Source organism: Vreelandella olivaria, assembly GCF_023507745.1.
Classification (GTDB): domain Bacteria; phylum Pseudomonadota; class Gammaproteobacteria; order Pseudomonadales; family Halomonadaceae; genus Vreelandella; species Vreelandella olivaria_A.
Genome location: NZ_JALPZO010000155.1, coordinates 1 through 57,671 on the forward strand (window position 1 = coordinate 1; position 57,671 = coordinate 57,671).

Genomic DNA, 57,671 nt, shown 5'->3' on the forward strand with positions numbered 1-57,671 from the left:
TGGCTTGCTTGCCAAGCAACACGAGGCCGGGCTGCTCTTCGCCAACCACCTTGGCCAGCAGTTTGGCGACCGCCAGGGATTCGGCGCGCTCGTCGGTTTCAATATGGAGGGCGCGGTCCGCGCCCAGGGCCAGGGCGGTGCGCAGTTGTTCCTGGGCAGCCTTGGGGCCTACCGTGACGGCGACCACTTCCGTGGCTACGCCCTGCTCTTTCAGGCGTACCGCTTCTTCCACGGCAATTTCGCAGAAAGGGTTCATGGCCATTTTGACGTTGGTAAGGTCAACGTCGGAGTGGTCCGCCTTGACGCGGATTTTGACGTTGTAGTCGATGACGCGTTTCACCGCGACGAGTACTTTCATAGGTTCCTCGCTTGGCTTGTGATTGAAGCCGTTAATCTAACCCAGCACCGTCTAAACAAATGCCGTTGAAGAGAGTAGCGGTGCTGGCTGAAGAAGAAATAGCACCGCTTAAAATTCAGTCAAGCGTTTGATAGGCCAGTAAATGAAAAACCCTATCAATTTGCCACAGCCTACCTGCATGCGACAACACTCATTCACTACGGCCTTGGTCGAAGCATTCACCGCAAAATGCGAAAATAGTGCCCCTGCACCACGCTCAGTCATTAAATACTGCTTTTGCCATCGTAGGGGTGACCTGACACAGGTATTATGCCTATCATGAGACATAACCAGAAGCAAACGACCGTTTTAAATTAAGGCCATATTTTTATAAGCTAGTTCTGATTGAATATGGCACTTATGAAAATAAGGAGAAACCGGGTGGAAAACGTTGAACGCGATGTCATGGACTTCGATGTAGTGATTGTTGGGGCTGGCCCCTCCGGTCTGGCAGCTGCTTGCCGCTTAATGCAGCAGGCTAACGAGTCAGCGCAGGAACTCACTGTCTGCGTCGTTGAAAAAGGCTCAGAGGTTGGCGCACATATTCTCTCTGGGGCTGTTTTTGAGCCCCGTGCGTTAGCGGAACTCTTTCCTGACTGGAAAGAGCGTGGCGCCCCTCTCAACACACCCGCTCTTCGTGATGATGTCTACTTATTAAAAGACGCTGAAAAAGCGCAAAAACTGCCTAATGCCCTGGTACCGAAAAGCATGCACAACACTGAAGGGGAGTCCACCTGCTACGTGATCAGCGCCGGCAATTTATGCCGCTGGCTGGCGGAACAGGCAGAGGAGTTAGGCGTTGAGATTTTCCCTGGCTTCGCGGCCCAGGAAGTCATTGTCGAAGACGGCGCAGTGCGTGGGATCTTAATTGGAGATATGGGGATTGGCGCTGACGGCACCCCAAAAGATGGCCATATGCCCGGTATGGAGCTGCGCGCCAAGTACACTCTGTTTGCTGAAGGCGCACGTGGGCATCTGGGTAAGCGCTTAATTAAAGAGTTTTCACTGGATGCAGGGCGTGATCCCCAGCACTACGGAATTGGTCTGAAAGAGCTGTGGGATGTGCCTGCCGACAAGCATGAACCGGGGCTTGTACTACATGGCTCTGGCTGGCCACTGGGCAAAAACGTCCACGGCGGCTGGTTCCTTTACCATGCAGAAAACCAGCAGGTTGTGGTCGGGCTGATCATGGATCTTAGCTATCAGAATCCCTGGCTCTCCCCTTTTGATGAGTTCCAACGGATGAAACACCACCCGACCCTTAGCCAATACCTTGAGGGTGGCAAACGCGTGGCGTACGGAGCGAGGGCCATCACCAAAGGCGGTTTCAACAGCCTGCCTAAAATGACATTCCCAGGTGGTTTACTGATTGGCTGCGATGCGGGCACACTCAACTTTGCCAAGATCAAAGGCTTGCATACGGCGATGAAGTCTGGACTCGTCGCGGCAGAAAGCGTATTTGCGGCCATCAAGGGCGGCGATGAAGGCGCTCAGGAATTGAGCAGTTTTACCACACAATGGGAAGCCAGCTGGGCCTACCAGGAACTCAAAGAGAGTGCGAGTTTCGGCCCCGCCATGCATAAATATGGCACAGTAGGCGGAGGAGCCTACAACTTTATTAACCAGTTGCTGGGCAGTAAATTACCCAATGTCCACGATACCGTCACGGACCATGGTGCATTAAAGCCGGCGACGGAATTCGAGAAGATCAACTACCCAAAACCCGATGGCAAGCTCTCCTTCGACAAACTCTCGTCGGTGTTCCTGTCCAACACCAACCATGAAGAAGATCAGCCCTGCCACCTCCGCCTGGCTGACCCAGAGCTGCCGATCCGGGAAAACCTGCCTAAATACGCCGAACCCGCTCAGCGCTACTGCCCTGCGGGGGTTTACGAAGTGGTGGAAGATGCGCAGGGTAACCCGTGCTTTCAGATCAACTTCCAGAACTGTGTTCACTGTAAAACCTGCGATATCAAGGACCCTGCCCAGAACATAACCTGGGTGGCACCAGAGGGCGGCGGCGGCCCTAACTACCCGAATATGTAAGGTAGCACTCACCCATACCGGCATGACACTGACAGGTTATGCCGGTTGGGCGGGAGGCTCCAGGCACTCGATGGGAGCACGCTTTGCTATCAAGCGCCTGCGGCCCGCTTGTGCGAAACGTACATCGATGACAGGGTCCAGCGGATTGCCCTCCACTGCGGCCACCTCGCCTTCGCCAAATACCGCGTGCAGCAGGCGCTGACCAGGGTAGAAGTGGCTAAGTCCCTGGTATCCAGCGGCAGTTTCCTGTACCTGAGACACCGCCAGCTCTATATCATCCCTGCCCAAACGGTTGAGATACCGCTTTACCAGCGTGGGTGAACTAACCTGCAACGCAGTTTCAGGAGGACAGGAACTGGCGAGGCAGTTGGCGATCCGCATACTATCCTGCCAGGCACTCTCTGCTATAAACCGGCTGGGGCGGTGAACACCACCATCATGGAGCACCAGCAACTGCTCCTGAGCACGGGTAATCGCCACGTAAAAGAGCCGCCGCTCCTCTTCAAGGCGCTCATCACTTAGTGGATTGTCACGGCTGTAATGGGGAAAATCCTCCTCATTCACAGCAGCTACCGCCACCAGCGGCCACTCGAGCCCCTTGGCCCCATGCACTGTCGTAATCAGCACACCACCCGCCTGATTCTCAACAGGACGCTCTAGCAGCTCAATAAAGGCATCAGGGTCTTGCACGCTTTCTGCCTGTTCAATCAGCACATCAAGCAGGCGGACATCTTCTTCCCCCTTATCGCGACGTGCCGCGGCACGCTTTAAGGTTTTTTCCGCATCAATGGTTTCCACAACGTAACTAAGCAGCTTGGCAGGAGGCCAGGAGCTTAGCTTGGGCAACTCGCACAGTAATGCCCAGCGTTTTTTCAGCGTCCGCCGTTGCAAAGGCTTTAAGGCAGTCAGTACCGGTTCGTGGCGCTCAGGCCAGCACTGGGTACTGGCCAGCTGATACGCCAAATGCTGCAGTCGCTCATGAGCTACAAACGGCGTGGGTTGCGACAGCAGCAGCAGCAATTGCTCAGGATCATGAAGCAGCTCAGGCCGGCGGGACAATTTCAAATAGCCGGCCAGCGCCTGTACCAGAGGTAATCTGAAAACAAAACGGTCTTCCCGCAGCAGACGAAAAGGAATACCGGCCTGTAATAATGCCAGTTGAAAAGGCACTGACAACGCCCAGCTGCGTACCAACAGGCAGGCATCGCTTAAAGGGCGCCCTTGTGCCTGCCAATCCATTAGCGCATCCAACAACAGCCGGCTGCCCTGCCCAACCGATATGTGCGTTTCGGGATTGTTGGCATCCGCGAGACAGAGCTGATCAGGGCGACGTTGATTTGCCATGACGGCATGATTGGCCGTTAGCGCCAGTGCATGACCGTGCCGAAAGGTGGTAGAAAGCGGGTAATCGGTTGCCTTGCCGAACGTACGGGTGAAATTTTCAAGCATGGTATCGGGGCGAGCGCCCCGCCACTCATAAATGCACTGGTTAGCATCACCCACCGCCATAACATCGGCACTTTGACCCGCCAGTACCGCTAACAGCCGCTGCTGGGCGGTATTAATGTCTTGATACTCATCAATGATGACATGATCAAGAAAGCCCTCCACCCGCTGCCGCAGGGCGCTCTCAGCCTCAAGCACCTGAAGTGGTCGATAGAGCAGATCGGCGTAGGTCATTAGCCCCTCCGATGCCAATATGCGCTCAGCCTCTTCAAATACAGCGGGAAAATAGTCAGTATCAGGCTCGTAACCAAGGCGCTCATAGAGCTCTTTTGCAGGCAACATTTCCGCTTTGACTAACCCGCAAAAGTGCGCCAGCGCCTCCAGGCGGTCTCCCTCTAATGCAGCATCACGGCGCTCTACCGCATCACCCAGCACGTTGAGGCTTGCCTGACGAAGCAGGCGCTCCAACTGCCATTCAGCTGAGAGCAGGCGCCTGGGGGGCAGGACTCCCCAGCGACAGAGACTTTGGGTAAGCCGATGGCCCAGCGAGTGAAATGTTCTCACGTCGGGTAGCGGCTGCCCGACAGGCGCCATACTCACCAGACGGCGCTGAAAGTCATCTCGCGCGGCACGGTTGAACATTAATACCAGAATACGCTTTGCGGGCACATCATTGGCCAGCAGATGCAGCACTCGTGCCGCCATGGTAGTGGTTTTGCCAGCTCCGGCAACAGCGGCCACCCTGGCATGCCCCGCATGGTGATGGACCACCGCTTGCTGTTCAGCCGTTAACTTCACAGCGCCTCACTGGGCATATCATCAGCATATAACTCTCCCAACGGATACCAGTTACCAGCACTGAAAATCCGCAGTTGATATCCGCCATCCTCTGTGTGGCGAGGTGTCGCCTGATCAACCAAACGATAAAAAACATTACGGTGCAAACGGGCACCCAGCCCAAAGCGAACCGCAATTTCAGGTACCCTCTCCCCTTCAGGAGTCCTACTTAGCGATAAAGGGTGCTGAGCATCTAAACGCACAACATCATCAAACTGCGTGGTAAACCACCAGGCATCATCGTGAAAATCCGCCTCTACTGCCATCAACGGCCGATCCTCTACCTGTAACCGCCACTTCTCCACAGGGGTGACCAGGCAATAACCGTCATCGTCATGGCGTAGCAGACTTGCCAATACACGTAAAATGGCGGGCCGGGCAAACGGCTGCCCCTCATGCAGCCAGCTACCATCCGCCTGAATGATAATATCGATATCGCCAGAGAGGGCCGGTTGCCATTCGTTAACGGGTGGAATGGCTGCTGAGCCTTGCTGGTGCTGCAGCAGGCGATCAATATTCATTGTCCGCACCTCCACGTGAACGTTAAGTGCTATACCAGCAGCCCGGACTGCACCAATGCCTGTTTGACATGCTCGGGCGCATCAGGCGCTGCATTGCGGAACAAGTGATAAAAATTAGCCGTTGTCTGCATTGCCACTTCATCAACGCTGATATTACGTGCTTTCGCAATGCACTCTGCGACTTCAACAACCCAAGCCGGCTCATTGGGTTTGCCACGATAGGGAACCGGTGCCAAATAGGGGCTGTCAGTCTCAATCAGCAGGCGATCCAATGGGAGCTGGCACGCCAGCTCCCGAAGTGATGCCGCATTACGAAAAGTGATAATTCCCGATAGCGAGATATAAAAGCCTAAGCGTACGGCTTCCCGCGCCATATCCAGATCTTCAGTGAAACAGTGTAATACACCTCCCACCTGGGGGTTACTGTACTCACGAAGCAGAGACAGGGTTTCCTGCTTTGCTTCGCGTGTGTGCACGATAACCGGCAGTTCAAGCTCACTGGCAGCCATTAAGTGGCGCTTGAAACGCTTATGCTGCACCTCAACCGATACACTGTCCCGGTAATGATAATCCAGCCCTGTTTCACCAATCGCGACTGCACCGTACTGCTCAGCAACCTCTACGATATCCTCAACACTCGGCTCTTTAGACGCCGTATGCAGGGGATGCAGGCCTGCTGAGATAGCCACATCATGATGCTCCCGGGCAATCGCTGCCAATTTGGGCATATCATCCAGGGTGACCGCAATGGCAAGAAACTGGCTAACATTGGCCGCACGGGCTGCCGCAAGCGTTGCCGCAATATCGCCACCATGGGTATGCTCAGACAGGCGGTCCAGATGGCAGTGTGAGTCAACAAACATGCAGATCTCGTTTATCAGTAAAATAAGTAGTGCTTTGGTAACACTTAAAGCGTAAATGAAGGAGGGGCTTTATCCAGCTGGCCCGCCAGAAGCGTTTCAATTCGGTCACGTACAGGGTAATCCTGCTGGCTGAAGTGAACACCGATACCAGGCATCCTACGCCCGCTAACCCCCTCAGGAGAAACCCAGATAACACTTCCCGTTACAGATAAACGTTCACTCTCCCCCGGCAACGTAAGCAATAAAAACACCTGCTGACCAAGGGTATAGGGCGTTGTGGTCGGCACAAAAATGCCACCTCTATCGAGAAAAGGCATATAGGCCGACAGCAGCGTCGGCACATCCGGTATTGTTAATGAGAGCGCTTTTTGGGCAGCCATCACCACCTCGCTAGAGGGCTAATTGATTATGAGCGCAACAGCGTGGACCAGCGTACCAGCCAGGCTTCAAGCACCAACTGAGGATTGGGATTAGCCCCCATTGCCAACAGGCGACGCTGTTCGCGGGCGTAATCCAGTAATCGGAACCAGTCCTGCACGCGGGCATTTTTAACGGCCTGTCGATACAGCGGCTCCAGGTCGGGATTATGTAGCGCGATAGTTTCCCCGGAAAGCCCCAGGCGAATCAGGTCTTCGAGCCACGCAATACCGTACCACAAGATGGCGTCTATCGCTTGACGATCAAGCCTTGCCGCCTCAGACACAGGCTCCGCGCCTCGTACAAGTTGCTCAAAGCAATCATGAATCTGATGGCGCAGTGCCCGCTCATCGGGTGCTGCCAGCTCTACAGCCAATAATGGTAAGCCTCCCGACACACGCCACCAGAAATACGCCTCGTCACTTCCGAGCTTTTCTGTCAGCCAGCCGCGGCAAGCCTCAAAGGGAATACTGGCCAGCGGCCATTGCTGGCACCGGGAACGAATCGTCGGCAGCGTGCGTGACGGTATGTCTGACAGCAGGATAAAGAGCGTTTTTTCACCCGGCTCTTCCAGGCTTTTCAACAGCGCATTCGCTGCGGCGATATTCATCGCTTCAGCAGGCGAGATCACAATGACCCGATACCCGCCCTGCTGAGCCGTCTGGGAAACAAAGCGGTTAACGTCGCGTATCGGGTCAATACGGATCTGGCGCTTCCCCTCTTCAGGAGAAATACGCAGTAGATCCGGATGATAGCCAGAAGCCAGCATGGCACAACTATGGCAATGGCCGCAGGCCTGGTCTGTCGGCTGAGCACACAGCGTCCTGGCAATAAGCGCCTCCGCGAGCTGCTGTTTACCTACCCCATGGGCACCACTGATAAGTAACGCATGGGGCATACGTCCCTCATTGGCAAGGTGCACCAACTGCTGCCATGTATGCTGGTGCCAAGGCAACACAGCGGTCAGCGCCATAACGCCATCCGCTCAGCCAGTACATCTGCCAACGCTGCCTGCACACTCTCAAGCGGCTGCTCAGCATCTATTAGTGCAAAACGCTTTGTGTCTGACGCCGCGCGCGCCAGATAGGCTTGGCGCACCGCCTGGAAAAAAGTGGCTTGCTCCTGCTCAAAGCGGTCGCGCTCGGTTTGCTGATCGCGTAACCGCCCTTCCAGGCGTACCTTTGCAGCCGCTGGCGACATATCCAACAACAGGGTGAGATCTGGAGAGAGGCCTTGCTGGACAAAGTGTTCAAGCGTCGCAATACGCGTACTGTCAATCCCTCGCCCCCCCCCCTGATAGGCGAAGGTGGCATCCGTAAAGCGATCACACACCACCCAGGCACCTCGCTCCAGCGCGGGCACTATTTTTTGCGCCAGATGTTGGGCACGGGCTGCAAACATCAGCAACAGCTCGGCGTCACTATTTAGCGGCTCTTCAAAAGAGGGATCCAGCAGCAGTGCACGAATAGCCTCAGCACGTGGCGTCCCCCCCGGCTCCCGGGTGCGCACCACTTCCAGCCCTTGCTCTTTTAGCCACGCCTCTACAAACGCTACGTTGGTAGATTTACCTACCCCCTCACTGCCCTCAAGCGTAATGAAGCGTCCGCGCTGAATCATTGAAGCCCCTTACTGAATAGATACACCATAAAATTGCCCAACCTGCATACAACACTATCGATTACGGATATAGCGGTTGACGGCATTGTTATGTTCCCGCAGCGTGCGTGAAAAATGGTGCGTACCATCACCACGGGAGACAAAATAAAGTGTTTCCCCAGGCAATGGATTAACTGCGGCTTCCAAAGAAGCACGCCCAGGCATCGCAATCGGAGTGGGAGGCATGCCATCAATAACATAGGTGTTATAGGGTGTTGCCTCCCGTAAATCCGCCCGGGTTATGCGCCCCTCATAACGCTCTCCCATGCCGTAAATCACGGTTGGATCCGTCTGCAATCGCATCCCCTGCTCCATGCGGCGTTTGAAGACACCGGCAATCTCACGACGCTCTTCGGGAGCACCTGTTTCACGTTCAATCAGCGATGCCATAATCAGCGCTTCATAAGGAGTACTTATGGTGAGATCGTCGTCGCGCTCCTGCCAGACCTCCTCCAGGATACGCTCCATACGATTTAGTGCCTGGCGTAATATGTCAACATCGCTCATACCCAAGTGGTAGCGGTAGGTGTCGGGGAAAAACCATCCTTCAGGAAACGTCTCCTCACGTTCCAGAAGTGCCATTATTTCGCCATCACTCATATCCGCCGTACGATTCTCAAGCTTGGGCGCCACATTCAGCAACTGACGGATCTGGCGAAACGTCCAGCCCTCGGGTATCGTCAGCGGGTACGTGACAACGTTATTGCTGCCTAATAACGCGATCATTTCCAACCCGCTCATACCTGGGGTCAACTGGTACTCCCCTACACGCAAACGCGGCACACGCTCAGGATAGACTCTCGCCATTAATTGAAAGGCCCAGGCATCTGCGATGATGCCTTGATCTTCCAACTGACTAACCACCTGGTTAAAACCAGCCCCTGCCGGCACTTGATAAAGTGTGGGCTCATTAAGCGTTAATGACGCCTCTAAGCGGCTTTGCCAATAGTAGTAACCACCTGCTGCGACAGCAGCGCCAAGCACCACCAAAATCCCTATTACGGCCAATAACCGTTTCAGCATAACTACAATCACTCTCTTCAGACCCTGACTAACAGGGAGATGGCGAATAGCCAAGTATGCGATGCCCACAGGTTTGTAATCTATCCCGCCCCTCCTGGGGCCAGGATCGCAGCACATCGCCCGTGTCACTTAGCAGTTCGTTCACTGGCCAAACACCTTGTACGGAATTAGCCACCCACAAGCGTTCAACATCTGGCAACGCCTTTAACGCGATGGCCGCCTCCCGCACCATTCCCAGGTCTAACAGGGCAGCTCGCAAAGTCCCAGCGACACCACAACGCTCCAGGGGGGGAGTAAAAATCTGTCCCGCCTGCTGCCAAAAAACATTCATACTGGTAGCTTCAATCAGGTTGCCGTCCACATCTCCCAGCAAACCTTCTGCAATTGTATGATCCTGCCACTCCTGGCGTGCCAGTACGTTTTCTAAACGGTTCAGGTGCTTTATACCGGCTAACAAAGGCTGGTGGCTAAGGCGCAACTTACAGATACGTACGCTAACCCCCTGCCATCGTTCGGTATTTGACATAAACGGCATCCGGTGGCTTACCAGCCTCGGCACCATAGTGCCAGGTGGTTGATAGCCGCGACCACCGCTCCCGCGTGTGAGAATCAGCTTTAGCACTTCAAGGCCGGTTTCAGGCTTATGTGACCAGGTCGCCTGCAGTCGCTCAGGTGATGGCAACGGAATATTCAAGCGCTGGCAGCCCAGGACCAAACGCGCATGGTGGTAGCGCCAAAGTACCGGCTGACCTGCACGCAACAGTACTGTTTCAAATATCCCGTCGCCATATGCCAGCCCGCGGTCATCGAATGGCACCAGGGGCATAGACATTGTGTGTTACACCTTTGTGAACAGCAGCGAACCGTTAGTACCGCCAAAACCAAAGGAATTGGACAGTGCTACATCAATACGCATTTCACGGGCAGTGTGGGGCACGTAATCAAGGTTGCACCCTTCCTGAGGATTATCCAGATTGATGGTGGGCGGGGCGATCTGGTCCCGAATGGCCAGAATACTAAACACCGCTTCAACCGCCCCGGCAGCCCCCAGCAAGTGCCCAATCATGGACTTGGTAGAACTCACTGCCACTTGTTGAGCAGCACTGCCCAATATGCGCTCAATGGCGCGGCTTTCTGCTAAATCGCCTGCTGCCGTTGAAGTGCCATGCGCATTAATATAGTGCACCTTTTCAGGGTCCAATCTGGCATCTTTGATGGCGTTGCTCATTGATAAGGCTGCGCCACGGCCATCCTCGGGTGGAGCGGTCATGTGGTAGGCGTCATCACTCATGCCGAAACCAGACAGCTCGGCATAAATATTGGCACCACGAGCCTTGGCGTGCTCGTACTCTTCAAGTACAAGCACGCCCGCACCGTCTGACAGCACAAACCCATCACGATCGGCATCCCATGGGCGACTGGCAGCTTCCGGGTTATCGTTGCGCGTTGACAATGCCCGTGCCGCTGAAAACCCACCCAGACCCAAAGGAGTCGTGGCCATTTCCGCACCACCACAAATCATTACGTCGGCATCACCATAGGCAATCGTGCGTGCGCTATAGCCGATGTTATGGGTACCCGTGGTACATGCAGTGGTAATGGCAATATTAGGCCCTTTAAAACCATGCTGAATCGCCATGTTGCCCGAAATCATATTAATGATGGAGCCAGGCACAAAAAAAGGTGAAACGCGGCGTGCCCCCCCCTTGTTAAGCGCATTGTGGTTATGCTCAATCATCGGCAGCCCGCCGATTCCTGAGCCAATAGCCACCCCAATGCGTTCAGCATTCTCCTCACTGCACTCAATACCTGAATCCCGAACCGCCTGAGCGCCAGCAGCCATGCCGTACTGAATAAACAGATCCATCTTGCGGGCATCTTTGGGGTTTAGGTAGGGGCTAATATCAAAATTTTTAACCGAACCGCCAAACCGTGTATTGAAACCACTGGTATCAAAATGCTCAATAGGTGCTATGCCGCTTTTGCCCGCGACAATATTTGCCCATGACTCATTCACGCTATTACCCACTGGGGTCACCAGGCCTAACCCAGTTACCACTACCCTTCTACGCGCCATCAGCTTTCCTCCAGGCATCCATGGTGACACGACCCATCCGGGTCATTCGCTGCAGAAATTTGGTGACTAGTATAACGGAGATTGAACGTTATAATCATTGTGACCGCAAAGCAAAAAAGCCGCCCCTTGTTCAGGACGGCTTTTTTTAATCCGGGTGGTAGCACCCCACCCTGGTTCGCTGCATCAACTCAGCCCTTACTGGTGGGCGTTAACGTAGTCGATAGCCTCTTGAACCGTGGTAATTTTTTCAGCTTCTTCATCAGGAATTTCAGTATCAAACTCCTCTTCCAAAGCCATTACCAGCTCAACGGTATCAAGTGAGTCAGCACCTAAGTCTTCAGTAAAAGAAGAGCTATTCTGGATATCTTCTTCTTTTACGTTCAGGCGCTCTGCCACAACTTTCTTCACGCGCTCTTCAATAGTACTCATCAACGTACTCCAGTCGTTCACATTAGCCGTTATTGATAACCAGCTATTTGGAAACCGCAAGCCAAAAGCTGCGGGGTAGTTTATAGACGCCCTTGGGTCGACGCAACCGCCAAACCCAAGGCCATCAACGCATATTCATGCCACCGTTCACGTGCAGCGTTTCGCCGGTAATATAACCTGCCGCATCGCTTGTCAAAAAACCAACAGCAGCGGCAATCTCTTCAGGCCCGCCCAGGCGAGCAAGGGGAATTTGCTTTAACAACATCTCATGCTGGGCCTCTGGCAGCGCCTCAGTCATGTCGGTAGCGATAAAACCAGGAGCAACAGCGTTAACCGTAATCGCCCGTGAAGCCACTTCTCTGGCCAGCGCCCGGCTAAAACCTTCCATCCCGGCTTTGGCCGCAGCATAGTTAGCCTGGCCCAGGTTGCCCATGGTTGCCACTACAGAGCTAATCGACACGATACGCCCAAAACGTGCTTTTGTCATACCACGCAGACAGGCTTTACTCACTCGATAAACAGATTTGAGGTTGGTATCAATCACGCAGTCCCACTCCTCCTCTTTCATTCTCATGAGCAGGTTATCGCGAGTGATGCCAGCATTGTTAACCAGAATCGTGGGGGCACCAAAACGCTCAGTAATCGCTTTTAGCACTAGGTCAATGCTTGCCTGATCAGTGACATTAAGGCACATACCCGCACCTTCAATGCCGTTCTCCTTCAGATCCACATCGATTTTTTCAGCACCCGATTCACTGGTAGCGGTGCCTACCACAATGCGCCCCTGGCGCCCAAGCTCATGGGCAATAGCACGCCCAATGCCTCGGCTAGCGCCAGTCACCAGCGCCACTCTACGTTCTTGCGTCATAACGTTCTGCCTTTAACCATATAAGTAAGCAAGGGTAGCGGAAAATGGTGACTTATCACGCACCATCTGCCAACGCTTCACGGGCCAAATCCAGAGCAGCATCCAAACTATCAGGATCGTTGACTGCCAAGCCTTTGGCACTACGCACAATGCGCTTATTTAGCCCGGTCAGCACCTTGCCTGGACCACATTCAATAAATACATTAGCACCCTGCTCTACCATTGCTTCAACGCAAGATGACCAGCGCACAGGTTGGTAAAGCTGCTCAATCAACCGGGTACGTAATGTATTGATGTCAGCGTGAGGCTGTGCATCCACATTCTGAATGACAGTATAGCGAGGTGCACGCAATTCAATTTCCTGCATAGCCTGAGCCAGGCGCTCAGCAGCAGGCCGCATCAACGCACAATGAGAAGGAACCGAGACTGGAAGCACCATCGCACGCTTGGCGCCCGCTTCCTGGCACGCCAGAATGGCGCGTTCAACGGCACCTTTATCACCCGCAATCACCACTTGCCCCGGCGAGTTGTAGTTGACCGCCGAGACCACCTCACCTTGTGCAGCCTTCGAACAGGCGGCCTCTACAGCGCTATCATCAAGACCGAGAATAGCCGCCATGCCTCCCTTACCGACAGGCACGGCCTCCTGCATGGCCTCACCACGCAGGCGCACCAGCTGTACACCTTCAGCAAAGCCCATAACGCCCGCGCACACCATAGCGCTATATTCACCCAGGCTATGGCCTGCCATCACCCCAGGGCGGGGACCTTCAAGCTCTTGCCAAACACGCCAAATGGCAACGCTTGACGCAAGCAGGGCAGGCTGAGTGCACGCCGTGGCATTTAACGCTTCCTCTGGGCCTTCCTGGACGATTTTCCACAAATCGTAGCCCAGAGCATCTGACGCTTCCTCAAATGTCGTTCCCACCACACTGTAGCGCTCGGCCAGCTCCCGCAGCATTCCAAGCTGCTGAGAGCCTTGCCCGGGGAAAATGAGGGCAAGGGGTTGAGACATGTCGTTCACCTTTGCTCTTGTAGGCATTTGCTCATCTGAGCGATAGACGCAGTTATTGGTCCCGTTGCCAGAACGGTTGTTGGCATATTCTGCTGCCACCGATAACCCGCAAAAAAATAGTTATCTAACGTTTTATTCTCATACCTGCGTTAGTGACTAAGAACGCAGCCAGCGCCCTGCAATTCGGGCAGGCAAATTATGCTCAACTTCCTGCAACGCTCGCTGAATAGCATAGTAGAAACCATCTGCACGGGTGCTGCCGTGACTCTTGACCACAATACCCTGCAACCCTAACAAGCTGGCCCCATTATAACGCACAGGATCCAGCTCCTGTTTTAGGCGCTTCAGTACAGGTTTGGCCAGTAGGCTTGCCAAACGCCCGCTTAGACGTGCTTCGAACGCCATCTGCACACGTTCTACCAACATACGGGTCAAACCTTCACTTGCTTTCAATGTGACATTACCCACAAAACCGTCACACACCACCACATCAAGCTTGCCCTGAAAAATATCGCCGCCTTCAGCATATCCCTGATAGATAAACCCCAGGTCGCTTACGCACTCTCTCAGCAATCGATCCGCCTCACGTACATTAACATTGCCTTTCGTTGCCTCCGCCCCAACATTAAGCAGTGCCACTCTTGGTCGCTCAATACCATCAATGCACTGCGCCATGGCAGCTCCCATGATGGCAAAATCAAACAACCGGTGTGCCGGGGAATCCACATTCGCCCCCAAATCAAGCAAATAGCAGCGACGCCCTCCCCGGGCAGGGATTGCGGTACTAATCGCAGGACGCGAAATCCCCTCCAGCATACCCAGTTCCCGCCTGGCCAGCGCAACCAATGCTCCCGTATTACCAGCACTCACACCAGCTGCCGCCTCGCCTAATGAAAGGCAATGGAGCATGCAGGCCATGCTGGTCGCCCCCCCTCGGCGTAGTGCCCAGGCAGCGGTTGCCTCCTGCGAGACAGTTTCCGGCGCATCGCCAACCATTAAACGTGACGTTGCCGCAGCCAGAGGCTGCGGCAAGCGCGAAAGCTCAGCATCAATCTGCTGACGCGGGCCGAACAGGGTAAGCTCTAGATCAGGACGCTCAACGACCGCCCTTGCGGAGCCTTCGATAATGGCACGGGGGCCTTGGTCACCCCCCATCACATCAATCGCCAGGCGCACGTGGCACCCACCCTGTTTCGCCGCTCATAAAAGCGTTAAGGCTTAAACCTCAACAACCTTACGACCACGATAGAAGCCGTCAGGTGAAACATGGTGGCGCAGGTGAGTGGTACCCGTTTCTTTGTCCTGGGACAGAGTAGGTGCGCTCAGCGCATCGTGGCTACGACGCATGCCGCGCTTGGAACGAGTTTTACGGTTCTGTTGAACTGCCATGGGTGTTTACTCCAAGGTATGTAGGGTAAGTGGTGCTTATTTCTTGCCTTTCAAAGCGCCTTTGCCTTTTAAGGCATTAAGCACCGCGAAAGGGTTCGTTGCTGGTGCGGACTCTTCAGCCGCGCCTTCGCTCTTGCTGACCAGCTGCTTCGCCGAGACATGGCATTCGGTCTCATCGTGATAGACCACCTGCGGTAAGCTGAGGATAAGCTCATCCTCTACCACCGTCAGCAAGTCCAGCTGTTCATGTTCCACCAGCACCGGCTCATGACTGGCAGGCAGCTCGGCAGCCAGGGCTTCGTCAGTGATCATTCCAAGCAGGAATTCACTCGACACGCTCTGGCTTAGCGGCACCAGGCAACGACGACAAGGCAGTGCCAGGGTCGCTTGCAAATGGCCACGAATTTCACGACGACCTTGGGCATCAACACCAAACTCAAGCACGACATGGCAGTCGCCGGTTTGATCACCTGCTTCTTCAGCAAGACGTGGCAGCTTATCAAGCGCCACTATGCCTTCGAGTCGTTCGCGGCGGGCTGCAAGCTTATAAGGCTCAACCCGGCTGGGGAGTTGTGAGGTCAACATAGGCGCGCAATGATAGGCACTCACCTCCCTGGTGTCAAAGCTGTCGGTGCAATTCTTGACAGATTATCACTTAAAAAGGCCTAAATAGGCATGTCCATTCGGTTTCGTTACACTCACGTTGACTGTAACACTGCGACCAATCGCCCCGAGGAGAGTGTAGTGCCTGAAACAAACACCGCCCCGCTGGTCCTGGCATCCAGCTCACGTTTCCGCAAAACCCTGCTGGATCGACTACAGCTACCTTACCAATGTTACTCACCGGACATTGATGAAACCCCACTACCAGGGGAGTCGCCCAACGCGCTGGTACACCGCCTTGCCCTTAGCAAAGCCAATGCAGTGGCAACACGCTTCCCTAATCACTGCATTATTGGCTCAGATCAAATCGCCCTGTTTGAAGGTGACATTCTGGGTAAGCCCCATACCGTCGAGCGCGCCCGCGCCAATCTGGCCCGCTTCTCCGGCCGCCAGGTTACTTTCCTCACCGGTCTGGCACTGGTCGACACCCGCCACCAGCGCCATCAGGTACATATCGAGACCTTTGATGTGCTTTTTCGCACGCTGACTGAACGAGAAATTGAGCGCTATGTCGCCCTGGAACAACCATTAGATAGCGCGGGCAGTTTTCGCATGGAGGGGCTGGGTATCGCACTATTTGAAAAACTGGAAGGACGCGACCCCAACGCTCTGATCGGCCTGCCGCTAATCGCCCTTTGCGATATGCTTCGCCAAGTGGGCATGAACCCACTTGGCGAAGGGTAATGGCAATCCTGGCTAAGGGACCCTAAAGCGCAGCGGTGAGCTGGAAGACTGAATACCCAACACCTCGGCTGCTGTCTGCGTAAAACGTCGTGTCAAACGCTCAAAAGGATCAAGACGCGGCGTGTAGTCCTCCCAATTAGCTTCCCCCACTTGCGCGCGTGCCACCTGCTCAAGGCTTGCCAGCTCATCGATTAACCCAAGCCCAAGCGCCTGCTCACCACTCCAGACAAGCCCGGAAAAAATCTCTGGATTTTCACTTAACCGATCGCCTCGACCGGCGCGAACGTCACTCATAAACTGCTCATGGGTGCGCGTCAACACGGTCTGCCAAAACTGTTCAACGTCCTCATCCAGCGGCTGAAAAGGGTCAAGAAACGCTTTATTTTCTCCTGCGGTCATTACCCGACGCTCAACCCCCAGTTGATTAATCGCCTCCTGAAAACCAAATCCCGCGTAAATAACTCCAATCGAACCCACCAAACTTGCCGGAGACGCCATAATCGTATCGGCAGCTGACGCAATATAGTAAGCACCGCTGGCACCCACATCTTCAATAACCGCAAAGATGGGCTTATCCCCCTGCTCCCGCAACCGCATAATTTCCGCGTAGATGCGCTGAGACTGGACAGGACTACCTCCTGGGCTATCAATATGCAGCACCACCGCCACCGCACTATCGGATGACCATGCACGGTTTAAGCCCTGAATAATCCGCTCAGCATTGGCAGGGGCATCACTGGCAATCACTCCATTAACCTCTACCAGCCCCAAATGACGTTGCGTCGGCGCCGAAACAGAAGGCTCATCCCAAAAAACCCGATATGCCGTCGTGGTGATTGATACCAATACAATAGTAAGCAGCATCAAACGAAAGAACAGTTTCCAGCGGCGTGTTCGCCGCTGCTCGGTGAGAACACCGCCAATCCACCGATCCATCATTTCCATCTGTGCCAGACGCTGGCGTTCGCGCAGTGTCTCCGCATCATCGCCAGCATCCCCCACTACTCCAGCATCCTGCTTAGCCCTTTGTGAGACGTCAGGCCCCTGGGTCCAGAGGTCGCTCTTCGCCTCGCCAGACGATTCGCCCACCTTGCCTGGCACCTGCTCACTATCGCTATTACGCCGTTGATCATCACTCATAACTGTCCCTAACTGTGGCGGTGTAGCCTGTCTTCGTAACCTATGCCAGCAATCTGCCTCATCATACTGGTTTTAGCTCTGAATGGTCAGTTACTACGGACTAGCCGTACAACCAATCGAAGAGATCATTAACATTGTGGGCCACCCAACTGGGCTGGCTGGCTGCCAGTCGGGCGGGGGTATGAACACCGTAAGTTACCCCTACCCGGTCCATACCAATCGCTTTGGCCATTTCCAGATCATACTCGGTATCCCCCACCATGACGGCCCGATCAACCGGCACAGCCAACTCTTCGAGGAGTTCGTTGAGCATTTGAGGGTGAGGCTTGGAGCGGGTCTCATCGGCTGTTCGACTCGAGTGAAACCACCCACCACTGCCGGTTTCTGCAAATATACGGTCAAGTCCACGCCTGCTTTTTCCCGTGGCGACTGCTAATCGCTGCTGATCACGCTCACGCAAACGTGCCACTTGAGCCTCAACGCCCGCAAAAAACCTCATCGGCGTAGTGTTTTCATGTACAAAGTGATGGGAGTAGCGCTGACGCAGCCGCTCGGCTTGAGCAGGTCCGATTCCTGGACACAGCCTGGCGATTGCCTCGGGCAGCCCCAAACCGATGATATCTTCGATAGCGCCAACTTCAAGCTCCCCCCATTCCGCTTCTCTGGCAGCCGCCTGCATACAGGCAACAATTTTTGGTACCGAGTCCATTAAGGTGCCATCCCAATCGAAAATAATTAATTCATAGCGCATTGAGGTTCCTTATTTCCGGGCACGCTGTAGTGCATCTTCCAACCCTTGCGGCAGCGGGGCTTTCACTGTTACCGGACGCCCATTACCGGGCTCAGGAAACGTTAATGAGCGGGCATGTAAAAAGAGCCGATCCACTTTCAACTGCTGGGTCATATGGGCACTTTCGCGAGTGGAGTATTTATCATCCCCGAGTAGCGCATGGCCCGCATGGGCAGCATGCACGCGAATCTGGTGGGTACGCCCCGTCACAGGCTCCGCTTCGACAAGTGTGGCTTTTTCAAATGTCTCCACGACGGCAAAGTGAGTGCGGGATACCTTACCATTCGGGTCCACACGCACCCGTCGCTCACCGTTACCTGCATCAAAACGATCCAGTCGTGCACTGACATACGTTTTACGTGCAGGCCAGCGCCCACTGACCAATGCCAGATAACGCTTATCCATCGCATGCTTTTTAAGCGCTTCATTGAGGGTAACCAATGCATCGCGGGACTTGGCCAATAACAGACACCCTGATGTGTCACGATCCAACCGGTGTACCAGCTCTAAAAACGTAAGGTCATCCCGAACCTGACGCAGCGCTTCAATCAAGCCGATTTTAACGCCACTACCACCATGCACTGCCAGACCGGAAGGCTTATTGATCACCATCCAGTCAGGACCTTCCATGATCACACTACCCACCAGCAGGTCGCGTAAATTATCACTCACCTCTTTCACTGCCTCCCTTGGAGCCAGACGCAGGGGCGGTACACGAACCAGATCACCTGCCTGCAGGCGATAGTCCACTTTGACCCGCTTCTTATTAACCCTCACCTCTCCCTTTCTGACGATACGATAGATCAACGCACGAGGAGCCCCTTTTAATCGCGTCATCAAAAAATTATCAATTCGCTGACCCGCCTGTTCCGGGGCGATATCCACCCACTGCACTTCGCGCCCTTCGGCCATTGCCGCGTACTCCTGGTATGATCTCGTAACATCAGGCTAGAGCCTGCTGGCGTTTCAGAGTGACCTTGAATGAAACGTCAACAAGCCTTAAAACCGCATTCTAACGTAGACCCATGGGCATTGCGTCAATTGCTGGTAGTTGTCTTTACTGTTATATTCCAAAGCGCTCACTGGCCTGGCATGGTCAACTTGTAGTTAACCGTATTATTGCAAGCGGATTGCCATGTTTTGCCCAAGCACCTGCCCGACAAACACGCAGGTCAGAGCATAGGTTGAATGGATTAGTGTACGCATGGTCCACCTCCTGAACGTATTGAAATGCAGTTACTCTGCCGCATGTAACTTTGGCGGCAGATACACTTAAACCTCGCCCGCAATGGCAGGTAATTGCTTAAACAAACGTAACGCTCCAAGCAGTTGCTCCTTTTCGTCACAAGGTGCCACCTGACTTGGTGCGCAAAGATCAACGCTGTGCTGATGGCCGGCGTTGACGAATCGATGAATGCCAGGTGTTGGCGGTGTCAGCAGGGCCGGATGGACGTGACAGCCACCGAAACATGTTCTGCCTCCGCCACGTACTCAACGCCCTTTCGGCCGGGTCGGCAACGATGCCTTCCCGGTTTAATGCGTCAGCATAGCTATGCGCCGAGCACAAGCACGCAGCACCCAGCGATTCGTCTACGCCACGCCTAGACGGTTCGTCGGCACGCAACGCTATGCGAGACAATATGAAACGGATGCTTATTAACGCGACCCAGCCAGAAGAGCTGCGGGTCGCGCTGGTAGATGGACAACGCCTTTACGACCTGGATATCGAATCAGGCGCCAGGGAACAGAAAAAAGCCAACATTTATCGTGGTAAAATCACCCGTGTTGAACCCTCTCTTGAAGCTGCTTTCGTCGATTTTGGTGCCGAACGCCACGGTTTTTTACCGCTGAAAGAGATCTCCCGCGAATACTTTATAAAAGATGTCTCCGGTCGCCCCAGCATTAAAGAGGTGCTGAAAGAGGGTCAGGAGGTCATCGTCCAGGTTGATAAAGAGGAGCGCGGTAACAAAGGCGCCGCCCTCACAACATTTATCAGTCTGGCGGGACGCTTTTTAGTGCTAATGCCCAATAACCCACGTGCAGGCGGTATTTCACGCCGCATTGAGGGGGATGACCGCAGTCAGCTTAAAGACGCTATGGGACAGCTGACTGTACCGGATAAAATGGGCCTGATCGTACGTACCGCAGGCATTGGCCGCAGCTCAGAAGAGTTACAGTGGGACCTGGATTATCTGGTACAGGTGTGGGAATCGATCACCACCGAGGCTGGCAAACGCTCAGCGCCCTTCCTGATTTACCGTGAGTCCAATGTCATCATCCGTGCCATGCGCGATTACTTACGCCAGGATATTGGCGAAGTATTGATCGACAGCCCTGAGATCCACGCAGAGGCTTTGGGCTTTATTCGTCAGGTAATGCCGTCCTATCAGCAGAAAATCAAACTTTATGCTGATGAAGTACCGCTGTTTTCCCGTTTTCAGATTGAGTCACAAATCGAAACCGCCTATCAGCGCGAAGTTAAGCTCCCCTCTGGTGGCTCCATTGTTATCGACCACACCGAAGCACTGGTGTCCATTGATATCAACTCGGCCCGCGCCACCCGTGGCAGCGATATCGAAGAGACCGCTCTACAGACAAACTCAGAGGCAGCTGACGAAATCGCACGTCAACTGCGTTTGCGGGATATCGGCGGCCTGGTGGTGATCGACTTTATTGATATGGGGCCAGCCCGCAATCAGCGTGAAGTTGAAAATCGCATGCGGGACGCCCTCAAGCTGGACCGCGCTCGCGTACAGATTGGTCGTATTTCGCGCTTCGGCCTGATGGAGATGTCGCGTCAACGTCTGCGCCCCTCACTGGGTGAAACCAGTGGCGTGGTGTGCCCGCGCTGTAATGGTCAAGGCACGATCCGGGATGTACGCTCCTTGTCGCTTTCAATTATGCGCCTGATTGAAGAAGAGGCGATGAAAGAGCGCAGCGCACAAATTCGTGCCATCCTGCCGGTACCTGTCGCCACTTATCTACTGAACGAAAAGCGTAGTGTTTTAGCGGATATCGAATCCCGTCAGGGCGTTCGCGTGGTACTCCTGCCAAACCCGGATATGGATACCCCCCATTACGATGTCCAGCGTCTGCGAGACGATCATTTAGATGAAGATGACAGCCAGACCCTGTCCAGCTTCGAAATTTCCACAGATACGGAAGTAGGCAAAGAACCAGCCCCCAGCTTTGCACCACCAGCGCAACGCGCGGAGGCGGCCGTGAAGAGCGTAGTGCATAACGCACCAGCGCCTGCCTCCCTGCAAACAGAAGAGGCGCCCGCTAAAGCCACGGCGCCGGCGCCCTCAGCATCAGAGCAGCCCAGTGCGATTGGCCGCTTTATTCGTGGTTTTGCCAAACTGCTTGGCGGCGATGAGAGCAAGGCCCCACAGCCGGAAACTGAAGCACCTGCAAAGCGCGAGCAACCCAAGCGCTCAAGCACTCAGGGCAGCCGCAACAGCGATAAAAAGCCTTCCCGCGAACGCAACGAAACCACCAGCAAAAGCGAGCAGCGCAGCAATAACCAGCTGCGCAATGCCAGCAGTGGTGATGATGCCGGAGATAAACGCAGCGGCCCCAGCCGTACCCGCAATCGCCGCCGCCACCCCCAGGAAGAGAGCAAACTGCAGGAAGGCAGCAATAAAGGTGGCCGTCAGAAAGAATCGTCCAGCAACACGGCGAAGGAGGCCCAAAACGACACCACCAAGCAGGCCCAGACTGAGAGCCGCCGTGATGCGAATCGTGACAAGCAGCGGGATAATAAGCCCAAAAGTGATGAGCCACGCAGCACGAATGCTACACCTGAGACCAAACCAGAGAGTGGCAAACAGGACGGTGCTCCGCAGGATGACGGTAAGCCAAAGCGGACACGCAATAACCCCCGCAACCGCTCGCGTAAACAGGCGATTAACCCCCAGGCCGAAGCGGAGCAACTGAAACTTCAGGCTGACGCTGCCGATACAGCTACCAGCGAAGGTGGGCGAGTTACGCCAATCGAAGCACCCAAAGTGGACGACAGTGCTCCCATCGCGCAACTGGCTCCTCAGCCCAGCAGCGCTGATGCCTCTTCTGAGGAACAGCAACCGACTGCTGAGCGTGATGATGGCACAACAACAGCACAGCCTGCGGAGAAGGCAGATAAAGCGCGCAAAGCAACCCATCAGCGCCGCCAGCCCAAAGCCGCACAGCCCGAGCCGGAAACGGAAGACACCACGGAAACACCTGCCCAGTCTCAGGCGGCATCTGCTCAGGCCTCCACGGCAGGCGAAGAGTTGCGTGCACCCCTGGCCGTTGATGAACCCGTCGAGGTTTCACCGGAAGCAACCGCTGCCAGGGCTGAAGCCAAACCAGCTGACACTGACGCAGCGCCACCGCAATCCGATGCAACAGCTGGCGATACAGCCTCAACGGCAACGGAAGAAGAGCTGTCTCCTGCACCGACCACAGCTCAAGTGGAGCAAGCCCAGCCGGAGCGCCTGGCAGATGCCCCAGAAACTGTTGAAGCCCCGGTGACAAACAGCGGACCTGAAGCAAAAGTGACGCCCAACGAACCCACCGCCGCGAGCGAGCCGGTAACGTCACAACTGTCTGAGGCGACGGCCCCTACTGTTGAGGAAGCGGCCAAAGCGCCAGAGAGTACAGCGACAGAAACTGCGGTATCAGCACCGTCTGAAGAAGCCAAGGCGAGTGAAGAAACCGAGATAGCTGATGAGGCCACCTCATCCGGTGAGGTATCACCACCCGCCAAGACGCTAGAAACGGCATCACCCCAGGAAGATGCCCCCAAACCAAGACGCCGTCGCCGCGCTCACAATGATCCACGTGAACTGCGTAAGCAGCAGACTCAGGATATTGGCAAAGAGTAAGATGCTGGCAACTAAAACCCCGCTACGGCGGGGTTTTTTTCGGGCTATCGCTGTCTATTTATGCCTGTATCAGCCGAGGCTCAGGCTCAAGTTCAATGTTAAAGCGATCCAATACCACCTGGATAATACGCCCGGCAAATTGCAATAATTCACGACGATCACCACCGCCAAAATGCACAATCACAAGCGCCTGGCGCTCATGAACGCCAAATGCTCCCTCACGCCCCCCCTTTAGCCCGCACTGGTCAATCAACCAGCCTGCCGCCAGCTTGGTCAACCCTTCCGGTTGGGGGAAATGTGGCATATCAGGGTATGTCTGAAGCAAACGAGCTGCCTGGGCATTGCTAACCAGTGGATTTTTAAAGAAGCTACCGGCATTGGCAAGCTGCTGCGGATCAGGCAGCTTCTCCTGTCGAATAGTGCAAACCGCGTTGGCGACTGCCAAGGGATTTGGCGATGCAGGCACTCTTGAAGCAAGGTCCCCATAATGGAGCCTGGGAGCAGGCTGCCTGGATAAACGCAGTGCAAGCTGGGTAATGACGACTTTATCAGCCAACTGATGCTTAAAAATACTATCACGATAGCCGAATTGACATGAGACTCTATCCATCCAGCGCAGATTGCCCGACTTGAGGCCAACGACCTGAACCCCTAACAGAACATCCTTGAGCTCCACGCCGTAGGCCCCGATATTCTGAATCGGTGCGGCGCCACAGTTGCCGGGAATAAGCGCCAGGTTTTCGAGTCCCCATAGGCCACGCTCAGCCAGCCTCATCACCAGGGAGTGCCAGTTCACCCCCGCCCCCACGTAGGCCACCACATCATTGCCACAGCTTTCCAGCCACCAATGCTGAAATGACGGGCGAATGGCAATTCCATGTAGTTGAGGAGGCAGCAGCACATTACTTCCCCCACCCAACAGGGTAACAGGCCACCGCCTGTTGGCAGCTTCGTGCATCACTGCCTGCAAGCCACTCAGGGTTTGAGGAGCGGCGTACCAATCCACATGACAAGGTAACCGCAATGTATTAGAGCGTGTGAGATCGACGCTCTGCTGGAGGGTGGTCATACTACTGGCGCCCATTTATCAACTCGGCAATGAGCCCTTCTGAAGCTTTCTGAATCATATCCAAAACCGCTTCAAATCCTTCTTCTCCCCCGTAGTAGGGATCAGGTACTTCGGCATCCGGCATACCGGCAAAAGCTAAAAAGAGTCCCACGCGCGCTTGGCTTTCCGGGGGCTGAAGTGCTCGCATTGCGCTCAGGTTATCGCGGTCCATCGCCAGTACATAATCAAACACCAGAAAGTCATTGGCACTGAGTTGTCGGGCACGCAAGCAACTGATATCAATACCACGACGCTTGGCTGCCAGCTGCGCACGCTCATCCGGTGCCTTACCAACATGCCAATGCCCGACACCACATGAATCAACCCTGATGAAATCACTCAACCCAGCGTCGTCCACTGCACGCTGAAAAACACCTTCTGCGGTTGGGGAGCGACAAATATTGCCTAAACATACAAATAGTATGCGCTTCTTCATTCAGCCCCCTTCCCTGCCTTCGTCAAAATCGCTCTGACACGCTCAAGGTCTTCAGCGGTATCTACCCCGGGCGGGTTGACGGTACTGGCAAGCGCCACTTGGATGGCATAACCATGCTGCAAGGCGCGCAACTGCTCCAATTGCTCAAGCTGCTCCAGGCTGGAGGGTGCAAGTGTGCGGTAAGCTGACAAAAAGCCAGCCCGATAAGCATAAATACCGATATGACGCAGCCAAGCATCCGTTTCAAGCAGCGCAGGCTGGGCCTTGAAATGCTCCCGATCCCATGGAATCGGGGCACGGGAAAAATAGAGCGCCCGCCCCTGCAGAGAACGCACCACCTTAACGACGTTGGCGTTAAAGAGCGTTTCCACGTCGCTAATCGGCTCCGCAAGCGTGGCAATGGCTGCCTCAGGATCATCCGCCAAACGAAGCGCGACCTGATCAATCAGCACGGGCGGAATTAACGGCTCATCCCCCTGCACATTCACCACCAGTTGCTCATCGCCAAGAGCCAATTGCTCGGCCACTTCTGCCAGACGATCTGTCCCCGAGAGGTGATCACTACGGGTCATTACCACCTCGGCACCATAAGGCAGCATGACATCTCTAATCCGTTCGTCATCCGTAGCCACCACAACCTGACGAGCCTGACTTTGACATGCACGGCGCCACACGTGGGCAACCATTGGCTCACCCGCTATATCCAGCAACGGTTTACCAGGAAGCCGGCTAGAGCCATAGCGGGCGGGAACAACAGCAATGAAACCTGGCTCCGCAATGGCCATTACGCTTCTCCTGTTCGGCCTGGAGAGGTGGGTAATTTTTCATCGGCATCCATTTCCCGCGCCTCCTCAGGAAGCATCACCGGAATGCCATCCTGAATGGGGTAAGCAAGACCATCGTAATAACAAAGCAATTCCGGTGCCTCGCGATCGTATTTGAGCTTGCCATTACAAAGCGGGCAAACCAGCATCGCCAGCAATTCCTTATCCATGAGTGCATCCCCTTTCGGAAAGCGCTGACAGCTTAACTGCCAACCAGTGTTCAAACTCTGGCGGAAGCACCGCTTCCACCTCTAAAACCCAGCTATCCGCTGGTGCAATATCTCGGCATTTCACTGCATCTTTAGCCGTCATCACCACAGGCCGCTGTTCATCAAAGCGGAATACCTCTGCATCAAAGCGCTGGTGGTCCGCAAGTGGACGCATATCGCCTTCAATACCCAATCCACGCAACGTATTAAAAAAACGTTCCGGGTGACCAATGCCCGCCACCGCATTCACGGGCAATGTAAAAGGGAGCGGAGTGAGTTCCCTGGCGTGGTTATCCTCCAGGCAACGCCAGCGCTGTGGACAGAGTTGCATAGGCGTTGTAGGTACCGGTAGCGGCTTGGACAGGTCTCCATTCACAATAACAGCGTCTACACGGCTCAAACGATCAGAAGCTTCCCGCAGAGGGCCTGCGGGCAGACAGCGCTCATTGCCCAGACCGCGCGCGCCATCCACGACAACGAGTTCAATATCTCGACCTAACGCCAAATGCTGCAAGCCATCATCGCTGATAATAATATTGCAGCCACGCCCGACCAGTTCTCTGGCGCCCCGCACTCGCTGGGGATCCGCCACCACGCAAAGCCCTGTCTGCTGAGCCAGCATAACAGGCTCATCGCCGCTGATAGCAGGGTCGGTAGACGCAGTTACCAATAGGGGGTAGTGCGCCCCCTTACCGCCATATCCACGCGTGACGATACCAGGACGCCACCCTTGGCTCACCAGCCAATGCGACAGCCATGCCACCAGTGGCGACTTTCCGGTTCCCCCTAAGGTGATATTGCCCACCACAATAACGGGCACCGGCGCTTGCCAAACGGTTTTTCCCCCATGGAGGTAAGCTCTTTCGCGCCGCGACATAAGATAACGGTATAAAATACCAAGCGGATAGAGGGGAACCAGCCACCGGCTGCCGCTGTAAGCTGCCGTCAACCAGTGCTGCGCCCGGTTCATTCACTCTCCTGAAACTGTAGCTGATGCAGGGCTGCATAGGCACCTCCCGCCTCTAATAACGTCTGATGAGTCCCCTCCTCAATCACACGCCCCTGATCCATCACCAGAATGCGATCAGCGCGCTCAATCGTTGAGAGTCGATGGGCAATTACCAAAGTAGTACGACCTTCACAGACACGCTCAAGGGCTTTTTGAATATAACGCTCTGACTCGGTATCCAGTGCCGAAGTTGCTTCATCCAGGATCAGAATGGGGGCATCCTTGAAAATGGCCCTGGCAATTGCCAGTCGCTGCCGCTGGCCACCTGACAACATCACACCATTCTCTCCAACAACCGTGGCATAGCCGTTGGGCAGTTTTTCAATAAACTCACTGGCATAGGCTGCTTGCGCTGCGGCCTCAACCGCCGCAGGGTCAGGGTTTACCACTCCGTAAGCGATATTGTCGGCAATGGTCGAATTAAATAGAGTGACCTGCTGGGATACCAGGGCGATATGCTGCCGCAACGGTCCCAGGGCATAATCGTTAGCATTGACCCCATCGATCAAAATTCGGCCTTCGCTTGGACTGTAAAAACGTGGTAACAGACTGACCAGGGTTGATTTCCCACTTCCTGAGCGACCGACGATCGCCACTAGCTCACCAGGCGCAACTCGTAGATTGATACTATGCAGAACGTTGGGCTGGTCATCAGCGTAGCGAAAACTCACATTATCAATAACCACATCCCCAGTTAACTGATGGGGGATTTCCCCGCCTTCATCCTGCTCAGGCGTTAAGTCCAGCAGCCCAAACAGCTCCGAGGCGGCCGCAATCCCCTTTTGTATCTCGCCGTTTACTTCGGTTAGCTGACGAACAGGTTTGATCATAAGGGCAGCAGCGGTAATAAACGCCACAAACTCGCCCGGGGTCATATCGGCCATTAGCGCAGGCGACATCGCCAGCCATACCAGCAGTGCCATGGAGATAGCCACCAGCATAAGCACTACTGGCGAACTGACAGCGCGGGTCATGGCTTCTTTCATGCTCTGGCGGCGGTTCTCTTCGCTGACACGATCAAAGCGCTGCTTTTCATACTCTTCTGCGCCATGCGTGCGCACTACACGATAGCCCGATAGCGCTTCAGAGGCCACATGAGTAACATCCCCCATGGAGTGCTGAATACGCTTGGAAATACGCCTGAAACGCTTGCTAACATAACTGACAACTGCCGCAATCAGCGGTGTTACGCCCAAGAACAGTAGCGTCAGCATCCAGTTCGTCCAGAACAGGTAACCTATCAGCCCGATAACGAACAAACCTTCTCGCAGAATAATAGTGACCGCGTTAGTCGCCGCACCCGCCACTTGCTCAACATGGTAAGTAACCCGTGAAACCAGGTGTCCACTTGAGTGATGATCAAAAAAGCGGCCAGGCAAATGCAGCAGATGAGCAAATACATTACAACGCAGCGTGTGAATCACATAACGCCCGACGTAGGCCATATAGTAAGTGCTTAAAAAGGTTCCCAAGCCACGTGATGCAAACATCAGCACCACGAATAACGGTAAGAAGAGCCTAAAGGCGGCATCAGGATTCTGAATGCCATCAATCAACCGTTTCATCATTTCTGCCAGCGCCGTGCTGGAAGCGGCATAAATCAAAAAGCCAGTTACCGCTAACGCAAACGCACGCCAGTGGGGTTTAACATAGCCCAACAACCGTTTATAAAGAATCCAACCTGAGTCAGTCACACGCGCTCCTGGCATTAGTGTGCAGTGCGCAGAATTCTACCTTAAGGCGAGGCGCATCAACACCGCTTGCGAATACCCTGAAATTTTCTTAAGGGTACGACCTTCACCGGTTGATCCGCCTGAAGACTAAACGCCAGAGCACCATCATGGGCTGTACTCCATAAACAGCTCTGCTGCTGACGAAACCGACGCACGACTTCATCCACCGGGTGGTTGAACGGATTACCACGCCCAGCACTGAATATGACATGTTCTGGGCGACTGATCTGAACAAACTGCACACCTGAGCTTGTACGACTACCATGATGTCCTGCCACCAGCGCACTTACAGGAGCCTCCACGTCTGCCACAAAACGCCGCTCGATATCGCGCCCCACATCCCCTGTGATTAGCAGACGCTGCTCACCTGCGCTGACTTCCAGCACACATGAGCGATCATTGGACGATAGCGAATTTTTGCCTGCAGGCGGCCATAACACCCGGTAACGAATACCATCCCTCATCCACTGCTGACCATACTCACAGGCCATACTGGGCACCGGCAACGCTTCACCATAAGGTGCAAGCCATTGGCCTACATGGTGGTCACTGAGCAGACCGCCAACACCTCCTGCGTGATCCGTATCCGCATGGCTAACCATGACCTGATCAAACCGCTGCCCTGGAGGCCATAACGTCTGAAGTGGCATAAAGCCACTGCGAAAACGCGGTCCCGTGTCATACAGCATACGATGATTGGCGCTACGCAGTTCAATCAGTTGCCCCTGACCAACATCATAAACAATGACCCGCAGCACACCTTCGGGTAAGGCGTCCTCATGCAACCAGACAGGTAAGCAGACCGTAAGTAGCGTGGCGCCAATACGCAACCACACTGAAACAACCGGCAACCCCCAACATAACGATAGTAATAACAAGCTGCCCGCAAGGGGATAAACAAGTCGAGGCGATGGCTCCCAAAGCGGAACATACTGCACAGTGAGCACCAATAAATGATGAAAAACACTTAATGCCTGCTCAAAGCACCACCACATGACCAGCCCTACGCCAGGCAGTGGTGAAAGTAACCAGCCTAACAGGGCGCCAGGCACCATCACAGAACTTACCCAGGGGACAGCAACCAGATTTATCAACGGTGCCGCGGGAGCAATACGCCCAAAGGCCAGCAACACCGCCGCTGCCATTAAGGGAGCTAATAGCAGTTGCGAACGTACCAAGGCCCAGCACCACCCTCTGAACCCTTTTGGCCGTGTCCTCCCTTGCCAAATAATGATTAACCACCCTACCGCGATAAATGATAGCCACAAACCAGGGCGCCAGAACGATAACGGATCAGCCACCAGTACCAATGCGAGCGCAAGCCACCATGCTTGCCAGGGGCCTGGAGAGTGACGCCCACTCAGCACCCAGAGCCCTAGCACCGTCATCACCATGGCGCGCATGGCAGGGGGCGCAAGCCCCGCCAGTATGGCATAGCCTACTGCAGCCCCGGCGGCCACCCACCAGGGCCATGGGCGTAACCGCCAATTGGTAGGAGAGATAACCCGCGCCACTAAGCGTGCCAACAGCAGCGTAAAAGATGCCACAAGACCTACATGCAGGCCGGAAATCACCACGAGATGAGTCGTACCCGTCGCATTAAGCAGCGCCCAGTCATCTTGTGTCAGCTGCTCACTATCACCTAACGACAGCGCGGCCAACCAGCGCTGGGTTCGTGCTTCAAGGGGCTGACTCGACAACAGACCAAGCGCCATTTGGCGCAGAGTAGGTGTTGCCAAAGCCAGGCGCTGGGGAGTGGGCTCGGGACGTACATAACCAGTGGCATGGATACCTTCTCGCCATAACCACTGTTCAAAATCAAACGTATCAGGGTTGACGAAACCACCAGGGGGGCGCAGGCGTAATGTCATCTGCCAACGCTCACCCACCCGATAGACTGCCTCACCATAAGCACTCACCCGCACAGTACCAAGAGCATGGCAATTGGGAAGGTGATCAGGTGCCTGACAGGCTTCAATGGTTAACCGCAATCGCGAGGAGCCCTCTTCCTGCTGCACGTTAGTGACTAGCGCTTGTACAGTGACATCCTCTCCGCTGAGACCAACCGGCAAACGACGCCCCCACTCGTGCTGCACACTGATAAATACCACACCAGCAATCAACAACCATATCAATAGTTTGTATCTAAACTGAAGCAACCAGAGTGCAACCAGCAACACCCCGCTTAGTAGCGGGGTAAAACTTCCTTCAGCACTACTCCACCATGCCAGCAGCACGCCACCGAGTGCGGCTAAAGCAGCGGGAACTGCAACACCTAACTGCATCCCCTCTCCCTGGTGTCAGATCATTAAACGCCCGCGGCATAGCCGAAGCACTACGCTATATGGATAATAGGGCGCATCAACAGCAAGAGTATATGACATGCCGCGCCGTTTCCTGCAGCGCTATATGCCTAAACCGGATACGTTAAGACGCCAGCGCTCACTGCGCTTCATGGCGCCTCTGATAGCGGATCCTGGGTTATGGCTGTTAACTCGCCGAAGCGTTGCAAACGCGTTTAGTGTTGGGATATTTTGCGCCATGCTGCCAATTCCATTCCAGATGGTAGTGGCTGCTTTTGGTGCACGCGTTAGCCGTTGCAATCTGGCGCTTTCGGTGGGTCTGGTATGGATCACGAACCCACTCACAATGCCGGTCATTTTTTACTTTAATTATCGAATAGGCACCTTTCTGTTAGGTACGCCTGTTCGGGAAGCGCCATCACGTATCTCAACGCGTTGGATTGCCGAACAAATGCACGACATCATGCCTCCTTTAATTGCAGGATCACTACTCACTGCGGTGGTACTGGCAATCGTTGCCAATATTGGCATTCGCTTGATTTGGCGCTGGCATGTTTCCCACAATTGGAAACGCCGCCGCCTGAAAAGGCGGCGGCGTCGGGCTTGTATCGAGTCTGAATTTGATGATTAGCGATACAAGCGTTAAACGGTTGTGATCTTTTGCTCAACCAGTTGGCCACTGTCAAGTTTCAATACCCGATCCTGATGGGCCGCAAGGCCTACATCATGGGTCACAATCACGAAGGCACAGGCGCTCTCTTTAGCAAGCTCATCCATTAGCGCAAGAATGGTGCTGGCAGTGGTTTGATCCAGATTACCCGTCGGCTCATCCATCAGCACCAGGCTGGGATCAGTAACCAGCGCTCTGGCAATTGCCACCCGCTGCCGCTCACCACCCGACAGTTCCCCTGGCTTATGATCAGCACGTGCCTGCATACCAACCCGCTCCAGTATCTGCATGGCACGCTGCTCCGCCACTTTTTTTGACTGACCGCGAATAATCAGCGGTAACGCTGCGTTTTCAACGGCGGTGAACTCCGCCAATAAGTGGTGGAACTGGTAAACAAAGCCAATATAACGGTTACGAAACCGTCCGAGTGCAGCTTCATTCAGCCCCGAAAGTGGCTCACCCGCGATGACAATGCTGCCTTCACTGGGGCGGTCCAGCCCGCCCAGCAGGTTTAGCAGTGTCGTCTTGCCTGACCCCGAGCTACCAACGATGGCCACACGCTCCCCGGCGTGGACCTGGAGCTCAAGCTGGTCAAGTACCTTCAGATCCTGAGGCCCTTCACTATAGACCCGCGATAGGCCTTGGCATTCCAGCATAATCATCCCGGGCTGCGGTGCCATTGAAGTCATTAAATCATCCTTATTCATAGCGCAGTACATCCGCAGGCTGCACACGGGCGGCCCGCCAGGCAGGATAGAGCGTTGAGAGGAACGTAAGCCCAAAGGCAGCGATAACAATATCGCGTACATCGGCCCACTGGAGCCGCGATGGCAAATTACTAATGAAATAAACACCAGAATCCAGGAATTGGATGCCAAACGCACTTTCAAACCAGCCAATCAGATCCGAGATGGTCAAGGCCAGCAAAATGCCAACAGCAACGCCCACGGCAATACCTATCAATCCAATGGCCAACCCCTGGACAATAAATATCCCCATGATTGAGCGTGGCGTCGCCCCTATGGTGCGTAGGATTGCGATATCCGCGCGCTTATCGGTCACTACCATAACGAGAGTGGAAACGATATTAAAGGCGGCAACAGCGATAATGACCGTGAGCAGTAGCGCAATCATGCGCTTTTCCATCTGGATCGCCTGGAACAGGTTGCCATGAGAGAACGTCCAGTCAGTCCCGCGGTACCCGGACTCTAATTCAGTTAATATTGCCTGTGTCTCGCTGCTGGCTAAAAACAGATCATCAAGTTCAAGGCGTAGCCCACCAATGGCATCACCCAATCTCGCCAACGTCTGCATATCTTCAATATTGGCATAGGCCAGATTAGCGTCCAGATCAGCCCCCACGCTGAAAATACCGCTCACAGTGAAGCGCTTTAAGCGCGGAAAGACCCCAGCAGGGGTAATGGAAGCTTCAGGCACCAGCAGGGTCACTCGGTCACCAACGCCTACCCCTAGACGCCGTGCCAGCATAGAGCCCAACACCACATTCCATTCACCGGGCACCAGGTCAGCCAGCGCCCCCTGACGCATATGCTCACCAATAATTGATACCTGATCTTCCCAATCAGGGTGGATGCCGTTCACCATAGCCCCTTGGTTACGGCCACCGGCAGAGAACATTCCCTGTTGCTCAACAAAAGGCGCCACACCAATGACATGCTCGCGCTGGATTAACCTGTCGGCAAGCGCTTCCCACTCCACCATCCCTTCTGGAGACTCAATTTTTGTATGGGGCACCATGCCAAGAATGCGTGTCCTCAACTCGTGATCGAAACCATTCATTACGGATAGAACAAGAATAAGCACCGCTACACCTAGCATCAGGCCCAGCATTGAGGTCAGGGATATAAACGAAATAAAGTGGTTCCGGCGTTTAGCGCGCACGTAGCGCAGCCCCACCAGAAAAGGCAAACGATCAAGCATGGCATCATTCCTTAGTAATAAGCGCCCATGGTACGGTTTTTTGCGCATGGGTGCATGTGCAAACGAAGTGTTAGATAGGCATCATGACAAGCCGTTCCCCGTGGTAACGTAACGCTTGCATGTTTCTGGACAAGCCCCTACATTGCGCCGGTTCCTCTTACCCCTGGGGTAAGTCTTTTTTACTTCTAACCAAGAGCATCTGTGACGTTGGCTACCAAGACACATCGCCTGTTGCCGGAATGGCACCCCCAAGATGGCCTTCAGCTTACCTGGCCTCGCCCAGATGGTGATTGGGCTCCCCTCTTGTCGCGTATTGAAGCAACGCTTGAGCGCATTGTGATTGCCGTATCCCGCTATCAGCGCGTGCTGATTAGCGTACCTGACGAGGCAACACGCGATCGCCTGGCAGACACCTGGAGAGCCTGCGGTGTTCCGGAATATCAACTGCTTCTCATTGTCGCACCCACAGACGACACCTGGGCAAGGGATCATGGGCCAATTACCGTCGTCGATAAAGATAACCGGCCACTGCTGCTGGACTACACCTTTACCGGCTGGGGTGGCAAATTCCCCGCAGAACGTGACAATCAGCTGACACAATGGCTGGCAGATGCAGGGGTATGGGCCTGCCCTGTTGTATCGCGGAATTTGATCCTGGAAGGTGGGGGGATTGAAACAGATGGTGAAGGCACACTATTAACAACAGAAGCCTGCCTGCTTAATCCCAACCGTAACCCGTCACTTTCCCAAGCAGATATTGAAGCCATGCTGGCAGAGGACTTGGGTGTTGACCGCGTACTGTGGTTAACCCATGGTCATCTGGAAGGCGACGATACCGATAGTCACATTGATACACTGGCGCGCTTTTGCAATCCAACAACCATTGCTTACATCAGGTGCGATGACCCTACTGATCCGCACTACCCAGCACTCACAGCCATGGAAGATGAGCTGAAAGCGTTTCGCCAGCGCAACGGTGAACCTTATCGGCTTATCCCCTTACCCTGGCCCCAGGCATGCTTCGATCCTGATGATGGCCATCGCCTGCCGGCAACTTATGCCAACTTTCTGATTATCAATGACGCGGTGTTAGTTCCCACCTATGGCGACCCAGCCGATGTTATCGCCCTACAGGCGCTGGCGCTGGCGTTTCCTGAACACACCTTGATTCCTATTGAGTGCACCAGCGTTATTCGCCAGCATGGCAGCCTGCACTGTTTAACCATGCAATTGCCAAAAGGCACCCTTGCCCCGGCCTGCATTAATTCGTAAGGAGCCATCATGACACACACGCTCACTGTGGGGATTGTTCAACAGCCCGCCTGGCCCGATAAGGCACGCAGCCTGGCCACCAGCGAAGCAGGCATTCGCGATGCTGTTAAGCAAGGTGCTCAATTAGTGCTTCTTCAGGAGCTACACACCACGCACTATTTCTGCCAATACGAGGACCCTGCGCTATTTGATTTGGCCGAGCCTCTGGATGGCCCAAGCAGCCAGCATTTGGCAGCACTTGCCAAAGAGCTGGATATTGTTCTGGTTGGCTCTCTGTTCGAAAAACGGGCACCAGGGCTTTATCACAACACAGCCGTGGTATACGACCGCGCTAATGGCCGAGTGGGCCAATACCGCAAAATGCATATCCCGGACGATCCGGCGTTTTACGAGAAATTTTACTTCACACCGGGCGATTACGATGACGCCCGTGGAGAGGGATTCACCCCTATCGACACGTCCGTCGGCCGGCTGGGCATTCTGATATGTTGGGACCAATGGTATCCCGAAGCCGCCCGTTTGATGGCACTGGCGGGGGCGGATCTATTGCTCTACCCCACCGCTATTGGATGGGACCCAAACGATGACAATGCTGAGAAAGCTCGCCAGAAAGATGCCTGGACCATCATCCAACGGGCACATGGTGTTGCGAATGGGCTACCGGTACTGGTAGCCAACCGGGTGGGTTATGAAGCCGACCATTCAGGTGTGGGTGACGGCATTCAGTTTTGGGGCGGTAGTTTTGTCTGCGGCCCGCAAGGCGAACTGCTGGCCCATGCGGGTGAAGAAACCCAGCAGTTGGTAGTCAGCCTTGATATGGCACGCAGCGAAAATACGCGCCGTATTTGGCCCTACCTGCGGGACCGGCGGATAGACGCCTACGGTGATTTAACCCGCCGCTATCGCGATTAACGACATCACCCAGGCCAACACAGCGCCCGCTCCGGTATAGGAGCGGGCGCTGTGTTTTACTGGCAGCTAACGGGGCAAAGCGAACTTATTTCCAAAAATCGCGAATGGAGGCAATGCCCTGAGCGCCGACGGCACGGGCGTGATGAGCATCAAAGCGCGTCATGCCACCCAGCGCAAATACCGGCATGCCCGCCCGCTCTACCAATTGCTGGAAATCATGCCACCCCATAGGGGCCACCTCGGGATGCGAAGGAGTGGTTCTCAGCGGCGACAGGGTCACAAAATCACAGCCGAGCACAGCCGCTTGCGAGAGCTGCTCCTGGTTGTGCGTCGAGGCGGATAGCCATTTATTTTCATCAATGGGCCGCCGATCAAGCTTCATCAACCGCTCACTGGTTAGATGAATCCCATCCGCTTCCACTTCATCCAACAGCTCCGGCTCGCCATTCAGCAGCAAGCTGGCTCCATGCTCGCGGCATAGGCGCAAGGCGCTTTTAGCACGCGTAATATACTCGTCTTGATTCAACTGCTTTGCCCTTAATTGAACCAAGCGAATATTGTCTTCACGCAGAGCCCGCTCCAACAGCGCTTCGAAGTGTTCATCATCCGCCTCTTCACCGGTAATCAAATACTCCGTGGGCAGCATCACCGCACGCAGAATCGGCAGGTTCGCGGCTGGGAAAGGGTAATTAACCAGCTCATCCATCGGCACCCAGCGTACCGCCTGGCCCTCACGACCAAAAGGCTCGCCTGCAAACTCATGTACCTGCCACACATCCAGCAAGATATGCTTATCGGGATACTCATGGTGAACACGGATCAGCGGTTGGGCACGTAAAATCTCAACCCCTAACTCTTCATGCAATTCACGCTTCAGCCCTTCAAGCCCTGTCTCATAAGGCGCCAGCTTACCACCTGGGAACTCCCACAGGCCGCCATGGTCGACGTTGGAAGGACGACGCGCAATCAGCACGTGCTTTTGATCGGCGCTGATCATTGCAGCCGCCGCGACATGAACCCGTCGTTTTACCATTACACTCATTACGTCTTTATCCACGTTGTGCGCGACGCTCTATCAAGGAGCGACGCTATCTCACTGCGTTAGCACCTTACCGAGCGGTCAGCTGCGGTAATCCGCGTTGATGGACACATAGTCATGGGAGAGATCCGAGGTCCACACAGTGGCACGCTCTTCGCCACGCCCCAGGTTAATGCGAATAGTGATCTCTTCCTGTGCCATCACGGCACTACCGGCTGCTTCCGTGTAGCTGGTAGCCCTCCCCCCTTTCTCAACCAGGCGCACATCACCCAAATCAATGACGACGCGATTGACATCAAACGCCTCCACAGGGGCTCGTCCAACAGCCGCTAAAATACGCCCCCAGTTAGCATCCGAGGCATACAGCGCAGTTTTGACCAGTGGCGAATGTGCCACAGTAAATGCCACATCCAGCGCTTCTTGACGGGTAGCAGCCTCATTAACCAGGAGAGTGACAAATTTGGTAGCCCCTTCCCCATCGCGAATAATCGCCTGAGCCAGCTCACTCATCACTCGCTGTAAAGCATTGCGGAATAGCGCAATCTGCTCATCACTCTCAATCTGCGCACCGGTACCTGTAGCAGCCAACATGCAGGCATCATTGGTGGATGTGTCGCTATCGACCGTAATACAGTTAAAAGAACGATCTACTGTTTCACGCAGTAAGCGCTGTAATAACGGTTGCTTGATAGCAGCATTGGTGACCACAAAGCCCAGCATAGTAGCCATATTAGGCTTGATCATGCCAGAGCCTTTGGTAATGCCGTTGATGGTGACCTGCTGATCACCGATGACCACGGTTTCCGTAGCACCTTTGGCACGGGTATCAGTCGTCAAAATTCCTTCACCCGCCTGCTGCCAGGCTTGGCTCGCATCCGCAAGAGCGCTTACCGCAGCAGGCAACCCAGCCAACAGACGATCCATCGGCATCGGTTCCCCAATCACACCTGTGGAAAACGGTAAGACCTGATACTCGGCTACCCCCACTTGTTCCGCTAACGCCGCACAGCTGGCATAAGCATCCCGCATCCCTGTTTCACCCGTACCAGCGTTTGCATTGCCGGTATTAATTAGCCAGTAGCGGGGCACCTGACCTTCACCCAAACAGCGCTCAATATGCGCTTTGGCCACAATGACGGGAGCTGCACAGAACGCATTTCGGGTAAACACACCAGCGACCGAGGCTGTCTCGGGGAGTTCAAACACCACCATGTCACGGCGCCCCGGCTTTTTAATACCAGCCATTGTACTACCAAGACGCACCCCCTTAAGGGGGGGCAACGCTGGAAAAGGGATGTTTCCCACTGCCATGTTCAACTCCTTTACAGTCGCATTATCCGGGAGGCTGATTAGTTCAACTTACCGCAGCACTGCTTATATTTTTTACCCGAGCCACAGGTGCAAGGGTCGTTACGGCCCACTTTAGGCCCTCCCCGACGCAGCGGGCGGCCATCTGTACCAGGTGCTTCCACGGCACGCTCGCTGTTCTGAGCGCTCGGATCATCATGGCGGCTTGCAGCCATCACTTTCTCACGCGCCAGCTCTTCGCGTCGCTTCTGCTCCAGAGCATCCACTTCTTCAGGCTGACGCACCTGAACGTGACTAAGAATACGCGTGACATCTGCCTTAATGTTGGTCAGCAGATTCTGGAACAGCTCAAACGACTCGCGCTTGTACTCTTGCTTTGGGTTTTTCTGGGCGTAGCCACGCAGGTGAATACCACGACGCAAATGATCCATCGACTGAAGGTGCTCTTTCCAGCGGGTATCCAGTACCTGCAGCATCACCTGCTTTTCAAAACGATGGATCAGCGTAGCACCGGCAGCCTCGATTTTGGCCTCATAGGCTTCACGATGCATTACCTGAAGGCGCTCACGCAGCTTCTCTTCGCTGAAACGCTCATCCTCAGCCGCCCACTGCACAACAGGTGCTTCCAGGTTGAATTCCGTTTTTAAATGCGACTCCAAGCCAGGTAAATCCCACTGCTCGACCAGGCTTTGGGGTGGTACAAAATCGCTGATGGCCTCCTCCATTACCTCTTCGCGGATACCCAGCACCGCTCCAGACACCTCTTCAGAAGCGAGAATTTCGTTACGCTGCTCATAGATAACGCGGCGCTGGTCGTTGGCCACATCATCGTACTCCAGCAGTTGCTTACGAATATCAAAGTTGCGGCCTTCAACTTTTTTCTGCGCCCGCTCCACAGCGTTGGAAACCATTTTATGCTCTATCGCTTCGCCACGCTCCAGCCCCAGCGCCTGCATCAAGCGCTTCACCCGGTCTGAGCCAAACAGGCGCATCAAGCTATCTTCCAGGGAGAGGAAGAACCGGGTCGAACCCGGATCGCCCTGGCGGCCGGCACGTCCACGTAACTGGTTATCGATACGGCGGGACTCATGGCGCTCTGAGCCAATAACATGCAAACCACCGGCTTCAAGCACACCATCGTGGCGCTTTTGCCACTCGGCTTTAAGGGCATCAATTTGCTCTTGGGTTGGGTTCTGTAACTTGGCTGCTTCAGCTTCCCAGTTACCACCCAGCATAATATCGGTACCACGACCAGCCATGTTGGTGGCAATCGTAATCGAACCGGGACGACCTGCCTGGGCAATGATTTCCGCTTCACTCTGGTGCTGCTTGGCATTCAGTACATTAAATTTCAGACCAGCGTCACGCATCAGTTGAGCAAGATACTCGGATGTTTCAATAGAGGCAGTACCTACCAGCACAGGTCGGCCAGCTTCTGTCTCAGCTTTAACGTCTTTAATGATCGCTTCATACTTCTCTTCAGCGCTGAGATACACCAGATCGTTGAGGTCTTTACGGGCCAGTGGGCGGTTGGTGGGAATAACGATAACATCCAGGCCATAGATTTGACGAAACTCGTAAGCTTCGGTATCGGCGGTGCCTGTCATCCCCGCCAGTTTGTCATATAAGCGGAAGTAGTTCTGAAACGTCGTTGATGCCAATGTCTGGCTCTCGCGCTGAACCGTCACACCCTCTTTGGCTTCAACGGCCTGATGAAGCCCTTCAGACCAGCGGCGGCCAGGCATGGTGCGTCCGGTGTGTTCATCAACAATCACCACCTGCCCTTCAGCGACAATATAATCAACGTCCGGATGATAGAGGTGGCGGGCACGCAGTGCAGAGTGCATATGCTGCAACAGGTTAAGGTTTTGCGCAGCGTAAAGTGAGTCATCTTCGCCAAGCAGCCCCTCCGCACGCATCAGCTCTTCGACCTTATTGTGGCCTTGTTCGGTCAGTTCAACCTGCTTCTGCTTCTCATCCAGCAGGAAATCGCCCGTCACCGGCGTTTCTTCATCTTCCGATACTTCTCCCCTCTCCAACTGTTGAGCCAGTCGGTTGACCACATTATAGAGGTCGGTGTTTTCATCAACAGCACCAGAAATAATCAACGGTGTACGCGCTTCATCAATCAGGATCGAGTCAACTTCATCGACAATGGCGTAATACAGGCCGCGCTGAACCTTATCTTCCAGTGAAAACGCCATATTGTCGCGCAGGTAGTCAAAACCGAACTCGTTGTTGGTACCGTAGGTAATATCGCACTGGTAAGCATGGCGTTTCTCTTCACCGGTTTGACCGGCAAAAATCACCCCTATCGTCAGGCCCAAAAACTCATATAGTGGTCGCATCCACTCGGCATCACGACGCGCCAGGTAATCATTGACCGTCACCACATGGACGCCTTTGGCTGGCAGAGCATTCAGGTATACGGCCAGTGTCGCCACCAGTGTTTTACCTTCACCGGTTTTCATTTCGGCAATACGCCCCCGGTGCAGGGTCATGCCACCAACCATCTGCACATCAAAGTGGCGCATTTCCATCACTCGTTTACTCGCCTCACGCACCACAGCAAATGCTTCGGGCAGCAAACTGTCGAGTGTTTCTCCGCTCTCCAGGCGTTGACGAAACAGTGCTGTTTTCCCCTGCAGCTCGGCATCGCTCAGACCTTCCAGTTCCGGCTCCAGCTTATTGACGCTAAGCACGCTTTTCTGCATGCGTTTTACTTCGCGGTCGTTCTTGGAACCAACAACTTTACGTAACAAATTATTAATCATGAATTTTCCAAATCATCATGAGCGCCCATACAGGTACGCCCTTTTATATAAAGCAAATAAAGCAGTTCTTAGTGTATGAGTTGCTGAACAGGCGGACCGCGCTGGGTAAGCACATCTTTCGCAGCAACCTGCCGATGCATTACCTGCGGTAAAAAGCGAAGAAGGGAAGGTAAAGGCGTCAGCTGGCGTGTATTACGACGTGACCAATAACGTAATGCGCGGCGTTTTTTCGCTATCCATTGGGACTGCGCGCGCAAGATTGCAGGCACCCAGAAACAGACGTTAACGCTACGCTCGCTACCGCGAAAGGCATCTGAAGGGTGTAGACTAGCAGGTAGCAAGCAACTTACCAGAAGGCCAGCAAGCCACCAGCGCGCTAAGCCATGACGGCGTTGGCGTCGTGGCGAAGCGGTCATAACATCTGGTGGCGGTGACGACATGCTGTGGACTGGCTCCTGGGCGTGTTAGGCTCTTCTGGGTTGGCCCACCTCTAGGCTATAGCTGTTCACCTATTGGGGACCGCCACACTATGTTGATTAAGGCACTTTGGAAATCAAGCGTATGAGTATAAAGGTTAAGCGATCTCACGCACAGCCCATCACCCAACTGCTATCCAAGTCTGGTGATATTGGGTACCTGATGCGCCAATCTCGCTTAATTGACCAGGCACAACGGCATTTGCGTGCCCACTTGCCTGAAGAAATGCGTGAACATATCTTCGTAGGCGGCTTCCGCGATGGCCGGTTAACACTCATTAGCGGTCAAGCCAGCTGGTTAACCTGGCTGCGCTACGAACAGAGCCACTTACTCACCCTGCTTCACCAGTTGCCAGGGTTGGAAGGTGTCAGCGCGTTTACACTGAAGGTTCGTCCAGTTCGTCCTGTCGAAGCACCTAAGCGCTATACTCGAACGCTCTCCAATGATGCAGGCAAAACGTTAGCCGAGTGCGCCGCAGATACCGATAACCCGGCTCTTAAAGATGCGTTACAGCGCCTGGCCTCCCACGCCAGCAGCCACTCGGACCCCAAGGCATAACAAACATTTCCAAAAAGCATAAAGCACCGCCATGGCGGTGCTTTATTAAGTGGGGGAACAAAGTTGTTTTTCAACCGGCAGCGTCTTTTCCACCCCTTCATTATGGCAAATTTTTACCTATGCCATGGCGGGAGCGGCATAAGAAATCGGTGCAACCGCCTTTTCATCCTCGAAAGTAACGATTTCGTAAGCATCCGGCTGTGCCATCAGCTCACGGCAAAGCTGGTTGTTAAGGGCATGTCCCGATTTTACGCCGCAGAATTCACCAATCAGGCTATAACCCAATTGATAGAGATCCCCGATCGCATCCAGTACCTTGTGCTTGACGAATTCATCGTCATAACGTAATCCGCCCTCATTCACGATTCGATAATCATCCACCACAATGGCGTTATCCAGGCTGCCACCGAGCGCCAGATTATTCGAGCGCAAAAACTCCAAATCGCGCATGAAGCCGAAAGTACGTGCCCGTGAGACTTCCTTAACAAATGAAGTCGTCGAAAAATCAATCAAGGCCGTTTGCTTCTGCTGCTCAAACACAGGGTGGTCAAAATCAATAGCGAACGAGACTTTAAACCCCTGGTGCGGCAGAAAAACGGCTTCTTTATCGCCATCAGTGACTGCCACGCGGCGCTTGATGCGGATAAATTTCTTGGCTGCGTTCTGCTCCAGGATGCCAGCCGATTGAATCAAAAATACAAATGGGCTGGCACTACCATCCATAATAGGCACTTCAGGTGCACTAATATCGACGTAAGCATTATCAATACCCAGCCCCGCGAAGGCCGACATCAGATGCTCAACTGTTGCCACTTTCACTCCATCGCTGGAAAGCGCGGTGCACAGAGTTGTGTCTTCTACCAACTCGGCTCGAGCAGGAACATGTACCACAGGATCCAGATCGGTTCTAACGAACACAATTCCGGTATTTGCCGGCGCCGGACGCAAAGCCATATGGACTTTTTTGCCGGAGTGCAGACCCACTCCAGTGGCGCGAATGACGTTTTGTAGTGTGCGTTGTCTGATCATGGGCAGTGGTCGAACTCTAATGACGGCGGTGTCAGCATGATAACCGACAGGTACCGCAGGGAAAGAAAGTTATCAAACAGTGTTCACTTTAACAGCAAACGAGCGTCTTAACCAATAAAACTCTCGTTTGCTGCCTCAATGAGCCTGATAGTACAGACTAATCCGCCTGACGGCGCAAAAACGCGGGAATATCCAGATAGTCGTCTGCTTCCGCCGCACGACGCTTTTCAGGACGTGGCTTGGCAGCCTGCTCTGGTGCTTCTGCACGTGCAGTCGCTTGCTGACGCATAACGGTTGGTTGCTGAAGCTTGCGATAATCCGAAGAAGAATCGGTGGCGGAGCGACGCACAGGTTCGCGTGAAGCCACCTTGGCTTTGCTGCCATCCAGGCCAGCAGCCACAACGGTTACACGCAACTCGTCGGACATCTCCATATCGATAGAGGTGCCAACAACGATAGTCGCTTCCTGAGAGGCGAACTCCTGCACGGTGGCACCTACATCGTTGAACTCTCCAATAGAGAGATCAGGGCCTGCTGTGATATTCACAAGGATACCGCGGGCGCCGTGCAGATCGATATCTTCCAGCAAAGGACTGCGAATCGCCTTCTCAGCCGCTTCACGTGCCCGGTTTTCACCGGTAGCCCCACCCGTTCCCATCATCGCCATGCCCATTTCAGACATAACCGTTCGCACGTCCGCAAAGTCGACGTTAATAATGCCCGGACTGGTAATCAGTTCAGCAATGCCCTGAACAGCGCCCAGCAAGACATCATTCGCCGCACTAAAGGCAGTCAAAAGCGTTGCGTTTTTACCCAGAACGGAAAGCAGTTTCTCATTGGGAATGGTAATCAGCGAGTCAACATGCTCAGAGAGCTCTTTCATGCCCTCTTCAGCAGCGCGCATACGCTTGGGCCCTTCAAACGGGAAGGGGCGCGTAACGACAGCCACCGTCAGTATGCCAAGCTCTTTGGCTACCTGAGCGACCACCGGAGCACCGCCTGTGCCTGTGCCACCGCCCATGCCTGCGGTAATAAACACCATATCAGCGCCATTTAAAAGCTCAGCGATGCGCTCTCGGTCTTCCATGGCGGCCTGGCGCCCCACTTCTGGGTTAGCCCCGGCCCCCAGGCCTTTGGTGATTTCGCCGCCAAGCTGCAAAACCGTTTTCGCGGATACGCGCTTGAGCGCCTGGGCATCAGTGTTGGCGCAAATAAACTCTACGCCTTCGATGTTGCTCTCGACCATGTGGTTGACAGCGTTGCCGCCGCCGCCACCAACACCGACCACTTTGATGACCGCACTGCTCGAGGGTGCGTTATCTACCAATTCGAACATAAGCCCCGTCTCCTGAACCGCGCTTGCGGCCCTAATCAGAAATTTCCTTTGAACCAGCCTTTGATTCTCGCCAGCGCCGAATGACCTTCCTTGATATCACGCCGAGCAAGCTCATTGCGCCCTTTATGCGCAGCAACGACTCCCCCGTGGCTTTCTAAACCTTGCCCATGACGCGCCTCTTGCAATGCATAATGCAGCAAGCCAACGCCTGTCGCATAAATAGGATTACGCACCACATCTGCCAAACCTCTGACATTTTGTGGGCAGGCAATACGAACCGGCATATGAAAAATTTCTTCTGCCAGCTCGCTGACACCTTCCATGCGTGAGGTACCTCCGGTGAGTACTACACCGGCCGCCACCATGTCTTCATAGCCACTACGACGTAATTCGTCTCTTACCAGCGTAAAGAGCTCTTCATAGCGCGGCTCTACCACTTCGGCTAATGCCTGCCGTGATAAATCCCGTGCCGGACGATCCCCTACACTGGGAACTTTAATCATTTCATCGCTTGCGGCGAGTTGAGTCAGCGCACAAGCGTATTTCACTTTGATCTCTTCTGCATGCTGGGTAGGTGTACGCAATGCCATCGCGATATCATTGGTCACCTGATCACCGGCAATGGGAATCACTGCGGTATGACGAATTGCCCCTTCGGTAAATATCGCCATATCTGTCGTGCCACCGCCGATATCCACCATGCAAACACCCAGCTCGCGCTCGTCCTCTGTGAGTACTGCCATGCTGGATGCCAGTTGTTCAAGGATGATGGCATCAACATCCAGACCACAGCGGCGTACACACTTTTCGATGTTCTGAACGGCATTTAATGCTGCAGTGACAAGATGCACCTGGGCTTCGAGCCGAACCCCCGACATGCCGAGCGGTTCACGGATCCCCCCTTGAGCATCAATTGAAAACTCCTGGGGCAACACATGCAATACTCGCTGGCCTTCGGAAATAGCACGTGCCCGGGCAGAGTCAATAACGCGGTCAATGTCTGATGGGGTTACTTCCCGTTCTTTTATAGCCACCACACCATCAGAGTTCATTGAGCTAATATGACTACCTGCAACACCAACATAAACAGAATGAATATCGCACCCAGCCATCAACTCGGCTTCTTCAACAGCCCGCTGAATAGACTGAACCGTTGATTCAATATTGATGACAACCCCGCGCTTCATGCCGCGAGATGGATGAGAGCCGATACCAGCAATTTCGATCCCGCCATCATCGGTAGGTTGACCGACTATCGCGACGACCTTGGACGTTCCAATGTCCAGCCCGACAACCATATTGGATGCATTGGGTGAGCCTGCCATGAGCCGGGGAATCTCCTTGTAGTCATTTTAAAAGGCGTTATATTTATGGATGACGCTAACTCAACCAAGAGTGTCAGGGGCGTCGCCCAAATCAAAATTAACGTTTATCGATAAAACTCAGCTAACGGCTGAGAGGATTAAATTAAAACCCACCAACTACCGATTGAGACATAGTATAGAAACAATAGCTGCAATACGACTAGTCCACACCCACGATAATAGGCTTAATAAGCAATTTAAACCCCATTAATGGCTTTTTCAGCGTTTGCGACCACTCACTTTACCTACTTTTTGCACATTGTAAGCCGCTGGTTACTCTTCACTATCATCAAAATCGCTTTCCCCATGCCACGCTACAGCAACGCCATTAGGGTAACGTAAGTCGATATAACGGATGTGATCGCCATGTTGTGACAGCTCGCGTTGCCAGGAAGCAGATAAACGCGCTAAGCGAACTTCATGTTGGTGTCTGCCTAACATTACCCAGGCTCCATTACTTAATTGTATACGCCAGGCACCCCGTGGTTCTAACCGCAACTGAGACAGGGATAGTGAAAGGCCCGCAAAATGAGGTGTTAGCCGATGATAGTAGGTCAGCACCTCTTCACTACTGCCTGCCGGGCCGGCCAGGTCGGGCAATCCGGCAGGAACCTCCAAAGGAGCAAAGGCAAATGGCTCACCTTCTGGATTCAGCAGAAAATCGTCGTTCCAGCGGGCAACTGGCATCTGCTCAACCAGCTCAAACACCAATGCATTGGGCCACTCTCTCGAAATGCGAACTTCGTTTAACCAACCAATGTTCATCGCTCTATTGCGTAGCTCACCCAAGTCCGCAGAAAGCCATGTCGCATCCTGCACAAGCGGGGCTAACTGTGTGCGCAGGTAATCAGCACTGACATAACTCCACTCCCCGCGAATCGAAACACGCTCGATAGGGCGGTCCAACCATAGCCACAGTGCACGGCTACCAGCGCCTAGCAGTAGCGCCAGTAAAAGAATCCCTAACCACGCATTACGCCTTTTCATAAGGCTCTCTTCATGATCTGCTCTGTCTGCCAGCAGTCTGCAGTATCTGCAGTACCAATTGATCAAAATCGATACCCGCATGGGCAGCTGCCTGTGGCACCAGGCTATGATCGGTCATCCCTGGGACGGTATTCACTTCAATCAGCCAGAACCTGCCCTCGACATCCCGCATGACATCAATGCGACCCCACCCCTCTCCGCCAATAGCGGCAAATGCTTGCAGACAAAGCGCAGCCAGTGCCTCTTCATCCTGTGTGGATAAACCACAGGGAAGGTGGTACTGCGTTGTATTGGCGATGTACTTTGCCTCGTAGTCGTAAAAGCCACCGGGTACTTCAACACGTATCGCTGGCAGTACGCCATCACCAAGCAGAGCGACCGTGTACTCATCCCCGACGATAAAACGCTCTGCCATTACCCTGGCATCGTAGGTGGCCGCTGCATGATAAGCCGCTTTCAGATCCGCCTGACTTTTAACAATGCTAATGCCCAGTGTTGAACCTTCATGAACAGGTTTTACCATCATTGGCAACCCCAACTGAGCAACCACTGCTTCCCAGTTAGACTCGGCATTCAACATAATACTTTCAGGTGTTGGTAATCCTACCGCCTGCCACACCTGCTTGGTGCGCTGCTTATCCATCCCCAGCGCAGAAGCCAGTACACCGCTACCGGTGTAGGGGATATTTAATAACTCCAAAGCGCCTTGTAGCGTACCATCTTCACCACCGCGGCCATGCAGGGCTACAAATACGGCACTGGGTGCTAATTTCTCCAGCCCGGCCAGCCCCTTGTCACGCGGGTCGTAACCACTTGCCTGGACTCCCTGGCGTTTCAAGGCGTCAAGAATGGCAGCGCCACTTTTCAGCGATACATCACGCTCAGCCGATGCCCCCCCGTATACAACCACCACTCGGGCCAAGCGATCCTCTTCAGTACTCATAGCTCAACCTCATCCAACACTAATTTGGCCTGTGCCAGACGCAGTGATATTCCACCCACATCACCGGCACCCTGGGTAATTAAAATATCGTCTGGGCGCAGTACATTACCCAACAATGCCGGCAATTCCTGTTTGTGCTCCACAAACAGTGGATCAACTTCACCACGCTGACGAATTGAGCCTGCTAATGTGCGCCCTTCCGCCCCCGGTATAACCGCCTCTCCAGCGCTATACACATCAAGTAAAATCAATGTATCCACTTGCGAGAGCACTCTGACAAAATCTTCATAAAGATCCCGGGTGCGACTATAGCGATGGGGCTGGTACAGCATGACCAGGCGCCGCTCGGGCCAGCCAGCACGTACGGCCTGGATGACCATATCCACTTCCCTGGGATGATGGCCATAGTCATCCACCAGCATGATAGCGCCGCTGGCCTTCGGTGCCGGGAAATGCCCATGAACCTGAAAGCGCCGCCCAACACCGGCAAATCCCGCTAACCCACGTAGGATGGCATCATCGCTGACACCCGCATCGGTCGCTACGACAATCGCGGCCATGGCATTCAAAGCGTTATGCCGCCCAGGCATAGACAGCTTTACGTTAAGCGGTGCCGCACCACCCGGCCGCAAGGCGGTAAAGGTGACTTCCCCCGCTTGCTGATTGAAATCAACGATGCGGTAATCCGCGTCTGCATCAAAGCCGTAGGTTACAAATTGACGCTTCACCTGTTCACATAAGCCACGCACATGAGCATCGTCAATGCACAACACAGCCAGACCATAGAACGGTAAATTGTGCAAAAATTCGATAAAGGTGTTTTTGAGACGCTCAAAATCCCCCCCATAAGTAGCCATGTGGTCCGCATCGATATTGGTGACAATCGATACCATGGGCTGTAGGTGAAGAAAGGATGCATCCGACTCATCTGCTTCGGCAACGAGATAGTCACCTTCGCCCAAACGAGCGTTGGCACCGGCACTGGTCAGTTTTCCGCCAATGACAAAGGTAGGATCCAGGCCGCCTTCAGCCAACAGTGTGGCAGTCAGACTCGTCGTGGTGGTTTTTCCATGGGTACCAGCAACGGCGATACCATGGCGAAAACGCATTAGCTCAGCCAGCATCTCAGCCCGCCTCACCACGGGTACACGATGCTCATGCGCCCAACGTATCTCAGGATTGGACTCGTCTATCGCGCTGGAAACCACCACGACATCAGCGCCTTTTACGTTTTCTTCAGCATGCCCGATGGCAACACACACGCCACATTGTCGCAGACGTTCGACAACAGCAGACGCCTTCATATCGCTACCACTGACGCGATAACCCTGGTTTGCCAACACCTCCGCGATACCACACATGCCTGCGCCACCGATGCCCACGAAATGTATCCGCTTAATACGGCGCATGCCCGGGCCGCTTGGGCGAATACCCTGTGACGACGTGTTGTTGACTATATCGGTCACGCAGTCTCTCCTTGTTTTATTAACGCCAGACATCCATTGGTCAAGCGCTCGGTCGCATCCAGATATGCCGCCTGCCGCGCCTTCGATGCCATATCCGCCAAAGTGTCTGGGGTTAATAATTCATTCAAATAGTGAGTTAAGCGCTCCGGCGTCAGCTCAGCTTGCACAACGCATAGCGCAGCTCCGGCTTTCACCAGCACCTCTGCATTTATCCGTTGGTGGTCATCAACAGCGAAGGGAAACGGCACCAACAGGGCAGGTTTGGCCGCCGCAGCAAGCTCCGCAACCGTCAGTGCACCCGAGCGGCAAACGACCAGATCCGCCCACTCATAGGCAGCTGCCATATCATCGATAAACGGGCTGACATCTGCCACAATGCCATGCTGCGCGTACGTTTCTGCCGTTTGAATATCACGCTCTTTGCCCGCTTGATGGCGCACTTCCGGCCGATCCAGCGGAGCCAGCCCGGCTAGCGCAGGCGGTAAGCGTTCGTTTAAAGCGACAGCACCTAGCGAACCACCCACGACCAGTAATCGCAGGGGGCGAGTCCTTAACGTCTCTGCGCTTCGGGGATGCTCACCAAGAGCCGCGATGTCATCGCGCACCGGATTGCCAATCACCTCAGCGCGATGACCAAATGCATCGGCAAATGCCGCATAAGTGCGGGTAGCCAATCGGGAAAGAACACGATTCGTCAGGCCAGCCACGGCATTCTGTTCATGAATCACCAGCGGCACGCGGGATAACCATGCGGCAAGACCGCCCGGACCACTGGCAAAGCCCCCCAAACCAACCACCACATGGGGCTTAAACGTGCGAATAACCCGGCGGGCCTGCAAGACAGCACGCGTCAGATTAAGCGGTGCCTTAAGCCAGCCTATCGCACCTTTTCCACGTAGTCCTTCAATGGCAATGGTATGTAGCCGGATACCTGCCTCAGGTACCAACCGGTTTTCAATTCCGCGCGGGCTTCCCAGCCACTCAACATCGACGTTGTGCGCCATCAGGGCACGCGCCAAAGACAGCGCGGGGATAACATGGCCTCCTGTTCCCCCCGCCATCATTAAAATGCGTCGACGTGCATTCGTCGTCACAAACGGCTCCTTGAATAATTACGATAATCTCGGCTCATGGCGCGGTTTGTATGGCGTGGGGTTGCGGCGTGGCCGGTGGCGTGTCTCCGCATCTGTACGTAATAACAGCCCTACCATCATGCCCGTCACCAGTAAACTTGAGCCACCATAGCTAATAAGCGGCAGCGTTAAGCCTTTGGTAGGTAATAGCCCTGCACTCACCGCCATATTGATAAATGCTTGAGCGGCAATAATAAAGCCGATGCCATAGCTGACATATGCGCCGAACAAATGTCCTGCCAATTCAGCACGGCGACCGATCCACATGGTCCGGGCAATAAAGATCGTGAATAGCAGCACCACAATGATTGCCCCGATCATGCCCAGCTCTTCTGCCACCACTGCGAAAATAAAGTCGGTGTGAGCCTCGGGCAGGTAGTGCAGCTTTTGAACACTATTGCCAAGCCCAGTACCCGTTACATGTCCACGGCCAAAAGCAATGAGAGCCTGGGTCAGCTGATACCCTGTAGCGAATTGATCCGCCCAGGGGTCCAGAAAGCTTGTCCAACGCGCTAAACGATAAGGCTCCATAATCACCATCATAACCGCGCCGGAAGCCAGCAAACCACCGCTGCCCAACAGTAATGTTAATGAAGCACCACTCATCATCAGCATGCCGATGACACAAATGGTATAGACCACCATGCCACCAAAATCAGGTGCCAGGAAAAGCAGGCCAGCAGGTAACGCCAAGACAGCCAGAGGCCGCCACATACTAAAAGCGCGCCTGCGCAGATCGTACGTAAAGCGAGACATAAATGCGGCCATATAAAAAATCAGACCAATTTTGGCAAGTTCAGAAACCTGTAAACTGGGCAGAGGCCCCGGCAATGCAATCCAGCGCTTACTTCCATTCACTTCCTGACCAATAATAAGCACCAAAAAAAGCATAAAAATACTGACCAAGAGAATCAGCGCTGCGTTCTGACGCCACACTTCAAGCGGAACACACAGCATGAAAAGGCAGGCCATCACAGCGATGCATAAAAAAATGGCGTGCTGCCGCGAGTAGTGGTAACTGTTTTCCAATAACCCAATGGAAGCCGAACTGACCATTACCCAACCCAGCCCAGCCAGTGCCACAACAGATATAATCAGCCAGACATCACAAGATAAGTTGCGCGTTGTTAGTGCTTCTCTAAGGCGTAGCAACCGGCTCATACATTAACCTCTTCCTGCTTATCCATTATCCAATGGCGAAAGGCCTCGCCTCTCACCAGATAGTTGGGAAATTGATCAAGACTCGCACAAGCGGGAGAAAGAAGCACACAGTCGCCTGGCTCCGCCATTTCCCAGGCAGCCTCCATGGCCTGGTTTAAATCACTGACCAGAAGCACCGGCAAGGAGGGAGCAAGCGCATCTAACAAACGAGGGGCATCTACTCCAAATAGCAGCGCCCCCCTCCCACATTCGCGTAAGGGCTCAGCCAGAGGGGTAAAGTCAGCCCCTTTACCAACTCCTCCGGCTAATAAAATCAGTTTCCCCTTAAGCGTAGCGCTAATACCTTTGATAGCGGCAAGCGTTGCACCTACATTGGTTCCCTTTGAGTCGTTTACCCAGGTCACCCCATTGATTCTGCTCACCACTTCGCTGCGGTGAGGCAAGCCTTTAAAGGCTCGCAAAGCATCGCACATGGGCTCCCTGGCAAGGCCCAAGGCGTTTCCCATTGCCAGCGCAGCAAGGGCATTGACATAATTATGCTGGCCCGCAATGGCAAGCTCATCCACGTTTAGCCAGGGAACGTGCCCATGAGCCAGAAATACCTGCCCCTCATTAATCACCAGGCCCCAGTCGATATCTGAAGACGCCGAACCGAAACGCACCAATTCCGGCACCTCTTCTGTCGGCCAGGTTAGTGGATCATCCGCATTGACGATCACATGCTGTGCACCCAGGAAGATACGCTGCTTGGCCTGCTGATAGCCCTTGATATCGCCATGCCGGTCAAGGTGGTCTTCGCAAATATTGAGAAACGCAGCAGCAGCAGCACCTAAAAAAGGCGTCGTTTCCAGTTGAAAGCTGGAAAGCTCCAGAACATAGAGGTCGGCATCAGGGTGCTCAGCCAGCAGATCCAGGGCAGCTGTACCCAGGTTACCTCCAACCGCGACGGACAGACCGGCGGCTGCCGCCATATCACCCAACAGGGTGGTAACCGTTGATTTGGCGTTTGAGCCGGTAATCGCTGCTACAGGCGCCTTGGTAGCGCGGGTAAAAAGAGCCATCTCGCCTACTAATACTGGCTCACCCGTAATGCTGTTTTGGCGCGCTGCCACCTCTTCAAGCCCTGGGGAACGAGGATCAACTCCAGGGCTGATGACCACCTCATGGGCATGGCTAAAGTCAACAGAAGTCAAGGGGCCACAATGTACAAAGATACCAGGGTGGGCCGTGCAAAAGGCATCCAAATCTGGCGGTACATCACGCGTATCCACCACCATGAAAGGGGTATCATTACGTGCCAGATGGCGACAGATAGCCCGGCCCGACACGCCCAGGCCGACCACCACCGTCATTCCGCTAGGTACTTGCACCATTGGTCTGGCTCCTTTACACGTCACACCAGTGGCGGCAACCACCAGCCACCAGCACCCGACTGATCAACGAACTTTAAGCGTGGCCAGGCCCAGCAGTACAAGCACAACGGTAATAATCCAGAAGCGCACGATGACCCGCGGCTCAGGCCAGCCTTTAAGCTCATAGTGATGGTGCAGCGGGGCCATACGGAAAATACGCCGCCCCGTGAGCTTATATGAGCCAACCTGGAGAATAACCGATACAGTTTCCAGTACGAAGATGCCGCCCATAATAAACAGCACGATCTCCTGGCGAACAATCACCGCCACAACACCTAACGCTGCGCCAAGAGCCAAAGCGCCAACATCCCCCATAAATACCTGGGCCGGGTAAGTGTTAAACCATAAAAACCCCAAGCCAGCACCGGCAATGGTGGCACAAAAAATAGCCAGCTCACCGGTGCCATTAATGAACGGGATATGCAGATAACTGGCAAATACCGCGTTACCACTGGCATAAGCAAAGACAGCCAGCCCCATCGCCACCAGCACCGTCGGCATTATCGCAAGACCATCAAGCCCATCGGTCAGGTTAACGGCGTTTGAGCTGCCCACAATGACGAAATAAGTCAGCACGATATAAAACAGGCCAAGTGGCAGAGCAACATCTTTAAATAATGGTACAAGCAGGCTTGTCTCCACTGCCGTTGAGGCCGTCAGATACAACACAACCGCAGCCCCCAGACCCACCACAGACTGCCAGAAATATTTCCAGCGGGCGGGCAAACCCCGTGGGTTTTTCTCCACGACCTTGCGGTAGTCATCGACCCAACCAATGGCACCAAAACCAAGCGTTACCGCCAGTACCACCCATACATAATGGTTCGTTAAATCCCCCCACAACAGGGTACTAATTGCAATGGCAAGTAAAATCATTGCACCGCCCATGGTCGGCGTACCGGCTTTGGAGAGGTGCGACTGGGGGCCGTCATCACGAACCGCCTGACCAATCTGGCCCTCCACTAATCGACGGATCACCCATGGCCCCAGCCACAGGCATAGCATTAACGCGGTTAAGGCCGCTAAAATAACGCGCAACGTAAGGTAATTAAAAACCTGAAAAGCAGATTGATATTGGGCTAAAAAATTCGCCAGGTGAAGTAACATGAACGGCGCTTACCTTATTTCATCCGAACGCAACGCGGCAATGACATTTTCCATGCCTGTGCTACGCGACCCTTTCACCAGTAACGTGGTGTCAGGCGGCAAAGTGTTAATGAGATGACGCACAAGCGTCTCGTGATCGTTGAAATGCAGCCCACGACCAAAGGCTTCACTGGCTGAACGAGCGGCATCGCCATAAGTCAGTAGTGCATCAATACCAAGCGAAGCCGCAAAACGGCCGATCTCAGCATGCAGTGTTTCTGATTGCCGCCCAAGCTCACCCATGGCGCCTAACGCACACCAGCGTGGCGCGGGAAAGCTTGATAGTGTTTCTAACGCAGCTTTTACCGCCCCCGGATTAGCGTTATAGGTGTCATCCAGCAACGTGACATTGCGTATACCCGGTACGGTGCTTAAACGTCCAGGCAGACTACTCAGATGAGCCAACCCCGCTACCACTTGTTCAGGCGTCACCCCTACGGCTAACGCTGCTGCTGCTGCTGCCAGGGCATTGAGCGCATTGTGTTTGCCAATCAGCGGCAAGCGTACATTGCCTAGCGCCTGTCCGCGCTGAACAAGCGTGAAAGCATACCGCCCCTGGGAGTCACAGGAAAGGGCCGATGCATAGACATCTGCCTGACTATCCCACCCATAGCTGATCACTTGGCGCGGCGCGGCGCAAGCCGACCAAAAATCGAAATAACGGTCTTCCCGGTTAAGCACCGCCACCCCGTTGGCGCTCAGGCCTGATAATATCTCACTTTTTGCCTGCGCGATCTGCCCCATACCGCCAAACTCACCCACATGAGCACCGGTCACATTCGTAATGATGGCAACATCGGGAGAGGCTAATTGGCTTGTCCAGGCAATTTCCCCCAAATGATTGGCCCCAAGCTCAACCACCGCTGCCCGATGGTAATCCCTCAACCGCAACAGTGTCAGCGGCGCACCGAAGTCGTTATTCAAATTACCCTGGGTGGCCAGTACATCCCCCAGTGGGGACAACAGCGCCGCCGTCATCTCTTTAACGGTGGTTTTACCGCTATTACCGGTTACTGCAATGAGGGGTAACGTATAGCGATGCCGCCACGCCCGTCCGAGCAGCCCCAACCCCAACCGGGTGTCAGCACACACCAACTGAGGTAAAGCGCTTCCTCCTGCCTGCTCTACCAAAGCAGCTACCGCACCTTGCTTATGTGCTTGCTCGATAAAGTCATGCCCATCAAAGCGTGGACCTTTGAGGGCTACAAACAGGCACCCAGGGACTATCCGGCGTGTATCCGTCACTACACTACTTATCGGCAGGTCAGGCAGCCCATGGGGGGAAAGTTTAAGGGCGGAAGCAACACTCTGGAGTGACCAGCTCATGATGCTGTATCCCTGGAGGCAAGGGCTTTCAGGACATGCTCATCGTCACGATAAGCATGTCGAACGTCTTCTATTTCCTGATAGGCCTCATGCCCCTTACCTGCCACCAGCACCACATCCCGCGGGGCTGCCTGCTGTATCGCACAAGCAATGGCTTGTCGGCGGTCACCTATTTCAGTGAACGCTGTGGAGGAAGGAAGTCCGGCAATGATCTGTTGACGTATCTGCTCAGGGGGCTCCTTGCGAGGGTTATCGTCAGTAATCACCACCTGGTCAGCCAGGCGCGCTGCAACCGCAGCCATTTCAACACGCTTACCTGTATCACGCTCCCCACCACAACCAAACAGGCACCACAATTTCCCTGCACTGCCTAAATGCGCCTTTAATGCCTCAAGCGCATTGTGCAACGCATCCGGCGTATGGGCATAATCAACCACCACGCTTGGCGCGTTGGCCGCCCGGTATAGCGCCATGCGACCAGGGACAGGAGCCAACTGGGCAGCCTCGGTAAATAAGCGTTCAAGCGACTCCCCCAACCCATAGAGAACGGCAATGGCGAGGAGCACATTATCCAGGTTAAAGCGACCCATTAAATTAAGGTTAAGCACCTTTTCGCCATCAGGAGTGGCAATCAATGCCTGCTGCCCCTGCTCATGGGGATGCCAGTCAAGCACGCGCAGGGTAACGGCTTCACTGCTCCCGACTGCCAGCACCCGCACTTGGCTATCACAGCCAGCCAGCATTAGACGCGCCAAGGGGTCATCCGCATTGACAACAGCAAGCGATAACTCAGCGCGGCGAAACAGCTTGGCCTTAGCAGCCGCATAGGCTGCCATACTGCCGTGATAATCGAGGTGGTCGCGGGTTAAGTTGGTAAAAACGCCCGCCATGACATCAACGGAATCCAGCCGCTGCTGGTCCAGCGCATGCGAAGAAGCTTCCAACGCAACACGCTGGACACCCTGGCGGGCCAAATCACCTAGCGTTTGCTGCATCGCTAATGGGCCTGGCGTGGTTAGTCCGCTGTCCAGCAACTTTCCAGGGCGACCAACCCCTAAGGTGCCGATCACGCCTGCTGGCGTGCCAAGCAACTCGCTCAACGCAGCAATATAGTGAGTAACAGAGCTTTTGCCGTTAGTCCCTGTTACAGCGATTACCTGAAGTCCCTTGGGCACATCGAATAACGCTCTGCCAAGCTCGCCAAGGCGTAAGGACAGATGCGGCAGATAGAGCACTTGCCCTTCCAACGAGACGCTGCGTTGCCTGGTGTGCGCCAATACCAGCGAAGCACCCATTTCCAGGGCACGATCTATAAAGGCTCTGCCATCAAGCTGGCTACCCGGCACCGCTACGAATACATCACCAGCTTTCACTTTACGGGAATCGGTTATCAGACAAAGTTTGTCGGGCAACGAAGGTAAAGCGTCAGGCAGCGCGGCATTTGGCCACACTTTATCTATAGCACTCCATAAACCGCTTGGGCACAACGTCATGCAATCTCCTTCAAAGCTATTCGACCCCATGGTCTGGCGGCACATCGAGAAGCCGTAACGCATTGCCAGTTACGCTTGAAAATACCGGCGCCGCAACCGCACCGCCATAAAACTGACCCGCTCTCGGATGATCGATCATGACAACGGTCACAATGCGCGGGTCAGAGATAGGTGCGATACCTGCAAACACACTGCGATAGGCATCCGTCGCATACCCCTGCAAGCCGGTTTTGCGCACAGTCCCCGTTTTGCCACCAACACGGTACCCTTCAACACGAGCACGACGCCCCCCGGAGTAGGCACCCACAGAGGTTTCCAAGACATCCAAAAGGTCATCAGCAACGCTTGGAGAGATGGCAGGAATACCCTGGGGAGGCTCCGACAACCTCAACAGAGAAGGCGGCAAACGCTCCCCCCCGTTAGCCAATGCCGTATAGGCACTGGCCAGTTGCAGTGCCGAAACAGAAAGGCCATAACCATAGGATAATGCAGCCCGCTCACTACGCGACCAGCGAACCGGGGCCGGTAAGCTTCCGGTCGATTCACCGGGAAAACCGGTACCAGGGCTTTGCCCAAGCCCAAGCTGATTATATTTTTCCCAGATGGCAGTATCGCTAAGTTGAAGCGCCAGGCGTGACATGCCGATATTAGAGGACTTTTCCAGAATGCCAGCCAAATCAAGTTCACCATAGTTACGGATATCCCGAATAGTGAACTGATCAATTCGCATCCAGCCCGGCGAGGTATCCACCACCACATCACGGTCCACGATGCCACTTTCAAGAATGGCCGCCATCGCCAGCGGCTTCATGACAGAGCCTGGCTCAAACACATCAACCAGCGCTTGATTACGTAACCCCCGAGGGTCAAGCCCGGTGCGGTTATTGGGGTTATAGGAGGGCAAGTTAGCCATTGCCAGCACTTCACCTGTGCGGGCATCCAGCATCACCAGCACACCGCCGTCCGCCTCATGCTCGGCAACGGCAGCACGCAGCTCCCGATACGCCATATACTGGATGCGCTGGTCAATCGCCAGGGTCAATTCACCGCCAGGTTGCGCTTCACGGATTACCCCCAATTCGCGCACCAAACGGCCGCGACGGTCTTTAATCACCCGGCGCTGCCCAGGATGCCCCGCCAGAAACGGTTGGTAGGCAAGTTCCAGGCCCTCTTGCC

Annotated in this window: 51 protein-coding genes (1 of these 51 running past the window's edge); 7 read left to right on the forward strand and 44 right to left on the reverse strand. The window is 54.4% G+C overall.

Going from position 1 to position 57,671, the window contains the following annotated elements; translation table 11 throughout:
- A partial coding sequence (locus HP566_RS18225; protein WP_425348215.1) for an electron transfer flavoprotein subunit beta/FixA family protein occupies positions 1-358 on the reverse strand: 358 nt, incomplete at its 3' end.
- Positions 359-778: 420 nt separating this feature from the next.
- Between HP566_RS18225 and HP566_RS18230 the strand changes: the two genes are divergently transcribed.
- The gene (locus tag HP566_RS18230) at positions 779-2,443 is read left to right on the forward strand and encodes an electron transfer flavoprotein-ubiquinone oxidoreductase (RefSeq protein WP_249978739.1); all 1,665 of its coding nucleotides are present in this window, start codon (positions 779-781) and stop codon (positions 2,441-2,443) included.
- A 36-nt stretch (positions 2,444-2,479) separates the two neighbouring features.
- Here HP566_RS18230 and HP566_RS18235 read toward each other — a convergent pair whose 3' ends face one another.
- The 15 genes from HP566_RS18235 to HP566_RS18305 form a co-directional block, all read right to left on the reverse strand.
- Positions 2,480-4,687, reverse strand: a complete 2,208-nt coding sequence (locus HP566_RS18235) for an ATP-dependent helicase (protein ID WP_249978740.1) — start codon at positions 4,685-4,687, stop codon at positions 2,480-2,482.
- Positions 4,684-5,247, reverse strand: a complete 564-nt coding sequence (locus HP566_RS18240) for a DUF1285 domain-containing protein (RefSeq protein WP_249978741.1) — start codon at positions 5,245-5,247, stop codon at positions 4,684-4,686. Before HP566_RS18240 ends, HP566_RS18235 begins: the two co-directional genes overlap by 4 nt.
- Positions 5,248-5,276: 29 nt before the next feature.
- Positions 5,277-6,110: a TatD family hydrolase gene (locus tag HP566_RS18245; protein WP_249978742.1), complete on the reverse strand. Its 834-nt coding sequence runs from the start codon at positions 6,108-6,110 to the stop codon at positions 5,277-5,279.
- 44 nt (positions 6,111-6,154) lie between these two features.
- Entirely contained in the window at positions 6,155-6,490 is a 336-nt protein-coding gene (locus tag HP566_RS18250; protein WP_249978743.1) for a PilZ domain-containing protein, read from the reverse strand.
- A 26-nt stretch (positions 6,491-6,516) separates the two neighbouring features.
- Positions 6,517-7,500 carry a DNA polymerase III subunit delta' gene (locus HP566_RS18255; RefSeq protein ID WP_249978744.1) on the reverse strand — a complete coding sequence of 328 codons (984 nt, stop codon included), beginning with the start codon at positions 7,498-7,500 and terminating at the stop codon, positions 6,517-6,519.
- Positions 7,491-8,144, reverse strand: coding sequence for a dTMP kinase (tmk, locus tag HP566_RS18260; RefSeq protein WP_249978745.1), 654 nt, complete (start codon positions 8,142-8,144; stop codon positions 7,491-7,493). Before tmk ends, HP566_RS18255 begins: the two co-directional genes overlap by 10 nt.
- Positions 8,145-8,198: 54 nt before the next feature.
- Positions 8,199-9,206 (reverse strand): endolytic transglycosylase MltG, encoded by a 1,008-nt coding sequence (gene mltG / locus HP566_RS18265; RefSeq protein ID WP_249978746.1) that lies wholly within the window; start codon positions 9,204-9,206, stop codon positions 8,199-8,201.
- Positions 9,207-9,234: 28 nt separating this feature from the next.
- Positions 9,235-10,038 carry an aminodeoxychorismate lyase gene (pabC, locus tag HP566_RS18270; protein WP_249978747.1) on the reverse strand — a complete coding sequence of 268 codons (804 nt, stop codon included), beginning with the start codon at positions 10,036-10,038 and terminating at the stop codon, positions 9,235-9,237.
- 6 nt (positions 10,039-10,044) lie between these two features.
- Positions 10,045-11,283: a beta-ketoacyl-ACP synthase II gene (gene fabF, locus HP566_RS18275; protein ID WP_249978748.1), complete on the reverse strand. Its 1,239-nt coding sequence runs from the start codon at positions 11,281-11,283 to the stop codon at positions 10,045-10,047.
- A 195-nt stretch (positions 11,284-11,478) separates the two neighbouring features.
- The gene (acpP, locus tag HP566_RS18280) at positions 11,479-11,712 is read right to left on the reverse strand and encodes an acyl carrier protein (protein WP_008956801.1); all 234 of its coding nucleotides are present in this window, start codon (positions 11,710-11,712) and stop codon (positions 11,479-11,481) included.
- Positions 11,713-11,836: 124 nt separating this feature from the next.
- Positions 11,837-12,580, reverse strand: coding sequence for a 3-oxoacyl-ACP reductase FabG (fabG, locus tag HP566_RS18285; RefSeq protein ID WP_249978749.1), 744 nt, complete (start codon positions 12,578-12,580; stop codon positions 11,837-11,839).
- A 55-nt stretch (positions 12,581-12,635) separates the two neighbouring features.
- The gene (fabD, locus tag HP566_RS18290) at positions 12,636-13,595 is read right to left on the reverse strand and encodes an ACP S-malonyltransferase (protein ID WP_249978750.1); all 960 of its coding nucleotides are present in this window, start codon (positions 13,593-13,595) and stop codon (positions 12,636-12,638) included.
- Between the two features lie 156 nt (positions 13,596-13,751).
- A complete protein-coding gene (gene plsX / locus HP566_RS18295; protein WP_249978751.1) occupies positions 13,752-14,771 on the reverse strand; it encodes a phosphate acyltransferase PlsX in 1,020 nt (339 codons plus the stop codon).
- A 42-nt stretch (positions 14,772-14,813) separates the two neighbouring features.
- Complete coding sequence (gene rpmF, locus HP566_RS18300; RefSeq protein WP_009099300.1) at positions 14,814-14,984, reverse strand: 50S ribosomal protein L32; 171 nt, start codon at positions 14,982-14,984, stop codon at positions 14,814-14,816.
- A 36-nt stretch (positions 14,985-15,020) separates the two neighbouring features.
- Positions 15,021-15,569: a YceD family protein gene (locus tag HP566_RS18305; RefSeq protein ID WP_249978752.1), complete on the reverse strand. Its 549-nt coding sequence runs from the start codon at positions 15,567-15,569 to the stop codon at positions 15,021-15,023.
- A 159-nt stretch (positions 15,570-15,728) separates the two neighbouring features.
- Here HP566_RS18305 and HP566_RS18310 point away from each other — a divergent pair, with 159 nt between their 5' ends.
- Positions 15,729-16,331 (forward strand): Maf family protein, encoded by a 603-nt coding sequence (locus HP566_RS18310; protein ID WP_249978753.1) that lies wholly within the window; start codon positions 15,729-15,731, stop codon positions 16,329-16,331.
- A 12-nt stretch (positions 16,332-16,343) separates the two neighbouring features.
- Here HP566_RS18310 and sppA read toward each other — a convergent pair whose 3' ends face one another.
- The 3 genes from sppA to HP566_RS18325 all read right to left on the reverse strand — a co-directional run bounded on the left by sppA (position 16,344) and on the right by HP566_RS18325 (position 19,173).
- Positions 16,344-17,471 (reverse strand): signal peptide peptidase SppA, encoded by a 1,128-nt coding sequence (sppA, locus tag HP566_RS18315; protein WP_249978754.1) that lies wholly within the window; start codon positions 17,469-17,471, stop codon positions 16,344-16,346.
- A 100-nt stretch (positions 17,472-17,571) separates the two neighbouring features.
- Entirely contained in the window at positions 17,572-18,222 is a 651-nt protein-coding gene (locus HP566_RS18320) for an HAD family hydrolase (RefSeq protein WP_249978755.1), read from the reverse strand.
- Positions 18,223-18,231: 9 nt separating this feature from the next.
- Entirely contained in the window at positions 18,232-19,173 is a 942-nt protein-coding gene (locus tag HP566_RS18325; RefSeq protein WP_249978756.1) for an RluA family pseudouridine synthase, read from the reverse strand.
- 728 nt (positions 19,174-19,901) lie between these two features.
- Here HP566_RS18325 and rne point away from each other — a divergent pair.
- Complete coding sequence (gene rne / locus HP566_RS18330) at positions 19,902-23,126, forward strand: ribonuclease E (protein ID WP_249978757.1); 3,225 nt, start codon at positions 19,902-19,904, stop codon at positions 23,124-23,126.
- Positions 23,127-23,184: 58 nt separating this feature from the next.
- On the opposite strand, the gene murB is transcribed toward rne, so the two are convergent.
- The 7 genes from murB to HP566_RS18365 are packed head-to-tail and all read right to left on the reverse strand — an operon-like array spanning position 23,185 to position 30,730.
- The gene (gene murB / locus HP566_RS18335; RefSeq protein WP_249978758.1) at positions 23,185-24,195 is read right to left on the reverse strand and encodes a UDP-N-acetylmuramate dehydrogenase; all 1,011 of its coding nucleotides are present in this window, start codon (positions 24,193-24,195) and stop codon (positions 23,185-23,187) included.
- Between the two features lies 1 nt (position 24,196).
- Complete coding sequence (locus HP566_RS18340; RefSeq protein WP_249978759.1) at positions 24,197-24,670, reverse strand: low molecular weight protein-tyrosine-phosphatase; 474 nt, start codon at positions 24,668-24,670, stop codon at positions 24,197-24,199.
- Positions 24,667-25,455: a 3-deoxy-manno-octulosonate cytidylyltransferase gene (kdsB, locus tag HP566_RS18345; protein ID WP_249978760.1), complete on the reverse strand. Its 789-nt coding sequence runs from the start codon at positions 25,453-25,455 to the stop codon at positions 24,667-24,669. Before kdsB ends, HP566_RS18340 begins: the two co-directional genes overlap by 4 nt.
- Positions 25,455-25,664, reverse strand: coding sequence for a Trm112 family protein (locus HP566_RS18350; RefSeq protein ID WP_249978761.1), 210 nt, complete (start codon positions 25,662-25,664; stop codon positions 25,455-25,457). Before HP566_RS18350 ends, kdsB begins: the two co-directional genes overlap by 1 nt.
- Positions 25,657-26,673: a tetraacyldisaccharide 4'-kinase gene (gene lpxK, locus HP566_RS18355; RefSeq protein WP_249978762.1), complete on the reverse strand. Its 1,017-nt coding sequence runs from the start codon at positions 26,671-26,673 to the stop codon at positions 25,657-25,659. Before lpxK ends, HP566_RS18350 begins: the two co-directional genes overlap by 8 nt.
- The gene (gene msbA, locus HP566_RS18360; RefSeq protein WP_249978763.1) at positions 26,670-28,406 is read right to left on the reverse strand and encodes a lipid A export permease/ATP-binding protein MsbA; all 1,737 of its coding nucleotides are present in this window, start codon (positions 28,404-28,406) and stop codon (positions 26,670-26,672) included. Before msbA ends, lpxK begins: the two co-directional genes overlap by 4 nt.
- A 56-nt stretch (positions 28,407-28,462) precedes the next feature.
- A complete protein-coding gene (locus HP566_RS18365) occupies positions 28,463-30,730 on the reverse strand; it encodes a DNA internalization-related competence protein ComEC/Rec2 (protein ID WP_249978764.1) in 2,268 nt (755 codons plus the stop codon).
- A 97-nt stretch (positions 30,731-30,827) separates the two neighbouring features.
- On the opposite strand from HP566_RS18365, the gene HP566_RS18370 reads away from it, so the two are divergent.
- Positions 30,828-31,379 (forward strand): DUF2062 domain-containing protein, encoded by a 552-nt coding sequence (locus HP566_RS18370; RefSeq protein WP_249978765.1) that lies wholly within the window; start codon positions 30,828-30,830, stop codon positions 31,377-31,379.
- A gap of 11 nt (positions 31,380-31,390) precedes the next feature.
- Here HP566_RS18370 and HP566_RS18375 read toward each other — a convergent pair whose 3' ends face one another.
- The gene (locus tag HP566_RS18375) at positions 31,391-32,107 is read right to left on the reverse strand and encodes an ABC transporter ATP-binding protein (RefSeq protein ID WP_249978766.1); all 717 of its coding nucleotides are present in this window, start codon (positions 32,105-32,107) and stop codon (positions 31,391-31,393) included.
- A gap of 10 nt (positions 32,108-32,117) precedes the next feature.
- Positions 32,118-33,359 (reverse strand): lipoprotein-releasing ABC transporter permease subunit, encoded by a 1,242-nt coding sequence (locus HP566_RS18380; protein WP_249978767.1) that lies wholly within the window; start codon positions 33,357-33,359, stop codon positions 32,118-32,120.
- 201 nt (positions 33,360-33,560) lie between these two features.
- On the opposite strand from HP566_RS18380, the gene HP566_RS18385 reads away from it, so the two are divergent.
- The gene (locus HP566_RS18385; RefSeq protein ID WP_249978768.1) at positions 33,561-34,631 is read left to right on the forward strand and encodes an agmatine deiminase family protein; all 1,071 of its coding nucleotides are present in this window, start codon (positions 33,561-33,563) and stop codon (positions 34,629-34,631) included.
- Positions 34,632-34,640: 9 nt separating this feature from the next.
- Entirely contained in the window at positions 34,641-35,543 is a 903-nt protein-coding gene (locus tag HP566_RS18390) for a carbon-nitrogen hydrolase (protein ID WP_249978769.1), read from the forward strand.
- An 85-nt stretch (positions 35,544-35,628) separates the two neighbouring features.
- Here the strand turns inward: HP566_RS18390 and HP566_RS18395 are convergent, their stop codons facing one another.
- The 3 genes from HP566_RS18395 to secA form a co-directional block, all read right to left on the reverse strand.
- Complete coding sequence (locus HP566_RS18395; protein WP_249978770.1) at positions 35,629-36,585, reverse strand: Nudix family hydrolase; 957 nt, start codon at positions 36,583-36,585, stop codon at positions 35,629-35,631.
- Positions 36,586-36,663: 78 nt separating this feature from the next.
- Positions 36,664-37,893, reverse strand: a complete 1,230-nt coding sequence (argJ, locus tag HP566_RS18400) for a bifunctional glutamate N-acetyltransferase/amino-acid acetyltransferase ArgJ (RefSeq protein WP_249978771.1) — start codon at positions 37,891-37,893, stop codon at positions 36,664-36,666.
- A 38-nt stretch (positions 37,894-37,931) separates the two neighbouring features.
- Positions 37,932-40,664, reverse strand: a complete 2,733-nt coding sequence (gene secA, locus HP566_RS18405) for a preprotein translocase subunit SecA (protein WP_249978772.1) — start codon at positions 40,662-40,664, stop codon at positions 37,932-37,934.
- A gap of 561 nt (positions 40,665-41,225) precedes the next feature.
- Here secA and HP566_RS18410 point away from each other — a divergent pair.
- Entirely contained in the window at positions 41,226-41,699 is a 474-nt protein-coding gene (locus HP566_RS18410) for a DUF721 domain-containing protein (RefSeq protein ID WP_249978773.1), read from the forward strand.
- 117 nt (positions 41,700-41,816) lie between these two features.
- Here the strand turns inward: HP566_RS18410 and lpxC are convergent, their stop codons facing one another.
- From lpxC to HP566_RS18475, 13 genes are all read right to left on the reverse strand, one after another.
- Positions 41,817-42,728, reverse strand: a complete 912-nt coding sequence (lpxC, locus tag HP566_RS18415) for a UDP-3-O-acyl-N-acetylglucosamine deacetylase (protein ID WP_249978774.1) — start codon at positions 42,726-42,728, stop codon at positions 41,817-41,819.
- A 157-nt stretch (positions 42,729-42,885) separates the two neighbouring features.
- On the reverse strand, positions 42,886-44,064 hold the full coding sequence (gene ftsZ, locus HP566_RS18420; protein ID WP_249978775.1) for a cell division protein FtsZ: 1,179 nt from the start codon (positions 44,062-44,064) through the stop codon (positions 42,886-42,888).
- A 35-nt stretch (positions 44,065-44,099) separates the two neighbouring features.
- Positions 44,100-45,389, reverse strand: coding sequence for a cell division protein FtsA (ftsA, locus tag HP566_RS18425; RefSeq protein WP_249978776.1), 1,290 nt, complete (start codon positions 45,387-45,389; stop codon positions 44,100-44,102).
- 312 nt (positions 45,390-45,701) lie between these two features.
- Positions 45,702-46,415: a cell division protein FtsQ/DivIB gene (locus HP566_RS18430; RefSeq protein WP_249978777.1), complete on the reverse strand. Its 714-nt coding sequence runs from the start codon at positions 46,413-46,415 to the stop codon at positions 45,702-45,704.
- 10 nt (positions 46,416-46,425) lie between these two features.
- The gene (locus HP566_RS18435; RefSeq protein WP_249978778.1) at positions 46,426-47,358 is read right to left on the reverse strand and encodes a D-alanine--D-alanine ligase; all 933 of its coding nucleotides are present in this window, start codon (positions 47,356-47,358) and stop codon (positions 46,426-46,428) included.
- Complete coding sequence (gene murC / locus HP566_RS18440; protein ID WP_284041569.1) at positions 47,355-48,767, reverse strand: UDP-N-acetylmuramate--L-alanine ligase; 1,413 nt, start codon at positions 48,765-48,767, stop codon at positions 47,355-47,357. The genes HP566_RS18435 and murC overlap by 4 nt, the downstream gene beginning before the upstream one ends.
- A gap of 53 nt (positions 48,768-48,820) precedes the next feature.
- The gene (gene murG / locus HP566_RS18445) at positions 48,821-49,918 is read right to left on the reverse strand and encodes an undecaprenyldiphospho-muramoylpentapeptide beta-N-acetylglucosaminyltransferase (RefSeq protein WP_249978780.1); all 1,098 of its coding nucleotides are present in this window, start codon (positions 49,916-49,918) and stop codon (positions 48,821-48,823) included.
- A gap of 18 nt (positions 49,919-49,936) precedes the next feature.
- Positions 49,937-51,118, reverse strand: coding sequence for a putative lipid II flippase FtsW (gene ftsW, locus HP566_RS18450; protein WP_249978781.1), 1,182 nt, complete (start codon positions 51,116-51,118; stop codon positions 49,937-49,939).
- The gene (murD, locus tag HP566_RS18455; protein ID WP_249978782.1) at positions 51,115-52,491 is read right to left on the reverse strand and encodes a UDP-N-acetylmuramoyl-L-alanine--D-glutamate ligase; all 1,377 of its coding nucleotides are present in this window, start codon (positions 52,489-52,491) and stop codon (positions 51,115-51,117) included. Before murD ends, ftsW begins: the two co-directional genes overlap by 4 nt.
- A 63-nt stretch (positions 52,492-52,554) precedes the next feature.
- Positions 52,555-53,637 carry a phospho-N-acetylmuramoyl-pentapeptide-transferase gene (mraY, locus tag HP566_RS18460; protein ID WP_249978783.1) on the reverse strand — a complete coding sequence of 361 codons (1,083 nt, stop codon included), beginning with the start codon at positions 53,635-53,637 and terminating at the stop codon, positions 52,555-52,557.
- Positions 53,638-53,646: 9 nt separating this feature from the next.
- Positions 53,647-55,002, reverse strand: coding sequence for a UDP-N-acetylmuramoyl-tripeptide--D-alanyl-D-alanine ligase (locus tag HP566_RS18465; RefSeq protein ID WP_249978784.1), 1,356 nt, complete (start codon positions 55,000-55,002; stop codon positions 53,647-53,649).
- Positions 54,999-56,495 (reverse strand): UDP-N-acetylmuramoyl-L-alanyl-D-glutamate--2,6-diaminopimelate ligase, encoded by a 1,497-nt coding sequence (locus HP566_RS18470; RefSeq protein WP_249978785.1) that lies wholly within the window; start codon positions 56,493-56,495, stop codon positions 54,999-55,001. The genes HP566_RS18465 and HP566_RS18470 overlap by 4 nt, the downstream gene beginning before the upstream one ends.
- Before the next feature lie 16 nt (positions 56,496-56,511).
- A protein-coding gene (locus tag HP566_RS18475; protein ID WP_249978786.1) for a peptidoglycan D,D-transpeptidase FtsI family protein crosses the window boundary here: on the reverse strand, positions 56,512-57,671 show its 3' portion. Its footprint extends 547 nt past the window's final position; only the last 1,160 of its 1,707 coding nucleotides appear in the window; the start codon falls outside the window, past its right edge — the gene reads right to left on this strand; the stop codon is at positions 56,512-56,514.

Excerpts from the sequence above, each read along its gene's own strand:
- HP566_RS18305 (WP_249978752.1), bottom strand. The coding sequence starts at position 15,569 with ATGTTGACCTCACAACTCCCCAGCCGGGTTGAGCCTTATAAGCTTGCA.
- HP566_RS18320 (WP_249978755.1), bottom strand. The coding sequence starts at position 18,222 with ATGCGCTATGAATTAATTATTTTCGATTGGGATGGCACCTTAATGGAC.
- mltG (WP_249978746.1), bottom strand. The coding sequence starts at position 9,206 with ATGCTGAAACGGTTATTGGCCGTAATAGGGATTTTGGTGGTGCTTGGC.
- HP566_RS18365 (WP_249978764.1), bottom strand. The coding sequence starts at position 30,730 with ATGCAGTTAGGTGTTGCAGTTCCCGCTGCTTTAGCCGCACTCGGTGGC.
- lpxK (WP_249978762.1), bottom strand. The coding sequence starts at position 26,673 with ATGAACCGGGCGCAGCACTGGTTGACGGCAGCTTACAGCGGCAGCCGG.
- HP566_RS18380 (WP_249978767.1), bottom strand. The coding sequence starts at position 33,359 with ATGCTTGATCGTTTGCCTTTTCTGGTGGGGCTGCGCTACGTGCGCGCT.
- HP566_RS18410 (WP_249978773.1), top strand. The coding sequence starts at position 41,226 with ATGAGTATAAAGGTTAAGCGATCTCACGCACAGCCCATCACCCAACTG.
- HP566_RS18250 (WP_249978743.1), bottom strand. The coding sequence starts at position 6,490 with ATGGCTGCCCAAAAAGCGCTCTCATTAACAATACCGGATGTGCCGACG.
- HP566_RS18375 (WP_249978766.1), bottom strand. The coding sequence starts at position 32,107 with ATGACTTCAATGGCACCGCAGCCCGGGATGATTATGCTGGAATGCCAA.
- HP566_RS18390 (WP_249978769.1), top strand. The coding sequence starts at position 34,641 with ATGACACACACGCTCACTGTGGGGATTGTTCAACAGCCCGCCTGGCCC.
- HP566_RS18395 (WP_249978770.1), bottom strand. The coding sequence starts at position 36,585 with ATGAGTGTAATGGTAAAACGACGGGTTCATGTCGCGGCGGCTGCAATG.
- HP566_RS18325 (WP_249978756.1), bottom strand. The coding sequence starts at position 19,173 with ATGGCCGAAGGGCGCGAAGTGCAGTGGGTGGATATCGCCCCGGAACAG.
- argJ (WP_249978771.1), bottom strand. The coding sequence starts at position 37,893 with ATGGCAGTGGGAAACATCCCTTTTCCAGCGTTGCCCCCCCTTAAGGGG.
- HP566_RS18465 (WP_249978784.1), bottom strand. The coding sequence starts at position 55,002 with ATGAGCTGGTCACTCCAGAGTGTTGCTTCCGCCCTTAAACTTTCCCCC.
- fabF (WP_249978748.1), bottom strand. The coding sequence starts at position 11,283 with ATGGCGCGTAGAAGGGTAGTGGTAACTGGGTTAGGCCTGGTGACCCCA.
- HP566_RS18430 (WP_249978777.1), bottom strand. The coding sequence starts at position 46,415 with ATGAAAAGGCGTAATGCGTGGTTAGGGATTCTTTTACTGGCGCTACTG.
- acpP (WP_008956801.1), bottom strand. The coding sequence starts at position 11,712 with ATGAGTACTATTGAAGAGCGCGTGAAGAAAGTTGTGGCAGAGCGCCTG.
- fabD (WP_249978750.1), bottom strand. The coding sequence starts at position 13,595 with ATGTCTCAACCCCTTGCCCTCATTTTCCCCGGGCAAGGCTCTCAGCAG.
- HP566_RS18245 (WP_249978742.1), bottom strand. The coding sequence starts at position 6,110 with ATGTTTGTTGACTCACACTGCCATCTGGACCGCCTGTCTGAGCATACC.
- HP566_RS18255 (WP_249978744.1), bottom strand. The coding sequence starts at position 7,500 with ATGGCGCTGACCGCTGTGTTGCCTTGGCACCAGCATACATGGCAGCAG.
- kdsB (WP_249978760.1), bottom strand. The coding sequence starts at position 25,455 with ATGGCCATTGCGGAGCCAGGTTTCATTGCTGTTGTTCCCGCCCGCTAT.
- HP566_RS18340 (WP_249978759.1), bottom strand. The coding sequence starts at position 24,670 with ATGAAGAAGCGCATACTATTTGTATGTTTAGGCAATATTTGTCGCTCC.
- murB (WP_249978758.1), bottom strand. The coding sequence starts at position 24,195 with ATGACCACCCTCCAGCAGAGCGTCGATCTCACACGCTCTAATACATTG.
- HP566_RS18240 (WP_249978741.1), bottom strand. The coding sequence starts at position 5,247 with ATGAATATTGATCGCCTGCTGCAGCACCAGCAAGGCTCAGCAGCCATT.
- secA (WP_249978772.1), bottom strand. The coding sequence starts at position 40,664 with ATGATTAATAATTTGTTACGTAAAGTTGTTGGTTCCAAGAACGACCGC.
- ftsW (WP_249978781.1), bottom strand. The coding sequence starts at position 51,118 with ATGAGCCGGTTGCTACGCCTTAGAGAAGCACTAACAACGCGCAACTTA.
- tmk (WP_249978745.1), bottom strand. The coding sequence starts at position 8,144 with ATGATTCAGCGCGGACGCTTCATTACGCTTGAGGGCAGTGAGGGGGTA.
- HP566_RS18435 (WP_249978778.1), bottom strand. The coding sequence starts at position 47,358 with ATGAGTACTGAAGAGGATCGCTTGGCCCGAGTGGTGGTTGTATACGGG.
- murD (WP_249978782.1), bottom strand. The coding sequence starts at position 52,491 with ATGGTGCAAGTACCTAGCGGAATGACGGTGGTGGTCGGCCTGGGCGTG.
- rpmF (WP_009099300.1), bottom strand. The coding sequence starts at position 14,984 with ATGGCAGTTCAACAGAACCGTAAAACTCGTTCCAAGCGCGGCATGCGT.
- murC (WP_284041569.1), bottom strand. The coding sequence starts at position 48,767 with ATGCGCCGTATTAAGCGGATACATTTCGTGGGCATCGGTGGCGCAGGC.
- mraY (WP_249978783.1), bottom strand. The coding sequence starts at position 53,637 with ATGTTACTTCACCTGGCGAATTTTTTAGCCCAATATCAATCTGCTTTT.
- ftsA (WP_249978776.1), bottom strand. The coding sequence starts at position 45,389 with ATGGCAGGCTCACCCAATGCATCCAATATGGTTGTCGGGCTGGACATT.
- lpxC (WP_249978774.1), bottom strand. The coding sequence starts at position 42,728 with ATGATCAGACAACGCACACTACAAAACGTCATTCGCGCCACTGGAGTG.
- HP566_RS18470 (WP_249978785.1), bottom strand. The coding sequence starts at position 56,495 with ATGACGTTGTGCCCAAGCGGTTTATGGAGTGCTATAGATAAAGTGTGG.
- HP566_RS18370 (WP_249978765.1), top strand. The coding sequence starts at position 30,828 with ATGCCGCGCCGTTTCCTGCAGCGCTATATGCCTAAACCGGATACGTTA.
- pabC (WP_249978747.1), bottom strand. The coding sequence starts at position 10,038 with ATGTCTATGCCCCTGGTGCCATTCGATGACCGCGGGCTGGCATATGGC.
- HP566_RS18350 (WP_249978761.1), bottom strand. The coding sequence starts at position 25,664 with ATGGATAAGGAATTGCTGGCGATGCTGGTTTGCCCGCTTTGTAATGGC.
- fabG (WP_249978749.1), bottom strand. The coding sequence starts at position 12,580 with ATGACGCAAGAACGTAGAGTGGCGCTGGTGACTGGCGCTAGCCGAGGC.
- rne (WP_249978757.1), top strand. The coding sequence starts at position 19,902 with ATGAAACGGATGCTTATTAACGCGACCCAGCCAGAAGAGCTGCGGGTC.
- ftsZ (WP_249978775.1), bottom strand. The coding sequence starts at position 44,064 with ATGTTCGAATTGGTAGATAACGCACCCTCGAGCAGTGCGGTCATCAAA.
- sppA (WP_249978754.1), bottom strand. The coding sequence starts at position 17,471 with ATGAGTGATGATCAACGGCGTAATAGCGATAGTGAGCAGGTGCCAGGC.